Here is a 55,135-nt window from a genome sequence, read left to right on the forward strand (position 1 = left end):
AGCAGTCTTCACAATTCACAGGCTCAACAAATCCAAAGTTCCGGCTCATTACTTCCACGAAGCCCATCTCGGCGAGTTAGCCCCTTATCCCGATATAGACCCAGAGTACGTGGGTGCTTATATAGCCGATGTAGTGACGACCGTAAGCAGAAGCTATCTCTGGGAGGAGTGGGGCTTTTACAAGAACTTTGAAGGAAAGGCCACCTATGTTTACAATGGGATAGCATGCGATTTCTGGAACGAGGAATTACTGGAAAACAAAGAGCTACCGAGGGAAGAGAGGAGAAGAAAAATTCTTGAGGGCTTAGGACTGAGCGATGGAATTGCCTTCATGTTCATTGGCAGATTCGACAGAGGACAGAAAGGTGTTGACACACTTTTAAGAGCCATTGAACTTATTGCCCAAAGTTATGCCTCTGAGTTTTCAAAAATGCGCTTCCTGATCATTGGGAAAGGGGATCCCGAGCTTGAAAGCTGGGCTCATGCATTAGGAGCAAAATATCCAGAAAACGTTAAAGTACTTACTCAAATGCTGAAAAGAGAGTTCACAAGGGAGCTCTATGGCAGCGTTGATTTTGTTATAGTGCCTTCCTACTTTGAGCCCTTCGGCTTAGTTCAGATGGAGGCCATGTGTCTGGGAGCAATTCCCATTGGATCAGCTGTTGGTGGAATAAAGGACACTATAATAAGCTTGGATGAAGACGAAGAAAATGCCACCGGATTACTTGTTCCTCCAAGAGATCCAAGTGCCCTTGCTCAGGCAATTATAATGATGGCTAAGCTCAGAGAAGAGAGTCCCCGGATAATTGAAAAAATGCGCCAGAATGGAAAGAAAAGGACTGCCGAATTCACATGGGAAAATGCCTGCAGAAGGTACATAAGGGCATATAAGAATGACATAGACAAAGCAGTCGAGTTCCTGAAATAGGCATCAGCACCGAGATTTGTCCTCATCTCTCGGAAGCGGCCAAGCTCATCATCTGCCACAAATTTTTAATTCTTTTTTCCTTATAACGTTGAGGTGAGCACATGGACTGTCCATTCTGCAACCCACCTGAAGAAGTTTTGCTCTATGAAAACGAGAATATAAGGATTCTTATAGACTCTTTTCCCGCGAATAGGGGACATCTCCTTATAGTTCCAAAAAGGCATATTGAAGACTGGCGGAAACTTAAAGAAGAAGAGAAGCAGGCCATAATGAAAGGGGTAGAGCTGGCAATTGAAAAGCTAAGTGAAGCTCTAAAGCCGGACGGCTTCAACGTTGGGATAAACCTTGGAGAAGCGGCTGGTCAAACGGTGGCTCACATTCATGTCCATGTGATACCGAGGTATAAAGGAGACACTAATTTCCCACGAGGGGGAGTAAGAAAGGCAGTTTTGGACGTTGAAGATGAAAATTTAAGCCTAAAGGAAAAATGGGTCAAAAACAGGCTCACTTTTGAAGAAAAAGACACCCTAAAGAGGTTATTCACTCACATCTAAAACTTCAGCCTTTTGAAACTCCACGATTTTCTTTGGATTCAACCTGCTTAACCTGTCTATCCTCCCTCCTCCGCCGATTACAAATTCCTTCTCAATAACTCTCTTATCCACCACAGTATTTATAGGAACTCCCACTGGAGGAACTTCACCGATTTTATAGCCAGTTATCTTTTCTACTTCCTTTGGACTTGCCATTCTGACGTTTCCAAAAATCTTTCTCAGCTTCTCCAAGCTTACCTTCGATTTTCCATCGACTATGACCAGAATGGATTCGCTTTCATTTACAATGAAAACGAGAGATTTGATTATGTTTTCAGGTTTAACGTCCAAGAGCTTGACAACCTGTTCCACGGTTTTTACTTCTCCTTTCGGCTTTATAATCTCTCCCCCAAGCTCTTTAACAATCTCTTCCACCCTTATTACTTTTGCAGGGTATTTCTCTTCGTTCTTCTTCAGTTTTCTTTCAACCGCTTTGTCCAGGTCAATATTAAGCTCATGTGCGAGAAGAGCAAGGTATATTATTATATCGGCAATCTCATCAGCAATTTTCTCTTTTTTCGAAGGGTCTCTGACCTTTTCAATGATCTCTTTATCGGTTTCCCATTGAAAGTACTCTAAGAGCTCCCCAACTTCAACAACAAGAGAAATTGCAAGATTTTTCGGAGTATGATACTTTTTCCAGAGACGTTCATCCCTAAATTTGATTGCCTTTTCTTCAATTTCTTTAAAATTCATGAGTCCTCATCTCTCTCAGAAGCCTTAAGTATTCCAACAGCTCTTTCAGTTCTTCCTTTGAAAACTTCTTCTCAGCATCTTCCTCCGGTTCAAATGACGATAGGTAGTCCTTTATTTTGTTTAATCTATCCAGCTCATCCTCCAGCTCAAGAGATCGCTTAGTGAACTCCCAAGAAGTATGAGGACTCTCAAAAATCCTCTGCTTGTTACTGACTATAGCTATCTTTACATTGGCTATTACCTCATCGACTAACTCCAACAGTTCTTTTATCTTCATCCTTCACACCGTTGATAATAATCAGGTCAAATTATTTAAAGTTGATTGAAAAAGTTAATATTAGGGGGTCCATGTGGACTTTGATCTGTTTATGGAAAGATACGGATACAAAATCCTTCTCGGGATAATGGCAGCAGTTATCATTGGGCTCTTTGCAATACCTGCCCTTGGAATTGCAAGATTGATAAAAACGTATGGACTCGAAGTTGGGCTTATGTTTATCATAGTGGCAGCGGCTTATGGTTTTATAGTGTGGAGAAGATCCTCCGAGGCATATGCAAAAGCCCATGGAAAATACTTCTACGATGATAAATGGTATAAAAGAAGATAGAATCACCTCTTGCTTGGATAAACTATCGCATCGAAGGGACAGAGCTGCTCGCAAAGCCCACAGCCAGTGCAGATGAGGGAGTCAATTTTCATCTTTCCCGCTTCACCATCAAATACGAGTGCCGGACAGCCAGTTAATAACGCACACGCTTTACATCCTGTGCATTTATCCTCTAAGACTATTGGAATATCCCCAATTTCCCCTCTCCTCAGCACTGGAATTATGCATTCTCTCCTTGCTATTATCACCGCCGGTCCTTTAACTTGCATTGCCTCTTTTATGGCCTCTTTGGTGGCTTTTAAGTCGTATGGGTCAACTGTCTTTACGTACTTCACACCCAACGCTTTCACAAGAGCTTCAATGTCAATCTCGTTGAACTTCCTTCCCGTCTCGCTTCCTCCCGTTCCCGGATGCGGTTGGTGTCCTGTCATCGCAGTTGTCCTGTTGTCGAGTATCATAACCAAAACATCTAAGTTTTTATAAACCGCATCCACTAATGGCTGCAGTCCATTGTGGAAAAACGTAGAATCCCCTATGGTGGCTATTATTTTCTTGCCCATAGCTATGCTCTGACCATTTGCGAGACTTATGCTGGCACCCATAACGTATTCTGTCCATATGGCCTCCAATGGCGGGAGTAAAGATAAAGCATAACATCCTATATCGCCGTGGATTGGAAGTTCATCTTTTTTGAACTTCAATTCCCTGAGAGCATCAAGTAACGCCCTGTAGGATCCCCTATGTGGACAACCAGGACACATTGTAGGGGGCCTTGATGGAGCCAAGTTTTCAGCTTCCTCAACCTCTTTAGGCTTCATGTATTCTTCTCCTTCCTTACCAAGAAGGTTTAAGAGTGCATTCCTGACTAATCTGGGGGTTAGCTCGCCCTCTAAAGGTAGATGACCAGTACGTTTGCCGTATATAGGGACTCTTATCCCCTCTTCGTAGGCTACTATCTTCACCTCTTCCTCCAAAAACGGCGCACCGTCTTCCACAACTATTGCCTTTTTGACCCCTTTTAGGAACTCAACAACAAGTTTCCTTGGCAGGGGATGGGGAGTTGAAATCTTAAGAACCTTAAATTTCTCTCCAAGCTTTGAAACAACTTCCTTCACGTAATTATAGGGCGCTCCCTCAGCTATAATCCCGATTTCACCTTCTCCTTCAATCCAGTTAAATCTTAAGCCTTCAAATTCAGCCTCAATTTCCTTCAGTGTTTTGTTCAGCCATTTATGTCTCTCAAGATTGCCCTTCATAGAGGCTCTTACGTATCTCTGAATATCCTTCTTAAACTTTGGTTCCCTGTTGAGCTTAACGAACTCTCCTACCTCTACATCGGCGGTTGTGTGGTTAACTCTGGTAGTTGTTCTGAAAATAACCGGCACCTTGTACTTCTCACTTAATTCATATGCATACTTTATCAAATCATGGGCCTCTTGAACATCTGCAGGCTCCAAAACGGGTAGTAAGGCAAGTTTTCCATAATATCTATCATCCTGCTCCGTTTGAGAGGTATGCGGCCCGGGGTCATCGGCAACTAAAATAACGAGCCCCCCTTCCACACCAGAATAAGCGAGACTCATTAGAGGGTCAGCAGCAACGTTAAGTCCCACACACTTCATCGTTACAAGTGCTCTAAGACCCGTATAAGCAACTCCCGCGGCTTCTTCAAGTGCTACTTTCTCATTTGGTGCCCATTCAGCGAAGATTTCGGGATTTAATCTCGCTATTGTTTCAATAACTTCAGTAGACGGCGTTCCAGGATAGCCGGTTGCAAAAGAGATGCCGCTTTCAAGTGCTCCATATGCGATTGCTTCGTTTCCAATAAGGAGTTTCTTATTTGGTGACGTCACAATCATTGAGGAGCTTGATTTAGCAATTTCCATGCTCACCACCACAATCTCTTCGTTTTAAGCCTATAAAACTTATAGTTCGAAGAAAAACTGAGAAAATCGAATATCTTTAGATTTCAACCTCAAAAACCATAAATGTTCTCGCTATAGGGTTCGGATAAACTTGCCATTCGAAATCTCCATTCTCTATAGGTATCTCTCCGTAGAGGCCTCCTTCTCGCGGATCAAGGCTCTTTCCCAATATTCTAGTTCCGTTTATCTCGACACTCATGTATCTCGGAAGCCCAATCCTCACAAAGCCCTCTCCCATTGCATACTCAATTCCCCACTTCACGGAATAAATCCCGGCATAAAGCTCCGCTATTCTGACAGCAACACTTTCTTTCCCTATAGCCAAGATCTCAACCCCGGTTTCTTCCCAAAATCTCTTAGCCAACGGCTGTAGATCTTTGCTCAGCTCATGCCATATGGCTTTTCCTCTATCAGAAATCCTCAATGAATCTATAGTTGGATCGTCGAGTTTTCTGACCTCTATTCCCCCAAGGCTGGAGTCTAAATGAATAACATCCGGCTTTACTTTTCTTGCAAGCTTTAATGCCAGAAAAGCCTCATCCCTCAGCGCTTTCCTTCCACTAAGGTCATAGTCAAAAGGATCGGAGTACTTTACGATGCTCAGTGTCGCTGTTCTATACGGCTTCTCCACCAAAACAGCTGCAGTTGCTATCAAACCAATTGGATTGTAGTTTTCATCCAACACTGCTCCCCCAGTATCTGCAGAGACTATTCTCATATCTTTCACCCTTTCGGTTCTAAGTGAGCCTTCTTGACTATCAACACTCCCGAACTGGTGTATTCATCCCATATCTTTTCAACTTCGTCAAAAACAACTTTTGCACTAAAGAATGGTGCATCCCTGACAAAAGTCTCGAATTCTCCTCCTTCACCAGCTATGTGCACTTTATACTTTTCGTTAAGTGTTTTCAATTCCTCAAGGGCCTTTCCATCTATTTTCCTTCCTAACCACGTTTTATCCAGGCCATAAGCTGAGACTCCAACTATAACGACATCAAAACCCTCTTGAATCAGGGTTTTCATATATTCTTCTGGATCAACTCCCCAGAACGGAGCAAATACTTTGATTCCTAACTCCTGAGCCACTCTTTCAACCCTTTCTTTTTGGTATTGACTTGCCAGTGCCCCTGCAACGATTCCATCTATTTTCAGTCCTTCAAGAACCCTTTTCAAGTCCTCAACTTCTTTCTCCTTCTCTCCTTTTGTAAATCCCTTTATGAGAGGAATTCCAACGGCCCTTGCTTGGAGCTCTGTGAGGTGAATGTTTGGAACATGGTACATATAACTTTCATCACTCTCAGAATGCATACTTACAAGATATTTAACCTCAAAACCTTCCTTTAATGCCCAGTAAAGGGCATATGTTGAATCCTTTCCTCCAGAGAAAAGTACTGCAACCCTCATTTCTATTCCTCTTTTCATGTTTTAAGATAATTGGAGAGTGTATTTAAAAAATTTTGGAAAATTAGAGAGGACACCCTTAGGATAAGCTAATGGATAACAGAAAACAGTATTGGTGAGAGCTAAAGCTTAATCTCTACACACTCTGTAAACTTCTTTTCTTCTACTGTTTCTTTCGAGTATCAGGTAATCACCAGCAAACATAGCCTTTGCTATTCTATTTTTGTCCTGAGGATTATGGCTCTTAAACTCCACACAATCAATGAGTTTCAGATCCAAACTGTAAACACAGAGTTTCTGGTAAATTCCATTTCCAGCCAAAATCTCACTAAAAAACAAGGCAAAATAGTTTTCTCCTCCAATGAACTCTATGCTAATTCCAGTAAACGGATCGATCGGCTGGGGAGTTATCTCCATATTTGCCTCAATCGATTTTATAGACTTCCCTGTCTCCAAATCGTATAGGGTTAGGTAGTATTCATTCTCCCTTGAACTGAGCATATAAGCCTTTTCATTTACCACCAGCAACTCAAATCCTTCGGCTGGGAAAATCCTAACAAACTCTCCATTGGTTTTGTTGAAAAAGATTATTCCTTTGATTTTATCGAAGCCTCTTGTTACACTTCCAAGCATCAGAATATAGTTTTTGTATTCTTGTGCTGTTTTTGGATTGAAATAAAGGAGTTCATATGATGAAACATTGTACTCATAAACCTTCCACCACTTAGGGGTTAAATTGTAGTCCAAAAACACCGCCTCACTCCTAAGTCCAGCATCCCATTTGGAGTAGTAACCATAAAGAAAAATCCCCTCGCTAAAGAACTTATACCCTGCTTGAGGGGTTTTAAACGTAAAATTCAATAGACTTTTATTAAAAGATCTGCTTTTGATAACAACACTTACCCGGGGGATCATCCTGTCATCAACAATTATCGGAGCTGTCTCTTTGATTTCTATTAAATAATACTCCTCAGTTTTAACCAACAGTTCTTCGGGAGCGATGTCTACTGGGGAGAGTTCAGAAGTGGGGTTGAGAAATAGACTTGAAGCAATAACAGCGAAAAAAAGGAATAGAAAAGCAAGCAAAACTTTTTTTCTCATAGCTTTCACCTCATGGCCATATTGTTTTCCAATGGTATTCTCTTGGATCATCAGTTGCCGCAAAGGCTTGGTAGAAGAGCAAGTCGGCCCTTTCATACGCTAATTCAGTTTCAAGCATTAAGATTCTGTTCCAAGTCTCATTAGTTGAAAAAACTCGAGCTTTCTGATACAACTCCTGTAATTCCTCCTCTTTCTGATTAATCACTCTTGTTAAGTTCTCAATTTTTAAGTTAATCTCACTCAAAGCCTTATCAACATCAAAATCTTGGCAAGAACTGCAAGCCCCAGAGCTAACTGGAACTTGCAAGTCCTTAACTTCTTGAAACTGCCCAGCAAAAGCAAAACTACTCAAAAACACCTTTGCATTCGCCCCCTTTCCCCCAAACAAGGTCTTCAACAATACTATAAGCAAAAGTAGTATAAAAACATTTTGCTAAAATAATAATCTTATGGATACATCAATCAAAAGTAGGAGAGCATCCAAATTACTCAAAGGCTCATCAAGTAACAGAACATCGGGCTCTTTAACAAGTGCCTAGCTATCGCAACTCTCTGCTGGTGACCACCACTGAGCTGCCGGGGGTATCTGTCTAGGAGATGATATATGTGAAGCATTTTCGCAACTTCTCTCACTTTTTTCTCTATCTCTTCTCTAGGAGCTTTTCTGAGCTCAAGAGGCGATTTTTGCCGCAACATCTTTTCTTATGTATAGGGGCCCAGCTTCCGTGTCTTGTGGCAAGCCGTAAAGCTTCCCGTTGAATTTTGATGCCTCAATAAGTGAGGGATAGAAGTCCTCTCTCACATTTTTGTATGCGTTTGCATATTCGGTTATATCAAGAATGTAACCCCCGTCTGCAAGGGTCGGTAAGAATACGTAAGAGTTCACGAAGAAATCCCCCGCTTGTCCTAGGGGCTGTTTGCTGAGATATTCTTGATAGGCATCTTGGAAAGAGGCAACATAGTGTGTATCCGTTATTGTTATCCTCACGTTAACCCCATTTTCTTCCCAAACTTTGTTTATTCTTCTCTCACCTCCTACAATCCCATAAACTCTCATCACGCTGTTGGGGTTTCCAGACTCCACGCGGAGAATTTTACTTTACTTACCCCGTTGCTTTCAAGTGCCTTCCCTATTGCCACAGCATCCTTCAAATGTGCATCACCGAAAGTGTTATATATGCTAATAAAAGATTATCAACCAAAAATATTTAATATGTATAAAATAACAATACTGGGGATGAAAGCATGGTTCGCGTTGTGATACTAGGCCAAGGATACGTAGGGAGCATTTTTGCTCTTGGGGTTGAAAGGATAAAAACAGGGGAGCTTGGTTACTATGGAATTCCACTTCAGAACGAGCTCCCAATAAAAGTCGAAGACATAGAAATCGTTGGAAGCTATGATGTTGACAAAAACAAAATTGGCAAGTCCCTATATGAGGTTGTGAAGAACTACTGGGACGGCAAAATCCCAGAAGCCCTCAAGAACATAATCGTAAGAAAGGGAATTCATCTCAGAAGCTTAAGAAACCTTCCCATAGAGGCGGAGGGCCTTGAGGATGAAATGAGCCTTAGGGAAGCTGTTGAAAAACTTGTTGAAGAATGGAAGAGGCTTAATGCAGACGTTATAGTTAACGTTTGCACTACCGAAGCCTTTGTCCCATTTGGAAACAAGGAAGAGCTTATAAAAGCCATTGAAAACGACGAGAGAGAAAGATTAACTGCAACTCAAGTTTACGCTTATGCCGCCGCTCTGTACGCAAAGGAAAGGGGAGGAGCAGCTTTCGTAAACGCTATTCCCACGCTCATAGCAAACGACCCCGCTTTTGTGGAGCTTGCCAAAGAGAACAACTTAGTTATCTTTGGCGATGATGGGGCCACGGGAGCAACCCCGCTGACGGCCGATGTCTTAGCTCACTTAGCTCAGAGGAACAGATACGTTAAAGACATAGCCCAATTCAACATAGGTGGTAACACTGACTTTTTAGCCCTAACTGACAAGGAGAGAAATAAAAGCAAAGAATTCACAAAATCGAGTGTAGTTAAAGACCTTCTTGGCTATGAGGCTCCTCATTACATCAAACCAACCGGGTTCCTTGAGCCGTTGGGAGACAAAAAGTTCATTGCCATGCACATCGAATACGTCAGCTTCAACGGAGCAGTTGACGAGCTTGTGATAACCGGAAGAATCAACGATAGTCCAGCTTTAGCCGGACTGTTAGTTGATTTAGTGAGATTGGGCAAAATGGCAGTAGAAAGGAAGGAATTCGGGACTGTATACGAGGTTAACGCCTTCTACATGAAAAACCCGGGGCCAGGAGAAAAAGGCAACATTCCCAGGATAATAGCCCATGAAAAGATGAGAATGTGGGCAGGGCTGAAGCCAAGATGGCTTTAGCTCTTTAGCTTTTCTTTTAATATTCTCCTTGCAACTTCAAGCACTTCCTCGGGGGTTTTCTTAAAGCCCCCTCCCTTTGCTAGAATCTCACTTCCACCGCCACCGCCGCCCACTTCTTTGAGAACTTCTCTGAGGAGTTCATCCATAGAGATTCCTTCCGTGTCTTTGTTCTTTGCAAAAATCACGTAATTTTTTCCAACTGCCAAAACTACTGTGTTAGGGTTCTTATCTACAAGATACACAATAAATGCCTGTGCGTCTTTCATGTCCATTGACTCAATGTAGGGGATTAACTTTATCCCGTTAATCTCATCGGCATTGGAAAGCAGTACCTTGCCTTTCCATTCCCAAAGCTCCCTTCTCAGTTCGAGTTTTTCTTTTTCGATGTTTTTGAGCTCTTTCTTCAGCTCCTCCACTCTCTCAATTAAAGGCCTGTTTTTGTTGGGCATTTCGTTTAGACTTTCCCAGTAATCTTCCAGGAGCTTGTTTAGGTATATGAGGGCCCTATATCCACAGGCAAACTCTATACGCCAGATGTTCTTGGTTTTTCTGTAGAAATTGAGGACTTTTATGAAGCCAACTTCTCCGGTATTTTTTACGTGAGTTCCTCCGCAAGGGATTAAATCAACGTCTCCTATTTTCACTACCCGGATTTTTCCCGATATATCCTCAGGCAGGGATTTTCTGAGAGCCGATCTTATCTCTTCGGGAAGCCCCTCATATTCTTCAACCTCCACGGGAATGTTGGCCCAAACGACTTCATTGGCCTCAAGCTCTGCAGCAAGGATGTGTGCCCAAGTTAATTCCTCATCAAAATTGATCTCAATTTTGTTGTATTCCGGGAATATCTGAAATCCAGTGGTATCGCTGTTGTACATCCTCTTCAAAATAGCAGAAAGTATGTGCTGGCCAGTGTGTTGCCTCATGTTTTCGTATCTCCATTCCCAGTCAAGCTCAAGCTCCACTTCTTCCCCTTCCTTTGGAATCCTCCCTTTGAGCTTTCCTTCATGCCAGATTTCATCTTTTCCCTCAACTTTTTCAACCTCAATTCTAAAGCCATCGCCCTTTATTACCCCTCTGTCGCTGGGCTGTCCGCCCCCTTCGGGATAAAATATTGTCCTATCAAGCAATACCCCAATTCTATTCCCTCTAACTTCAACCTTCATTATCTTTGCAGAGGCTTCCCTTAGGTAGGGGTCGATGTAGAACAACTTAAGCGTCATATGTCCCACCAGAAGGGAATCCCAATAAAAAGATAAAAAGCTAACTAAGCCTGAGATTTAGCCTCAAGAAGAGCCTTAACTCTCTTCAATCTGAAGAAGTTTTCCCTCTCCATCTCGTCCAGATGCTGACTTATATATTTAACAGTCTCTTTCATTCTTGGAATGATGATATATTCTAAGGCATTAACCCTTCTTTTTGTTTTTTCAATCTCTTTTGCAAGCCTCTTTAGTGTCTCCTCCACTTCTGCTAGCCTTATGGCCAGCTCAAGAACTTCTTCAAATTTTTCTGATGCAATATCCACCTTGGAAGAACTTGAAACAAAAGCATAGCCTCTCTCGCTGGGGTCTCTCTTAAATTTTTCAGCCTCAATTAAAGGCACCGGCACACCCATGATGTTTCTCTTTTTAATTTCTATCTCCTTATTTGGTCTTACACTGAGGGCTATCTCGCCGAGCCTGACAATTCCCGTGTCTATCTCGGCCAATCTAAGCTGTTCAAAGGCTTCCTCTATTTTCTGATTGAGTTCCTTCCTCAGTGCCAGAGCCTCGTCGTATATTGTGAAGAACTCCATAATAAGGGCATCTTGCTTTTCCTTGAGAATTTTGTGCCCCTTTTCAGCCAGTTTTATCCTTCTCTTTAGCCTCAAAAGCTCCATTCTGGTTGGCTTGACTTTCAGTATTTTTGTCATTTAGCTCACCTCAAAATAAAAGAAGTCAAGAGGAGTATCTGTATTTTGGATGGTACTTCTCTATGTACTTCCTCTCCACTCTCTTGAGCTCTGACTCCGGCAGTATTGACAAGAGATCCCATCCGAGGTCTAGGGTCTCAAAGATTCCCCTGTCTTCATCGTATCCCTGCGCAACAAACTCTTTCTCGAATCTGTCTGCGAATTCGAGGTACTTTCTGTCGGTCTCACTTAAAGCCTCTTCACCTACAACCGCCACAAGGTCTCTAAGACTCCTACCTTCTGCATAAGCCGCGTAGAGCTGCTGGCTTAGCTGGGAGTGGTCTTCTCTCGTTCTTCCTTTCCCTATACCGTCCTTCATCAATCTGCTAAGGCTTGGGAGCACATCAATTGGCGGGTAAATACCTTTTCTGTGGAGGTCCCTGCTCAAAACTATCTGCCCCTCGGTGATATATCCCGTAAGATCCGGAATTGGGTGGGTAATGTCATCGTCGGGCATTGTGAGTATTGGCATCTGGGTTATGCTTCCCTTCCTTCCTCTAACTCTCCCGGCCCTCTCATAAATAGTTGCAAGGTCAGTGTACATGTAACCTGGGTAACCCCTTCTTCCTGGAACCTCTTCCCTCGCTGCTGAAATTTCACGCAAAGCCTCTGCATAGTTGGTCATATCCGTTAAGATGACCAGAACCTGCATGTCATAGTCAAAAGCAAGGTATTCAGCAACGGTAAGGGCCATTCTCGGGGTAATGATTCTTTCAATTGCTGGATCGTCTGCAAGGTTAAGGAATAGCACTGTCCTCTCAATTGCTCCGGTCTCTTCAAAGCTCTTCTTGAAGAAGTTTGCCTCTTCATATGTGATACCCATTGCGGCAAATACAACAGCGAACTGTTCTTCTTCTCCCAAAACCTTAGCCTGTCTCGCAATCTGAGCGGCGAGCATATTGTGAGGCAAACCGCTACCACTGAATATTGGAAGTTTTTGGCCCCTAACAAGGGTGTTCATCCCATCTATTGCTGAGATACCTGTTTGAATGAAGTCTCTTGGATACGCTCTTGCCACAGGGTTCAAAGGAGCCCCATGAACGTCTCTCCTGTCTTCAGGTATTATTTCAGGCCCACCGTCTATTGGTTCTCCAATACCGTTGAATACCCTTCCAAGCATGTCCATTGACACCGGAACTTTGAGAGTTTCTCCGGTGAATCTAACCCTCGTTGTTTTGACGTCGAGGTCTCTTGTTCCCTCAAAAACCTGAACGATGGCTAAGTCCTCTCTCGCCTCTAGCACCTGCCCCTTTCTTTTCTCTCCACCTTCGACTTCTATCTCCACAACTTCCCCGTAGGCTACCCCTTTAACGCCTTGAACTATCATCAAAGGACCGTAAATCTTGCTTATTGTGGAGTACTCCATTCCGGGCATTTTCATCACTCCCCGTATTTCTTAAAGAGCTCCTCAAACTGTTCTCTTGTCTTCTCCATTAGTGAAGCTATCTCCTCAACGTTGGGATTGTACTTCATTCTTCCTATCTCCTCTCTAACAGGGAGCTTTGCAATTTCCTCTACCGGAACTCCCATGTCTATTGCCCTCATTGTGTAGTGGTAGAAGTTGAGTATGACCTTCATCATTGTTATCTGCTTCTTTGGAGGACAGTACGTGTCAACCTCGTGGAAGGCATCTTGCTGGAGGTAGTCCTCTCTGATCATCCTTGCCACGAGGAGGATGGCCCTTTCTCTCTCCGGCAGTGCATCCGGACCCACTATTCTAACTATCTCCTCGAGCTCAGATTCCTTCTGCAGGAGTGCCATTGCCTCGTCTCTCATCGCCTTCCATTCTGGGTCAACATTTTTGTGCCACCAGTCTTTTATAGAGTCCACATAGAGAGAATAGCTCGTAAGCCAGTTAATAGCCGGGAAGTGCCTTCTCCTTGCCAGATCAGCATCCAACGCCCAGAATACCTTAACGACTCTTAGAGTATTCTGCACGACAGGATCGCTTAAGTCGCCACCAGGAGGTGAAACAGCACCGATAACACTGACACTTCCAATTCTACCGTCACTTCCTAACGTTATCACTCTTCCGGCCCTTTCATAGAATTCGGCTATCTTCGAAGCAAGATATGCTGGATAACCTTCTTCACCTGGCATTTCCTCAAGTCTTCCAGAGATTTCCCTCAAAGCTTCGGCCCATCTTGAGGTCGAATCTGCCATTAAAGCTACGTTATAACCCATATCTCTGAAGTACTCTGCTATTGTAATTCCCGTATAAATGGAGGCCTCTCTAGCAGCAACGGGCATGTTTGATGTGTTTGCTATGAGAACGGTTCTCTCCATCAATGGCTTGCCTGTTCTCGGGTCTTTGAGCTTGGGGAACTCTTCAAGAACATCCGTCATCTCGTTTCCCCTCTCGCCACAACCAATGTACACTACAACTTCAGCATCACTCCACTTGGCTAATTGGTGCTGCGTTACCGTTTTGCCACTCCCGAAAGGTCCTGGAATTGCAGCGGTTCCCCCTTTTGCCTGAGGGAAGAAAGTATCAATGGTTCTCTGACCAGTAATTAGCGGGACCTCTGGAGGGAGCTTCTTTCTGTATGGTCTTTTAACTCTAACGGGCCATCTTTGGTACATCTTAAGCTCCTTTATCTCCCCGTCTGGGGTTTTAACCTTTGCAATGACTTCTTCTATCGTGTAATCTCCCTCTTCGGCAATCTCCACTATCTCGCCTTCAATTCCGGGCGGCACCATTATTTTGTGCTCTATGATGCTCGTTTCTGGAACAACACCAATTATGTCCCCACCAATGACCTTATCACCAACTTTCACCTTTGGCGTGAAGTGCCACTTCTTGTCCCTTGGAAGAGCTGGAGCGGTAAGTCCTCTTCCTATGAAGTCGCCGCTTTTCTCTCTCAAAATCTCCAGAGGTCTCTGTATTCCATCGTAGATTGAGGTTAACAACCCTGGACCAAGTTCAACACTCAAAGAGGCTCCCGTTCCGACAACGGGTTCACCGGGCCTAACTCCTGCAGTTTCTTCATAAACTTGGATAACAGCTTTGTCTCCTTCCAGTCTGATTATCTCCCCAATGAGTCCAAGCTCTCCAACTCTAACAACCTCATACATTCTTGAGCCTCTCATCTCATCAGCCACAACCAACGGTCCGGTAACTCTAATTATCCTTCCCATGTCTTTCACCTCTTTATCTCCACACCTATGGCTTTTCTAACGATTTCCCTCAACTGTCCCTCACCATAGAGTGATCCATACTTATCAGGAATTTGAAGGATTATCGGGAAAGTCACATCGGGAATCTCAATCTTTTGAGCCAGCCGTTCTGTTATTAGAATTAAACCAACATCTTCCCTTTCTATGAGTTCTTTTAGCTTATTTTTTGCTCTTTCTAACTCATGCACAGTTTCTCCAAATGAGTACGCTTCGTGAACCCCTGCAAGTCTAAAGCCGAGTGTGGTGTCCTTATCTCCAAGAACCACTATTTTCATGGCAGTTCACCTACTACTTTCTTTGTGATCTCTGGCTTTACACCATCCTCTATCAGCTTTGCTATTGCTTTAAGCTTTCTTATTTCACTTTCTTTTTGGAGAATATAGCTTAAAGGCACTGCAATACTCAATGGATAGAATCTCGTCAGCTCCGCCATTCTTTGAAGTATGTACCTGTCAAATGCCCTCTCAAATGCCGAAATGTCTTCCAGTATCTCTTCTCTGTGCTCCCTTATTATCCCCGAGTACTCTGTAGAGTCTAACTCCGCCAGAACCATCTCGACGTCTTCCATGTTTGCAAGAGCCTCAAGGGTCTTCCTCTTGATCTTGCCTCCGGGTATCAGAGAATTTTTAAGCTTATCTGCCCCCAGGCCATATGCCTTTCCTCTAAGTATCGTGCTTAGGTTTATCTTGTCGATTTTTAAGCTCACAAACTCCTGCAAAATTTTCTTTTCCTCATCCTTTCTTGTGGCTGCATATTTGGAGAGCTTCAGATAGTGGTTTTTGTAAAGTTCTGTTTCAAACTCCTCTGGTGTTATCTCCTTTAGTAAGAGCTTTTGATAAGCCTCCTCGTATTCCGTCCCTTCGAGTATAACGAGTATTTCCTCAAAGCTCTTTGCATCGGCAATGGCCTTAACTTTTTCAACCATTGTGCCAATTTCGTTTATGTAATCCCTGGCAACTTCTCCCCTTAGCTTTGCCTTGACGGCAGAAGAGATGTTCCTAACGTCCCATTCTTCGAGGAGAAGTTTGAAGAACTCTCTTGTCCTTTTGGGAAGGATTTTAAAGAAAAGTCCATATGTGTCCGTCAAAGCTTTGTCAAGGGCTCTATCTATGCTTTCGGAGTTCAAAGCCGGAAGGGAGGTTAGATACGGCTTGTAATCTGTGTCCTCAAGGTTCATGATAAAGTTATTCAGGGTCTTTGATTCCGCCAACTCATTAAACTTCTGCTCTGTGAAAAGCCTCGCCTCCATTGCCCTGATTCTAGCATTTGGGTATGAATACGGGGTGTACTTCCACAAGATTTGTCCGGTTTTGTAGGCTACCCATGTAAATATGACCGCCAGACTTGTGTCAAGAATTGCTGTTACGGTGCTAACTTCCACGTTCCTCACCTAAACAGGGTTTTTGCTATTATGGAGCGGAGATCGCTTTGAAATCTTTCCATTCTTGCCTCAAATGTGTTATCTATTCTTATGCTTCCATCGGCGTTGTATATTACAACCCCCCCGATGGTCTCTATTGGTGTTCCTATGTCTATTTCAACTTCCTTTCCGAGCCTCTCTTTTGCCTCCTTCTTAATGTCCTCCAAGTGCTTTTCCAATAGAGCGAGGGTCTCTTTATTTGAAGCTACTATCACCTTCTCTTCTCCCAGTTCTTCTATCCCCGGAATAATTAACTCTTTGAGGACTTCAAGGTATTCCCCTTCCGGTATTGAAGCCAGCCTCTCCTTTAATGCCTTTAAGACCTCGTTAATCAACTCCTCTTGAAGTGCAAGCTTCTTCCTCCTAACTTCAAGCTTTGCATTGGCGATTATTCTCTGCTTTTCAAGTTCCGCCTGTGCTTGAGCTTTTCTAATTATCCACTCAGCTCTGGCTTTTGCTCTTTTTTCAGCCTCTCTTCTAAGTTCTTCCGCCTTTTTTTCTGCCTCCTCTAGGATGTACTTTATTTTCAGCTCTGCCTCCCTGTTGATCTCTTCGATGATTAGCCTTGCTCCTTCCATTAATGATTCCTCCTTGGAATAATAGGGAGAAGGCTCAGAAGCCAACTCCCGTGATTATGAGTATTAAAGCCCCAACGAGACCGAATATTGCCATTGTCTCGGCCATGGCGGCAAATATAATCGCTTGGGTAAATGTCTTGGGGTTCTTTGAAACCGCTCCAATCCCAGCTGAAGCTATTATACCCTGTGGGATTGCTGAGAGACCGGTTAGTCCAACGGTCAAACCTGCTCCCAAAAGAATGGCTGCTTTAATGAGGTTTTCTGTGGTAGTTTCGGCGAACTTAAATCCTCCTCCAAGTATACCTGACACGAGAGCAATTAGGAACAGAGTTATCAACCCATAGATGCTCTGGGTCATTGGAAGACCCTGTAAAAGCAGGGCATTTCTGAAGTTCTTCTCATCCTCCGCAACTGCTCCAGCCGCTGCAGCTCCAGCAATTCCAACACCAAATGAAGAGGCTGCTCCAGCTATACCTGCCGCAAGTGCGGCACCCAATGCAACGTAAACTACTGGCTCCATTTTCCTTACACCTCCTAAATCTCTAATTCAAGCTCAGATACTTCTCTTTTAGCTTTAAAGGGCTCAAATCTCTTACCTTCACCTGAGTAAAACGTTCCAAAAAATTCAACATAATGCAAACGTAAAGCGTGAACAAAGGCTCCCAGAGCATTTATTGCCGTTGAAAAGATATGTCCTCCTATAAATACCACCAAACCAACCGCTATGCCCAGAGGCACTGGGCCTATTTTAATACCCCATATCATTGCCACGATTATGTTTATCACCATCGCTATTCCAGCCGTTGCCAATGCCAATGCCATTAACCTGGCGTAACTCAGCCAGTTGCCGATGAAGCCGAAGAAGTCTGAGATTGTCATCAATAGCCTCATCAATATTGGCAAGTCACTTCTGATCTCAGAGATTACAAAGAGGACAATGCCCGGCAGTAAAAAGGCCTCTCCCAAGGCAATGCTCACGAATCCTGCCATTGAAAGGGCAAGGAAAATCACTCCCAGAATTATGAGCATCCATGGAAGTGGTCCCAATATTGCATTGGTTGTTTCTTTGTTCTTCATTTTAACTATAAAGCCCAATGTGTAACCAATGAATAGGTGCAACAGACCGATTGCCAGTGCTAATCCCAAAACCACTAAGGCCCCTCTCATTGGGTCCAAGAGCATTGGAACGTTGATTCCAGCTCTCTGTAGGGCATCGCCAAAGTAACTGCCAAAGAGGATTCCCATTACAATGGTGAAAAATGCACTCCAGAGCAGGATATTTGAGAACTTATAAACACCGTCATTGAGCTTTTTGTGTCCCATTGTAAGCAATGCAGCCACTACTGCTATTATCAGTCCGTACATAAAGTCCGTTAACATGAAACCAAAGAAAAACGAGTATGTGAAGGCCAATATAGGAGTGGGATCCAGTTCGTTATATTTTGGAACACCAAACATTTCAGTCAGCATTTCAAAAGGTTCAATGACTTTGGGATTCTTTAGCTTTACAGGTATTTCATCGAGTTCCTCCGGTGTTGGTGATCTTACATTTACATAGATTTTGCCTTGGGATATCTTGTTAAGCCCCTCAACAATTCTTGGGACGTCTTTTTTTGGCAACCAGCCGGTAAGGGCAAAGGTCATGTTAGTTCTCACCAAATTGCTCAGCATGTTCGCTTTTTCCCTTTCGTTCTCCATGAGTTCTTGATAGAAAACCAACTCATCGTGATATTTTTCAGCAAGGGTTTTTGCTTCTTTTTCTGCTGCTTCCAGTTCCTTATTGAGCCTCGCTATTTCTTTTTGGAGCTCTTTTATAGCATCTCTTGGTTTGCCTTTTACTTCAGGCACTTCAATCCTTTCAAAGGAATACTTTGCAAGAATTGGATTGGCTTTATCGTAATCTTTTTTCAAAAGGGCAACTACAACAAGAACTTTCCCCTTCAAATCCCTTGAAACATACGCTAATCTATCGTTGAGGGCCTTTTTTACCTCTTCAATCAGGGGCAAAAACTTGTCTCTTTCAACAAAACCCACAACTATTTCCACACCTTTTGTAGGTTTGAGGTATTCCACTTCAATGTCCAATGTTGAAAGTAGTTCCAGTATCTCTATTTCAGTTTTTAATCTTTCTATTTCGGTATTCAAAGAGGATATCTTGCCCTCAACGCTTTTTATTTCCGGCTCAGCATTTTCAAGAAAGCTTTCGATTTCTTTTATCAGGTGCTCAATTCCCCGGTATTTGTACTTTTTCTTTGGTCTCAATTCCGGAAAAATGAATCCTTTAATGCCACCCGTTTCCTGTTCCCTATAAGATTTCAAGAAATCTATAAGACGAGAAAGACTGATGCTGTAAGATGCGGCCTTTCTATAGAACTCATTCGGGGCATCTTTCTGGGCAAGATTAACATCAATTTCTCGAATCTCTAAAACTCCCTGCTCGTGGAGGTAAGTCAAGATGGAATCTTTATATCTGTTTAGGCTCAACACCTCTATTTTAACCATCTCTTCCGGTTTGAACATCTCTCATCTACCTCTAATGAGCTTTATTGCCTCTTCAATTGCCTGCTCAAAGTTTTGCGTGGCCTTAATCCTTATATCCTCCAGTTCTTTTTCACCCTCTTCAAAAATCTTCTTTGCTTCCTGTTCTCCTTCTGATCTTTTTGCTTCTATAAGGGAGTTCGCCTTTTCTTGGGCTTCTTTTAGAATTTCCTCCTCAATTTTTTTAGCCTCTTCCTTTGCACGGTTTATTATTATCTTTGCATCTTCTTTTGCCTTTTCAATTCTTTCTTCGGCTTCTTTCTCGGCGTCCACAATTTCTTTAATGATCATTTCCATGAGAAGCCCTCCGATGAATTTAGTGAAAGTAACCGGTACAAAAGTAGTGTTAAGTAAACGCTTTAAATAATTTATGCTCAAAGGTGCACAAAGGGGGACAGAAAAGATGAAAATTTTTGCATAAATGATAAAACAATAAAAGAGATTCAAGGACTAATTTAGATATAATTCAACTTTGCTCTCCGCTGCTTTTCTTCTGTTCAAAGATTTTTTTGATTTCGTTTAGAACTGAATTTTTGGCAAAAACAACCACTTCACCCTTTTTAGGAAGTTTCGTATCCCCTGACGGGATTGTTAAGTTCCCCTTTTCGTCGTATATGGCCACTATGAGAGAGTCTTTCGGCAGGTTGAGGTCTTTTACTGACTTTTCTGAGATTTCACTCTCATCATCCAGACGGAACTTAACGATTTCTGCCCCTTCTCTGGGGAACAAAACCCTATCAAAGCCTGGGGTTGTTAAACTCCTAAATATGTAGTTGGCTGCTATTTCCTCCGGGCTTATAACTACATCAAAGTATTTTTTCAAATCTTCGACTCTCTCAAATACCTCCTTATTTTTCGGTTTGCTTATCCTGAGAACTGTCTTTATCTCGGGATTCAGATGCTTTGCGAGAATGCACGCCAATATGTTCGCATCATCCCTTCCAGTTAATGCCGCAAAAGCATCTGCCTGCTTCACGTTGGCCTCTTCTAAGGTCTTATGGTCTGTAGCATCCCCTTCGATTACAAGACCGTTAATAAGGAAAGAGAGCTCTTTGGCTCTCTCTTTGTCTATGTCAATTATTGTAACGTCATGCCCCTCATTCTCCAGCATCTTGGCCACAAGGTATCCAACCCTTCCGGCACCCATTATTACAATAAACATCCACTTTCACCTCTCCTCGCTGAGGAGCACTTTTGCGATTTCAGCATACGCTGGCCTTGTTATCAATATTCCAATGAGCACTCCAAGTATTGTGGTGAAGGCAAAGCCCCTAAGTCCACCTACAAAGAACTTGAAGAGAAAGCTCATTGCGACTATTGTGGTGGTTGCTGATGCCCAGATAACGAAGAACGCCCTTCCCATTCTTTTCAGTACTCCACTCCTCTTTGTGATTTTTTCTCTCTTTCTTCCACCCAAGAGCTCGTCTGTTATGACTATTTGCTGGTCAACTCCAGTACCTATGGCTGCTATTATACCCGCTATACTTGGCAAATCGAGGTTCCATCTTATCAATGCTGCAACTCCCAAAATCGCAATGACCTCACTCAAACTTGTAAGCACTACTGGAATAGCTATCTTCGCCTTTCTGTAGTGGAGATAGACTATTAGTCCAACCACCAGCAAAGCCACTATTCCAGCTTGTACTACTTGCTTTCTAAACTGCTCTCCCAAGGTAGGAGGGATGTAGTTGACTCCCTCTACAAAAACCTTCACCGGAAGTGATCCACTCCTCAACACCACTGAAACGACCTGAGCCTGTCTCATTGCCGCAATGTCTTCTTTAGACCCCCCAATTGAAATTGCCAATTCGGTGTGTGGTTCTCCGGTGGTGAGCCCTTCTTGAAGTCTATACGGCCCATAAAGACCCAACATCCTCCTTATAAATTCGTCTGCAGCCTCTCCAGCCCTTGGTTCTCTCTTTTCAACTTTTATTCCCAAGTTATTCAAGGTTGATTCTAGCCCTTCATTAACGCCAACAAGGATGACCTTCTCTTTCCCTTGGGCAAGCTTGGCTATTTCCTCGGCACTCTGATTTTTGTATGGGACTACGTCAATATTAAAGGCTTCCTTAAGTCTCTGCGGTAAAGGCTTTGCATCAGGCACAAACTGAAATTCATTTGAGTTCATTAGTGTGTATATCTCTTGTGAGACTATCAAAGTTGAATTTACCGGCGGGTCGAGAAAGATATCCACGGGATAACCTACTTTTCCCAGTGCTAACTGTGCAAACTTTTCCGCGGCTTCTTTAGATATTGAAAATGGAACAATCCAAGCTCCCTCTCTAGGCTCGTAGCTTACCTGATCCACCCTCTTTATGTCAGCGCCAGTTGCAAATATGACGCCATTGAATTCAGCGTAGAAAACACCCTGACGGTTTATGGTGTCTATAATGCTGTTTGCCTCCTCTTCCGTGACATTGGCAACTCTTACTTTTATTATTTGATCTCCCCATGGCTCTAACGTGATATCTTTAACTCCAAGGGTGTTCAATCTATTCTCAAGGGAAATCCTAACCTCCTCCATAGTTGACTTATCAACAGGTTTTTCAAGCTGTACAGTTATTTCAACGCCTCCACTTATGTCCAAACCATAGGTAATCCCCTGGGCGATTATTGTTAAAATAGACCCCACAACAACAAGTATAAGCAAAAGCACTCTGCCGTTCAAGAGGAGCTTCTTTAGATTCATCTTCTCTCACCCCTTTGTATGTACCATCTTAGCACTCCAGCATTGAGTATCCATGTGTTCATGAAATCAGCCAGCAATCCAAAAATCAGTACAACGGCTATCGCATCTATGACTTCTGCTTGGGAGATTACCCACAATGAAGCTAAAGCTCCCAACGTGGTTGTGCTCATAGTAAAGCCCGTAGAGACAGCTGAAAAATAAGCCTCCTCTACGGTGTCTTCCTTTCTTCTCAGAAGCTTGGTGGTGAGGAGTATGTTGCTGTCAACGGAATAACCTATAAGCATTAACAGAGCAGCGATTGTGGCTTGAGTTAGTTCCAAACCAAAGATGCTCATCAAGGCGAGTGCTATTACCATGTCTGAAAGAGCCGAGAATATTACGGTCAACGAAGGTACCAAAACCCTAAAGAACAAAAACACAACAACGGCCATCCCCAGAAAGGCTAGAGAAACTGCTTTCAAACTTTGTTCTTGAGCCGTTTTTGATAAACTGGGCCCAAATTGGGTCTGTGAAATTGCTGCACCGGGATATTTTGACTTTATGAGTTCGATTATTCTTTGTACGTTAACACCGGTGGACGCCCTTACTTCCACTCTTGTGTCCCCAGTAATGCTCTTAATTTCCCTAACCGTCACATCAAAGTTTTCCGCCTTCAATAAGCTCTCAACGTCCTTTGCATTTGCATTTCCTCCATGAATGCTTATAACCACTCCTCCCTTAAGATCTGTCCCGAGGGTTGGAAAATGGATCACCAATATTAAAAGTGCCACGAGAAAAACAATCAATGGATAAGTTATCATTTTTTTAGGGTCTGCAGTTGCAAGTTTTTTGAGGATATTTTCGAGCATTGTGTTCACCTCTATGGATTTTTAATGTACTGCATTAGTCTTTTTAGATACTCCACCGTAGCATTTAAAAATCTATTCAATGGCCATTATAAAGAACAAGTTTTAAAACCTGAGGTGGATAACTAAAGTAGGTGATGCTCGTGGACACCATTGGATATCACTACGTGGTTGAAGCCTCAGGATGCGATCCAGAGGTTCTAAAAGACCCAAACAAGATAAGAGAGATTTTCTTAGAGGCAGCAAAAGTAGGAAACATGGAAGTTAAGGCGAGCTACTTTTTTAGGTTCTCACCGACTGGAGTTAGCGGAGTTGTTATTGTTGCCGAGAGCCATATTTCCGTTCACACATGGCCGGAGGAAGGATACGCGGCACTGGATGTCTACACATGTGGCGAGAAGGCAGATCCAGAGAAGGCTGTTGATTACATTCTTGAGAAGTTCAAAGCTCAGTACGCTCACGTCTCAGAAGTCAAAAGGGGCATCAAAGAGGAAGAGGGCACATTCACCCACATGATTCTAACATGGGAAGAAAAATTAGACAGAAGGAGCGAGAGATAATCACTCCAGGAGTTTTTCGAGCTCTATCTTTATTTTCTCTATCTTATCTCTGAGGTTCTCAAACCTGATCTTGTACGTCTCAAGCTCCTCAATTCTCTGTTTGAGCTCATTGTTCTCTTTTAAAAGCTCATTGGCTTTTCTTTCAAGTTCCTCTTTTTCTTTTCTCCACTCATCGGCAAGTCCTTTGAATTCTTCAACTTTCTTCTCAAGCTCCAGCTTTTCACGGGTTACCTCATCAACCAGCCTCTCTAATCTGCTGATTTCTTCCTCCTTTGCTTTGAGCTTCTCTTCAAGTTCTTTGATTCTGGTTTCTTCGATAGCTTTGCTCTGCAGCTCCATGATTTTTACTTTAGCCTCTGCGAGCTCTTTTTCAAGCTCTTTCTTTTCCTTCCTGACTTTTTCGAGTTCCGCTTTTGCTGTTTCAAGTTCTTTCTTGAGTTTCTCTATCTCCTCTCTTGCCTTTTCCAGGCTTTCAAGGTCTACAGTTTGCTTCATCTTTTCAAGTTCTTCTCTGACCTTTTCGTATTCAATCCTGAGCTTTTCATACTCTTGCATAAGCCTTTCATACTCCTCCTTAGCAATAACCTCCTTTAAGCCACCCTTTTCAATCATTTCAATAGTTTTGATTAGCTCGTCGAGCTTTCCTTGCTTTATCAGCTCGTAGGTTTCTCTAACAAGTTGTCCCGCTTTGCTTTCTCCCTTGAGGTGTTTTCTTATTGTCTGCTCGGTTCTACCAAGTTCCCTCGCAATCTCGCTTGTTGTCATTCCCGCTTTCTCTCTCGCAATTGCTCCAGCTGCAACTGCCAAGCTGTCGACCCAAGTTAATCTCTCCGCTGGATCCTTGATTAGCTCAATAACCTCCGGCCTAAAGAGCGTTGCAAAGAGAAGAATGCTCTCCAATTGGTGAATCTCCTGCCTTCCAACGGGGTTAAGGGGGATCTCAACTGTCATCGCTATCACCCCCTCAAATCTCCACGATTCCACCTCTCTTCAGAACCTTGTCCGCATAAACTGTTATTCCCTTGTCGGTTATCTCAAATGGATGCCTCCTCATTGAATGACTAGTTCCTCTCATCTTCCACACTATGAGGGAGCGTTTAAGCTCGCCATCGATTTCATCAAGATCGAGCCTTACAATACCATCAACACCGTGCTCTACTCCAGGCCCTCCAAATCCCCTTTCCCCAACGCTAATCTGGCTCACAAATATACTTGTACATCCGGTACCAGCTAAGACCCTCTTGAGCTGAAGGATTATGCTTCTAGCCATGGCGGGCTTGTTTATGTAGAGCGTTGTGACAGAATCAACAACGACCCTCTTGGCGTTGATGTCTTTTATAGCCTGCCTTAACACATCGACGAACTCCCTAATATCGGTTAAATCATGGACTATATACTTCTCATATTCCTTAGATTTCCCGATTCCAGCTGTGAAGGCGTCTACCATGGCAAACATTCCTTGCTCTTCATACGGCTTGACGTCCCATCCAAACTGAGCCATATTTTGCCTCACTTGGACTGGATGCTCCTCAAGAGCTACGTAAATCCCGGGTTCATCCATTTGCAGACCATTCCATAAGAACTGCTGGCTGAATATTGTCTTTCCTGTTCCCGGGCCTCCGCTGAGCAAAACTACGTTTCTCTCCGGAATTCCTCCATGAAGTATCTCATCCATCCCCGGAATACCTGTTTTTACTCTCTTAATCACTTTCTCACCCCCGTAATGGATCTTTATCTGATTTAAGCGGGTTAGAAAGAATAGTGATTTTAGTTACCAATTGGAATTATATGTTGAAGATATTTAAAGTTTACGTTAAAAACTAGCATACTGTCTGTTAGGATAACTACGGTCCTTCTTTTTCTGAAGTAGTGTCAGAAACTTAAACCTGATGTCCCACTGCTTATCCTAACAGTATCATTTTTAGTACTATCATATAACTACTTATTGAGGTGATATTGTGGCCACATATGGATTGTGGTACTTTAAAGCTCAAGATGGGAATTATGAAACATTTTCCTCCGCAGGAACACCATCTCAGCTGAAAGACAGAGGATTTACCTATGCAATAGCTCTGCATTCTGCTGCAAAAGATGAAAATGGAAACTTATTATATGGGAATATTCCGTTTAGTGGATATTCCTACAACGATGGATACCAAGATGGAGCATCTCTTGGAAGATGGATAGATTCGATACTGAAAGGAATCGATTATCTTGTTGTGGTTCCAGTTCTCATTGACAAGAGTAAAACCAGAGGAGTTAGAGGAATTGGGTATGGAGTATTCCTAACGGATATATAGAAATGGAAGTGGATGGGACTATCAACTCATATCCAGACTTAATAAATAAAGCATGTGACTATGTTACAGCACAAAAGAATTCGGTGGTTGGAGATATTTGGCCACAGAGAGCATATTACTACAATGCTAATATAAACAATGTTGATGAGGTGAGGAATCAATGTCCCGAGTGGTAAAAGGCACTGTCTTTGTTTCTATTCTTTTCCTTCTGCTTATCGACTCTATTCCAGTATTGACTGGTTATACTGACAATTTGAAAATCATAAACGCCTATTCTATTGGAGACAAGGTAGCATTCGTGGTTCTCAACACAACATCGAATAAACTTTATGCTCTAACTTACAACGGTCACTCCTTTGAAGTGGAGCCACTTAATTTCACTACATCATATTTAGTGAGACACTGGAACGGCAAGTACTGGCTCCTCCAAAAAGGAAGGCGGGGAACTGTTAGTCTTTACACATACCAGGATGGTGTCCTTAAGCTTATTAGAACTTTTAATGGAGGTAGCTTATGCACGGATAATGACTTAGAGATTAAGTGGAATGGCAGAGAGTATCTTCTAACTTTTATAGAAGCGGGTCCCCATAATGATCCCAACACTGGAGAATGCACTTTCAAGTTTAAAGACTACATCCTGAAAGATGAAAACCTAGTACCCCTTAATGTCACTGGGCGGGAAGTCTGGATCCCTGCGCTTAACGCTTGGCTCATTGGGGAATCTTTAGTTGACGAGAATGGAAAAGTGCTCGGAGAGTACAACTTCAGTAAAACCGGTATATATTCGGTGGGGTTAGCTGTTGATGACGGTAAAACTTTTCTCGTGGTATCTTCAGATGGAGGATGGGTTCGAGTATTCACTATCAGGAACTCTTCACTGGTTTTAATCTACAATCGGAGACTAGAAAAAAGAGAGTTGGGAGAAGGGCCATATCCTCCAAAGGTGTGGATTGGAAAGCCGATGCTTCTTGGTAGAGATTCACATAACGATTTGAGATTCATTGTATGGCTGTTTAACGGCACCGATTTCATTAAGATACATGCATTTGAAGACTATGCGATGCTTTATCCGCTAACTACCTCGAATAGGAGTTACATTCTTTCAAGAATTCCCATCAACATGGGAACCTACATCTTGCTCAATCTATTTGAACTCAGGGGTTTTTCACTTGTTCAAGTTAGTTCCCTAAAAGTCAGAAACAACTACCTTAGAGTGATCAACATGAAGGAATCGAAAGGGTTTTCAGCACCAAAAGTTGAGCCTGGAAGCATGCTTGTAGCTTCTGGGGAAAATTCAGTTTTTCTGTTTAACTCTAGCCATATATTTGACCTTACCTCAAGAGATAGCATTGAGCTTCCGAATGCCCTTAAAAACCATGGATACAGGGTAGCGCTTTGTTGTGGGGGATGGATTGTATTTGATGAGAACAAGATATATTTCTTTAAAAATGACAAATTTAGCGACATAACCCCAGAAATGATTTCAGTATTGTCTGAGAGACCAAAGAGCAACAATTCTTTAATCATGGATATTTTGGGTAGTCTTGTGGCTGTGGTTATAGTAGTTTTCTTGCTGGTTTTCCTAAGAAAAAGCAAATAATAGGCGGCCGACCAAACCTAAAATGAACCCTAACAAAATTATACCAGAAAGCAAACAGAAAAACAAACTAATGGTTTCAGCCTGCATCTTCCCCCTTTCTTTTTCTGAAGTGTTGCTGGCAACTTAAACCTAACGCCCCCTCCGCTTATCCTAACAGTATCAAAAACTACAAAAACACTACTTGTGCCGCCTTATGAATTCCCCAATGTCTGCAATGTTTTTAATGAACTTCTTTTCGCTCTCTGGATTTATAATGCCGAGTCCAAGGATTAAACCTTCTTCATTTAGGATAACAAGCTTTTTGCTCCCCTGCCAGTTGTATTCCTTAACCCCTTTTTTCGGCACGTCTTTGCCGGTTGTGAAAAGAAACGCAGTTTTTGGCTTTAGAACCGCATAGTTCTTCTTAATATCCACAAAATAGAAGAACTCAATATTTGGGCAAAATTTCTCAACAAGGTTTTTGTCAACCTTTATTGTGCCCACAAACGTTCCAAATGCGTAGGGCTTTACCTTTAGGTTTTCTATTTCTCTCCAAACTTCCTCGTTTACCGCATAGACATCCCTAAACTTTCCCTCGACTATCCCAAAGAACTCGTGTTTTAACTCCCCGAACTTTTCAGCTTCCTTCATTATCAAATCAAACTCCCAAGAGGAAGCCCTTCTGTACCTAAGTTCCATTGTTTTCACCGTTCAAAAGAATGCCTAAGCCATCCAAATCAGTTTTTTCAAATTCTTTCTGGAACTTTATTCCGAGTTCTGCTATTTTCTCCTTCGTTATGACCTCTTTCCCTTCCCCAATCCCCGGACAGCTCTCGTCGTAGTAGAGCCAGAGCTTTTCTCCATTGTACTCAAAAGGTTCTTCACCTTCAATGCCAAGCGGCTTGTGGGAGACCATGAAGGGATAGATCTGACAAATTAAGGGATTGTAATTGTGAATTTTACACTTTCCAGTTTCTGGATCGTGGAAAACACACCCAAGATCCCATTCTCTATAGGCCAAGACAAAGCGTATTTTTCCCCCTTCACCAGTTAGAAGGATAAATTCCTGTGGATCATGCCCCCTTCTCATTATGTTCTTTATGTCATGCAAGGTTAAGTAGATAAACCTCCCTCTACAGCAGTCGAGGCAGAATTTGCACTCAAACTTCACATCGCTCTTCAATGGTTTTGGCTTGAATCTCACTTTTTAATCCCTCATAAAAAGCTCTTCCCGAAACTTTTAAATCTCTCGGAAAACAGATGTATGAAAGCGCTTTCTATCGTGGTGGTAATCTTGGCAGTTCTCATGGCTATGTATACCCCTTCTCAGGTAAAACTCAAGGAATTCCAGTTCTCGGAAGTCCCAAATGTTAAACGCCTTTTTGAAAAGTTATGAAATTCTCCAGATCATTTCAATGTACATACCAATTAGGCCAAGTTCAAATGCCACTAAAAATAACGTTGATACATTGAGGCCTTTGATGCTTTCAACTGCAAAATAAGCCAAGAGAATGCTCAAAAGAATTCCAGCCGTGCTTACAGGCGGGTTTTTCTTTAAAATCGCAGGCAATAACATCAAAACTAGCATAAAGTACAATATTACGAAGGGATACTTAGCATATCCAGTTACTAATGCCACTCCACCCAAAAGAACTCCAAAATGGAAGCAAAAATTATGGAAATATCAGACTTTCTCAATACGATCTCCCTCCTCATTCACTTCACTCACTAATGACTCCAATTGTGGGTTTCCCATTTATTGTCCTTATTTGAGGACTTTCACTATGGTGCTGTTTTTCAAGGCTCTCCAAACAACACTTACTGCTCCAGCTGTGAGTGCTACAATTCCGTAGTATCTAAGCAGGAGCTTGTTCCATTCCACATAAATTGATAACAAAATTAGGGATATGCCGACCAAAAGAATAAAGTATGAGAGGTAATTTAAAAACTTCTCCTTCTCCATCTCACCACCACCTTAAGGTCCAGGAATTAAGATTCTTTGTCCACATTTCTGTTCCCATTCCTCACAACATGCCTATGGGAAAATTCCAGCAGCAAGAAGACAGGCTAAACAACTGGCTACATTTCCACTAAGACACGTACCACATGCCCATACATCTCCTCTAGCACACGCTCCATAGCATCCCTCTAACCCCAAGCCTTTGGTGAAAGCCCACGTTGAATACATTTTCATCACCTCAACCATTAGTTTTAGATGGCCGATTTACAAAAACAAAATATATTATTAGCGATATAGGTATCCAAAAAGCTATACTCATTGCAAAAACTAGCAAATCTTTATCGGTCAGTGTCCCTGCAAGATATTTTATCATTGCCATTAAAAGGTACCAGATAACTATAGCAAATGGAGCAAGTGACTTGAATTTAACTGCAAAAGCATAGGAAATAACTCCCACTACGATAAACAAGAAAATTTCCGAAAATGGTTCATTCCTCAGGAAAATTAGAGTTAAGGTAACATACAAAAAGAGCGGAATAAATGCTAACCCTCTCTCCTCTACACCCGTTTTCTTCATCTTAGACCTCCTCCGTTTCTAATTCTGATTACCTGCTTTATGGCGATAGTAATCGACGACGGTTTCATATATTGCGACGACTCCTAATAATACCACCCACAGGGCCCCCAATATGACATCTTGCAAATCAAGTCCGTACAAAAAGTCTATTGTCCCAAGAGTAGCAATGTAACTTATGATGCCTGCAATTAACATCCTTACTGAATTATGAAAGCTTGTTTTTCTCTCCAGAATCACGTAAATGATGATAAACATGCCCAACAGTACTGCAGAAAGTGGTGCGAAAAATTTCAAGAAGCTCACGAATTCTGCAACACTTCTTCCGTCAATCATAAACATTACGAAAAGACATGCAGTAATAAGGAAAAAGAAAAACAACATTCTGAGGATCAAAGTCTTTGACGTTATGTTAGCAGACATTCAAATCCCTCCTATGGAGCTACTGATTGACATATTGAACCTTCCTCTAGGCAATCCCTACAAATATCGTAGTAACACCATGGACACAATCCAAGAGAACACGAAAGGCAAGCAACCGGTCCAAGGAGACAAGCTGGACCACAAAGATCACAACACCAAAATACACAATCTGGATCTGGTGAGCTCTGTTCACAGCAAATTTCATAGCATGCTTCGAGAATACCACAGTCTGCATCACTGGAGCATTCGTGAGGACAGGAGCTGAGAATAGTCACTTGTCCGTTGGTACTTAATGCTTGAGTTTTTACAAGAGTTTCATTTACGCCAAACAGGTAGCTTCTTGTCTTGATTCCTTGTACTGGTTTTGAGAATTCATAATAACCTATTACGTGCTTGCCGTCTTTTAATGGGATTCCCATGGCAAGCATTTCAATCCTCTCGCCGTTATAATCTACAATGTGCCTTACTATTCTGACGCTCTTATAGTCAACTTCCCAAGGCTTTGCCAAACTCCTAAGGTCCTTGCTAACGAGGATTTTGTTAAAAACACGCACTGAAGACCAGTTCTCCGGAGCTTTTTCCACAGGCTTGACTTCTCTAAATGGATTCACACAACCTTTAACTTCTGGGGGTTTGGGCTGGCTTACTGCGTAAGCTGCGTACGCTCCAACCAACAACAAAACCACAAGCAAGCTTAACTTCTTCCTCATTCGCCCCCCCCAAGTATGAGGAAATTTTCACAAATAATTAAGCACTCAAAGTATATAAAATTTACCATTGGAAAAAATCAAAAGACAAAAGAAAAAACAGCAAACAACAAAACAAAGTAAAAATACACAACGTTTAGCTCAGGTGTTCAAATGCGCATCAAACTCTTTGCTTTCCACAAAGTTTGCATAGCTCTTCTCAAGCCTCTTGCTCACATATGGGCCGTCCTTTCTGTAGCCGAACTTTCTGTAGTACTCTCTAACGCCAACGCCGCTTATGATGAGCATCTTCTTTACGTCGAACTCTTCTCTCGCTACCCTCTCCGCCTCAGCTAAGAGCTCCCTTCCGTAACCCCTGTGCTGCCACTCGTACTTTGGCTTCCCACCTATTGGAACCAAAGGTCCGTAAACGTGGAGTTCCCTCACTATAGCGGAAGGACAGCAGTTTATCTCTTTTCTATGAGCTTTTTCACTTGGGATTCTAAGCCTGATGAAGCCGATTAAAATATCGTTCTTCACGTCCTCAAAGCTCAGGAATATCTCTTCTCCTTCGCTTGCCTTATAATCCTCTCTCAGCAACTTAATGTGCTCAACCTCTGGTTGAACCCCAAATTTCTGAATCTGATGTCCAACTTCCCTAAAGCGAATCTCCCTCGGCCTTATGCCCCTCTTTATGAGCTCATTGAACACCAGCTGGCCGAGATTGGAATGCTTCACACCAGCTTCAACAAGCTGAACTGGAATATCTCTCTGAATCCTCATGACTCTAACCCATTTTGGAAGGAGTTTGTACACTTCAACAAGCAGCTCGACGGCTTCTTCGGTTGTGTAAGGCCTGTATTTCCCTTCCTTATACCATCTGTAGAGGAGCGTATCCCTCGTGACTAGGGTTGGGTAAATTTTGAGCATATCGGGCCTGAAGCGTTCATCTTCAAAGATTATCTTGAAGGCCTTTAAGTCTCTCTCAAAGTTGCTTCCCGGTAAGCCCGGCATCATGTGGTAGTTTATCTTAAGACCGGCATCTTTGAGAAGCTGAGTGGCTTTTACGGTGTCTTCAACTGTGTGCCCCCTCTTTACTCTCTCATAGATGAAGTTGAAGACCGTTTGAACTCCAAGCTCCACTCTTGTTGTGCCGAGCTTAAGCATTCTATCGATTTGTCTTTCCATAGCCCAATCCGGCCTTGTTTCAATGGTTAATCCCACCATTCTGACCTTTGCCTTCTCGTTCTTTCTCTGCTCTTCCTCAAGGTAATAGTAGCGCTTTGAGTGAGTTCTCTCCCATGCTTTTTTGAAGAGAGGGTCTTCGTCAATTTCACCAAAAAGAACTGCCTTTCTAATTTTCTCTTCAAGGTTCTCGATATCCTTAAAGTAGGGAAAATCGTTCATGGCTTTGAATGCCTCTTTTATGAACCACTCTTGATAGTCCAAATCAACAGCAGGAAAAGTTCCGCCCTGTATAATGACCTCAACTTTATCTATGTCATGACCGATATCATAGAGCTGCTTCAAGCGGTTCATCATTATGAGGTAGGGATGATAAGCATTCTGAAGAGCTCTCAAAGCAGAAGGCTCTTTTCCGGTGTAGCTTTGAGGGGAGCCCTCACTTGGGCCCCCGGGGCAGTAAATGCACCTTCCATGGGGGCATGGAAACGGCTTCGTCATCATCGCCACAACGGCCACTCCACTTATGGTTCTTGTTGGCTTCTTCTTGAGAAAGTCCTTGAACCTCTCCCTCTCTTCTTTCTTCATTACCCTAAGAATGTCGGAATTGGTAGGAATTCTTGAGAGATGGTACTTAGCGGCGATTTTAACCTTAAACCTATTGAGCTCTCTCCTATCCTTAATCTCGCCTGAAATTACCGCCCTTGCAATTTCCTCGCAGGCTTTTCTATATTTTTCTTCCATTCCCATCACGTTCATTAAGATAGTACGGGCATTTAAAAGTCTTCACCTGAAAATGTTTTAAGCATCGAAGAGTAATGACTTCGGTGAACAAAAATGGTGGAAAGGGAGAAAGTTGTCGCGTTCCTTGATGAGTATTTAAGCATAAATTCTTTTCCCGATAAATCCCGAAATGGACTGCAGGTTGAGGGAAAAGAGGAGGTAGAAAAGATTGCCTTTGCAGTTGATGCCTGCATGGATACCTTTGTTAAAGCCAGAGCTCTGGGAGCGGATATGCTGATAGTACATCATGGCCTAATATGGGGAGGGATAGAGTACGTAAGGGGGCTTGTGCAGAAAAGGCTTAAGTTTCTTCTTGAAAATGAGATGAACCTCTACGCCGCCCATTTGCCCTTAGATGTTCACCTTGAAGTAGGAAACAATGCACAGCTTTTGAAGCTCTTAGGTCTGGAGCCAGAGGAGCCCTTTGGAGAGTACAACGGAATAAGCATTGGATACATTTCGGAATTTGAGGAACCAAAGCCTCTGCCTCTAGTTGCCCAGATACTCGTGGAAAAGCTGAAGACCGAGTATGTAAAAGCCTATGAATTTGGAGTAGATGAAATAAAAAGCGTTGCCGTGGTTAGCGGCAGGGGAGGGTTTGCTATACCGGAGGCAATAGAGAGAGGTGTTGACCTCTTCATAACCGGAGAATTTTTGCACGATGACTATCACGCAGCCAAAGAAGGGAGACTAACCGTTATAGCGGCAGGACATTATGCCACAGAAACCCTCGGCGTTAAAGCCTTAATGCCCATCCTAAGAGAGAAATTTGGGGTCAAGACTGCCTACATTGACAATCCCACAGGTTTATAATAAGGTCAAAAATTCTTTTGCCATATCTCCAATGTTTTCCGGGGAAACAACCTCAACTTCCACTCCGAGCTCTTTGAGATACCCCTTTACCCAGCTGTTCTTTAGGGGTTTACTCTTGAAGGGATAAACCACCCAGAGGTGCTTAAAGCCGGCACGATGGGCCTTTATTGCATTGTAGAGAATCCTCTGCTTTATCCATTTGTAGGAGTTCTCAAACTCAATTGCCAGAATTTTCTCTTCTCCTCTCAAAATTGCAAGGTCTATTCTTGCGTTATCCACTGTGGAAAACTCTTTAACGGCTTTAAAACCCATTTCCTCCACAGTTTTACTTAATTCTTCAGTGAGAGCTTTTATTTTAATCTTGAACCCTCCAAAAATTTGAAAAAATTAAAGGGCTTTTTTAAGCTCCTCCAGAGATTCCTTAGCCTTCAGAACGTTCTTTATCTTTCCTTGGGCGAGGTCTTTCTTACCTCCACCGCCTCCGCCTGCAACCTTTGTGATTATCCTTATCAAATCACCGGCTTTGTGTGGTATTTCATCACCAACGCTGACCACAACGGCTTTGCTGTCTTCACTTATCAAAGCAACAACCCTTTTTGGTTTCTTGAGACTCAAAGCCGCTTCTCTCAGATGGTCTATATCACCCTCAACCACCGCCCCAATGAACTCAATCTCTCCTATTTTCTCAACTTTGCCCTCGAGCTCATAGACTAAAAGCTTCGCAAGTTCTTTGTTGAGCTTCTCCACTTCTTTCCTTGCTTGCTTCCATTCTTCAAAGAACCTCTCTGCGGTCTCCGGCAGTTTCTCTGGAGAAACTTTAAATACGTCACTCGTTTTGCTTAATATCTCCCTTTCCTTTTGCCATTCCTTGACAGTTGCCTCACCACATGTGAATATTATCCTCTCAACTCCATCCTGTATTCTCTCCGTCCTAAGTATCTTTATTGGACCTATTAGGCCCGTTCTGGGTAAGTGGGTACCACCGCATGCCTGCACATCCCAGTCTTTAATGTTCAAAATTCTGATTATCCTTCCCGGCACCACTCCTCCCTGATAAAGCCTAAAGCCATACTTTTGCTCCGCCTCGGTTCTTGGCAGCCATTCCCATTTTACTTCCCTGTCTTCCATTACAACCCTGTTAGCCAAGAGTTCTATCTCCTTGAGCTCATCCTCACTGATGCGCTTGTAGTGAGCTATATCCAGCCTAGCCCAATCGGTGCTTAATTGTGAACCGGCCTGCCAGACGTGTTTTCCGAGAACCCTGACAAGGGCTCCCATGAGGACGTGAGTACCGGTGTGGTGCCTCATGTGCTGTATTCTCCTCTGCCAGTCAATTTTTCCGTGAACGGTGTCTCCTTCTTTGAAAGCTTCAGGCTTCTCCACCTTGTGGAGGATTACTTTGCCAACCTTCTGGACATCGAGCACTTTAATCCCGTTGAGCTCGCCCAAATCACACGGCTGACCTCCACCTTCGGGATAAAATGCGGTCTGATCCAAAACCACCCAGTCGTCTATTACCCTAAGCACTTTTGCATCAAACTCCTTCATAAACGGATCTTCATAGTAGAGGGTTCTCGTATCTGGCAAGTTTTGAACGAGCTCAAAGTCCACCACCTTTTTTTCCTCCTCTTTTTTGGCAGTCTTTTCAGCCTCTTTGGCAACTAAGCTGTAGAAGTTGTCCGGAACCTTGACCTTTATGCCTTCTTTCTCCGCAATCTCCCTGACGATCTCAGGTGTTAAGCCGTGGCTTTCGTAGAAGAGGATAAGCTTCTCGAGGGGGAGTTCGTTAATGCCTTGTTTTTTAAGCTTCTCGATTTCTCTCTTGACCAATCCGCTCCCTCTGTTTAGGGTCTCTGCGTATTTCTTTTCTTCAACGTCGACAATATCAAGAACGACATCCTCCATTTCCTTGAACTCTGGGAATGTTCTATGTAGCTCTTTGATGTGCATTGCAACTATCTCGCTGAGAGGAATCTCCAAACCCAATTCCCTGAGGTGTCTTATGCTCTTTCTTATAAGCAGTCTGGCAAGGTAACCAGCTTTAACGTTAGAGGGAACAACACCATCAGCGAGCATGAACGTTAGGGCTTTTGTGTGGTCGGCTATTGCGTATATCAGTTCATAAGGCCTTACAAGCCTCGTAAGTTCATCTGCATCAATTCCAACTCTCTTTGCAACTGTCTCCCTCAATACTCTCAAATCACCCATATCTTCAATATCAAACATTCCCGCTAATTTTGAGTTTTCCATGAGGATTCTGTTGTCTATTTTTTCAATTCCAGCCATCTTTTTAAGGGGCTCAATAACATAGCCCAGCACTGCATCATATGCCGTTGGAGTGCCTTGGCTCATCCACACAAGCCTCTCAAGGCCGTATCCAGTATCAACTACCCTTGTATCCATCGGGACATACTTATCTCCCTTAATCTCAACAACCTGAGAGGGATCAGCGTCTGAAGGGGCTAGCTTATACTGCATGAACACCAAGGTGGCAACTTCTAAACCGCGGTAGAGCACCTCAAAAGCCGGACCAGCGTTTCCTCCACCAGCCCAGGGGTTCTCCTTGAAGGTTATATCCTCTCCTTTCATCCCCAAATCCTTGGTGAAAAATTCGTAGGCATATTCAACGGTCTCATCCATCCAGTAAATCGGTTTACCCGGATAGTTGAAAGCATGGTGTGCCATCATTTCAAATATCGTGAAGTGCCTGCCAGTTATTCCAACGTTGTCTATGTCGGTAAACCTTATTGATGGCTGGCTTATCGTGAGCGGATTTGCCGGGGGATCGGCTTCACCGCTTATGACCCACGGCTGAAAGTCCATAATTGATGCCCCAACGAGGAGCACATCGTCTCTCCATCTGGGTAAAACGGGATAGCGTTTTACTCTTCCGTGTCCCCTTCTCTCGAAAAAGCTCAGGAACTTCTCACGCATCTCATCGAGGGTATACTTCTTTGGAATACCCGGGTTCCCTATGAATTCGTACTCATCACATGGAGGATCCCCACAGGTTTCTCTATCTGGGTCAAGCGTCCAGAAAGGCTTTCCACAGACCTTGCAGGTTTTTCTTATCCAGCCTTCTTCCTTAAACATCCTCGTACTCATGTCCATGATCATCACCATCCTTAAGTCTAACCTAAAAGTTGCTTTTCATATTAAAAAGTCTTTGTCTGAAGAAGTGTTCACAGATTGTTTTGAAATTATTTGTCTATCTCCACGTCTTCAAACTCATCTTCATTTATGACAACAAAGGGAATTTTCATTTTTTTAAGCATCTCAATGAGCTGCTTGTGAGTTTTTTCCAGCATTTCTATTTTGTGTCTCAGGCTTTGGTTCTCGATATAGAGGCTCGTTGCCTCCTTGGCTTTCATGTTGAGCTGGGCCTTTAACTCAATTATCTGTTCCTCCAGCTCAACAACAGAGCGCTCAAGCCGTTCTATTTCTTCATAGAGGTCTTTGCATAGTATCCTTTTTATCATAACGGTCAGCCCCGCGAAACTTCCTCACAAATCAGGGGGCTCCAGACTCATCATTCCGTTTTTACTTTATAGACCCAATTTATTTTAACCTTTTGTCGCTGAGAATCAAGATATAAGAACTCAAATAGCATAGTATTCAGGCCTTCTATCTTTGAAGATGTCATTGAGCTCGTTAAGCTTCTTGTCCCTTGCCTCCTCGATGTTTATCTCAACAACCCCAACTTCCTCCTTATCCTCGCTTGCCCTGAGCAGGATTTCAGCCTTCGGTGAGTTTATCTGGCTCATGCCTATGAACCTTAACCCCCTCTCCTCCCCGATTCTGTTTGCCGTTATGCTGAACACCCTGTTTTCGAGGCTCCTTATTGGCATCGCTCTTGGAGCATAGGGAAGAACCAGATTGGCCGGATGTGCAACTATGTCAGCTCCCTTAAGGGCAAGCGTTCTCATTGACTCCGGGAAGAACCAGTCAAAGCATATCATAATTCCCACTTTTGCAATACCTATGTTGAAGACGTGAAAGCCGAGGTTTCCAGGCTCAAAGAAAAGCTTCTCCCTGTAGAAAAGGTGAACCTTGCGGTATTTTCCAATGTAACCCCATCCTATTGGTCCCACAATGACAGCGGAATTGTAGAGTCTCCCCCTCTCATCTTTCTCAGCGGTTCCAGCGACTATGAACGCTTCATGCTCCCTTGCCTGCTCAACAAGAAATTGGGTTGTTTCTCCATCTGGAATCTGCTGGGCTATCTCCTCCACTTCTTCTTTCGTTTCAAAATTGTAACCCGTGTCAAAAAGCTCTGGAAGAACAATGAGCTTTGCACCTTGTCTTGCGGCCTCCCCAATTAATTTTTCAGCTTTGCTGAGGTTGGCATTAAGATCCAAAAGCTTTGGCTCCATCTGAACAAATCCGACTTTCATTTCAATCCCTCCTTAATGTTTTAGGATTTTGGCGGTTAATAACTTAACGAACACCCTTTTTGTCCAAGCCAAGAGCTGTAGAAAGAAAAATTAAAATTACACAATTTTTAAGAGTTTTAAAAAGTCTAAAATTGCTGGAATAACCCTAAAGCCGAGAATTTCCTCTTTAGATATCACAATCTCACCAAGAAGCTTTTTATTGTTCATTACAGCGATATAGGGGTGCGATAACTATTTATAAGGCCCTGACAAGAGACAAATCTCTGCTTGACCAGATTTTCCCTTAATCTCCTTTATTTTGTTCTTTTTGTCTTTGCTATTTTCTAATCCCTTTTGATGGAAAAGCTTAAAAACCAAGCAAAGTGAGCTTAGTCTGGAACGATTATCGGGGTGATGATCATGAAGAGGAGACCAAGGAAATGGAAAAAGAAGGGAAGAATGAGGTGGAAATGGATTAAAAAGAGAATCAGGAGACTAAAGAGGCAGAGAAAGAAGGAGAGAGGTATAATCTGATTTTTCTTCAATCTTTATATCTCTTTTACGTGATTATCATGAAGAACTTCTCCTATGACAGCCTCTCCCTTGAATTGAAAACATCTTTCGGAAGGACCCTTGTTCTTGCGGATCCCCACATAGCTTTTGAACTTTCGAGGGGACTAAGGGTAAGAACAAAGTTCGAAAAAAACCTTGCGGAGTTTATAAAAGAGAAAGATCCGGAGCTGGTGATTATTCTAGGAGACATAAAAGAGCCCCTCGGAATGAGTAGATTTGTCAAAAAGCTCCTGATGGAATTCTTTTCTGAGATTGCGGAATATAGCATTGTCATAACAAAGGGAAACCACGATGGAAAGATAGAAGAAGTTACAAAGGAATTCAGAAATGTAAATGTAGTCAGTCATTTTCTCCTTGATGATATACTTTTCCTCCATGGACACCAGAACCTTCCGGAAGTTGAGTTTGAGAAAGCTTTTCTGGGGCACATTCACCCTGCGATCAGCTTGAGGATTGGAGGGAACATTAGAAAAGTCAAGTGCTTCTTTAAAGTTGGGGATTTTCTGATTTTGCCCACGGTAAATCCCTACATAGAAGGGTTCGATGTGAGGGAGGGCATAAAAATGATTCCATTTTTGAAAGATTCTTCATCGGGAGAGGCTTTTCTTGGAGACGGAACCTATATTGGTAAGATTGAGCTAAACCGTAAGGCTTAAAATGTATGAAGCTAAATGTTCATAGGTGTGAGAGAAAGATGGGGGATGTGTACGATAAGATCGAGGGACTCTTGAGGACATTGGGATTCAAGAAAAACGAACTTAGGATATACCGTCTGCTCTTGGAAAAGAAAGCCCCCATGAGGATAACTGAAATAAAAGAGGAGCTTGGAATAAGCGAGAGAAGTGTTAGGGAACACGTCCTCAACTTGTACAAGAGGGGAGTTCTTAAGAGGGAGCTCATTCAAAGAGGCTGGCTTGGCTATGTTTATTCCGCAGTCTCACCTTCTGAGCTTCTGGCAAAACTTAAGGAAAATGTTGTCAAAAAGATAAATGAAATTGAGAAAGAACTAAAAAACGATGATATCTAAAGCTCTTAATATCTCAACCGCTTTCTCCAGCTTTTCTTTCTCAAACTTCCCGTACTCCTCTTCCAGAGCCTTAAATGCCTCTTCTTTTGGCATTATCTCCCCAAGCATTAACAGCTCATGGAGCAGAACACTTATTTTTCTGTCTTCCAATATTTTTCCCAGCTCTTCCCCCTTCTTCTCGTCAATCTGCTTTATCGATCTTGGATGTATAATGCCTTTTTTAGTCCACTTTAGCCAAGGTTCAAAGGCAAACTCGTGTCCCATGTTTAGCCCCAGGAACTTAGAATCCCTCGACAGCCCAAGCATAACCAACTTTTCTGCCACTTCAAGATCCCCTTCAATGCTGAGCTCTCCGAGATACTTCATTGTAAAACCTCTGGCGAATCTCTCAAGTTCCTCTCTCTTTCCTTTTGCAAGGGCTAGGGCAGTAGCTAGTACCGCCCTTCCTATTATTTCAAGGCTTTCTTTGCTTATCTTCTCAACACTGTCCTCGCTTGAGTGATAAAACCTGTCGGGCCAGGTTATGGGCATTACGCTTGGAATTCCAAAGAAGTTGAATACATCATGATCGCTTCCAGGCTCGTAAGGATAACTTTTGGCCTTCATTTTTGGCAGAGGGCTCCCTCCAAAGCTCTCTCCTTCAGAATTTGCAAGAGCAATATAATACTCCAGAATTCCGGAAACAACTGAAAACCTTGACAATGGCGTTCTAATTATCATTATCGTCGAGTTAGCTCTGTCTTCACTTCCTCCAACCATGTCAAGGTTTATTGCCACGTAGTAATCGTCGAGCCTTGCATATTTCTCTATAAAAGCCTGCGTTCCATAATGCTCTGGAATCCAGAGAAAAGCAAATCCAAAGCGGAATGACTCATCATAAAGAGTATTAAGTGCTTTAGCCAGCTCAATCAACATTGCTGCTCCGCTTGCATTGTCGTTTGCGCCCGGCTTTGGATGGCATATGTGAGCTGTGAACAGAACATACGGAGGCTTCCCCACCTCTGCGTAAACAATCGGAAGAATCTGACTCTCGGAGATTAAAGTGTCAACCCTGATTTTTGCCGTTACCTTTTCGCCCTTCTTCAATTTCCGGAGAACGGCATTTGCAAGCTCTTCGCTTAAAGCAACTGCGGGAATTTTTGCCCATTCTAAGTCCCTCTTGGTCAAAAATAGTCCGATGTAAGGGAAGGCCTTGCCCGTTCCCTTTCTGTAGGCTATAAACGCAATAGCCCCTTTTTCATTCGCTTTTCTGTAGTTTTCATGCCACTTCTCACTCACAATAACTATCTTGCCCTTTGCCTTTTCCCAGTCTTCTTCCCTTTCTATGGCTACAACCTCCCCTTCCGCCTCTCCTGCCGGTGAGTGTGCCATCACGAGGAGGGGTGTTTTAGATGTGGTTATCCTATTTCCATCTATCTCAACCTCCCCGTATACAAGATCCCAGGCAATTGGAGAGGAAAGGGTTAAGTGCCACTTCTCCCCGTCATAGGAATCTCCAAGCAGTTCCGCTTTTATGCCATTTATCCTTAATTCTTCGGTTATGTATCTGGCAGCTTCAACCAGCTCCTTGGAGCCTTGGATTCTATGGAACTTGCTTATCTCTGAGATGTAATCCACAACGTTTTCCGGGTTAAAAACCTCGGCTTCTTTCAAGAACTCCCTCATCGATAACACCGACAAAAATAGAACAAAACTTCCGATAAAGTTTACTCCTCTTTACTTATCATTTTGGGTGGAGATAAAATTTTGGGAGTCTCAACTGCCTTCATGAGTGCAAGTATTTCAGGAGGTTCAACAATTTTTGGGGTCTTTGAAAATCGGGAAAATTCAATTTCAATTTCCTCCTCTCTCTGAAGGTTTTCAGTCTTTACCTTTTCTGGCAGGATTTCATCTTCAAGCTTTCCCAATCCCAGAGCCACTTCCTTCATTCGCCTCTCTTTTCCATCTTGAAGACCTCTCTCATAGGCAGCTTTTACCTCCTTATATATTCCCAACTCCTCAGCCTGTCTGTAGATTTCTCCTTTCTTTCCAGCTATCCACGACACCCATTCCGTGTGACCCTTGTAGCCTACAAAGTATCCAAATCGGTATGCCTCTTTTATCAGGTCTTCTTTTTTCATGAGACTCACCATGGGGCTTCATTGTAAACCTCTATCCCATTTTCGGTGAATCTTATTTTTTTCAGATTGTTATCATGAGCAGTTCCCCTCATTTTAAGTATTTGAATTGCTCTTATCATTTGAAACTGCCTCATAAAGTGGTGCATCACTATAACTCCACTTGCCACGTAATAGTCATCCGTGTACTTGTCGGACTCCATCATCTCAGTTATTATAAGTGCTGTAATGTCCATGGTAGAAAGGAGTTTTATCAGCCTGACTATCTCCCTTCTTTTGTTTTCTGGATCCCTTACCATAAGCTCCAAGGGAGTGAAGGAATCTATAACAACCCTTTTTGCATTTTCATGTAAGATGATCCTCTTTAATTCCTCAAGAACTTCCCCCCAAGTGGGCTTTGTATTGCCCTTTGTAATTGTAGAGCTGAGATCGTATATCACTATTTTTTTGCTCCTAAGGTAGGAAAGCAGATTGAACTTATAGTGGAGCATATCCTGGATTATGGTCTTCGAGTCATCAACAAGGGAGATGTAAACTCCTTTCTCATTATTTTTTGCACCTTCAACAAGGAACTGAATTCCGAAAGTTGTTTTACCACTTCCCGGGGGGCCTGTGACGACATAAACTCTCCCCGGGATTAATCCACCACCAATAAGCTTATCAAGTCCTTTTACGCCAGTAGAAATTCTCCTGTAGAATCCACCTGAAGAGTTCTCCATCCAATTCCCCCCACGATTTTTACAAAAAAGGTATTTAACAATTACGCCCATGTGATGTTCCGGTTGAAGAGAAACCTAACAATGAAAGAGGCTCCTATGCCAAACAGATTCGCCATTAGATAGTTAACACCCAGATACAAAAGAACTAAGTAGATGCTCCACTGAACTAAAGCTCCCGTAAGTGCGGCAAGATGAAAGTTTAGTAGGCGTATGTGGATCGGCTTTCTTTTTAAATCTTTAAACGTCCAGAGGTCGTTCCATACAAAATTGTTCAGTATGGAAAGCTCAGTCGCCGGGATTACCGCTATCCTCTTGTCCCACCCCAAAAACTCTACAAAGCCAAGAAGAGAGCCCTCATTTACGACAACACCGCTTAAACCAACTACGGAGAATTTAACGAGTCTGTCTATCTCGCCTTCCCATTTCATAAGCCTGTAGAGATGGCGCAGATAGTTTAATATTTGCTTGTTGCTTAGCTTACTTTCCCCGGAACTTCTCAACCCGAATGTAAAGGGAATCTCCACGGCTTTTGAATACCTCCCCTTTATAAGAATCTCAAGGAGAATTTTGAAGCCTATCGGGTTGAGCTCAACCCCCTCAACAACTTCTCTCCTAAGGGCAAAGAATCCACTTACGGGATCTCTAATCCCCCTTATCTTTGGCAGAGCAACTCTGCCTATCATTATTGCTCCTTTTGAGATGAGTTTTCTCCACCAGTACCAGTTTTCAACTTTTCCTCCTCTCACATATCTGCTCGCTATAGCTATATCGGCCCCACTCTCAATAGCTTCAATTAACTCAGGGATAACTTCTGGGGGATGCTGCAAGTCAGCATCCATAACCACAAAGATATATCCCTTAGCCTCCTTAAACCCCCTGATAACAGCAGAGGAAAGCCCCCTCTCGTTTGTTCTTCTTATAACCTTCACGGGATATTTTTTTGCAAGCTCCTCTGCCCTTTCCCAAGTTCTGTCCGGAGAATCGTCGTCCACAACTATTATTTCAAACTCTTCTCCCTCTAAAGCTTTCGCTATCCGCTCAAACAGCTCCTCCAAGTTTTCCCGCTCGTTGTATGTGGGCACTATTATTGATATCATTGGCATCCTCTCCAGTTATGCAGGCCAGAATTTATATCTTTTGCTAAGAGAGTTGGGAAAGATTTATAACCAGATGCTTGAAAATTAGGCCGGGGGGCCGTGGGGTAGCTTGGTCTATCCTTCCGGCTTCGGGAGCCGGAGACCCGGGTTCAAATCCCGGCGGCCCCACCAGAGACTTCTTGGTGAGAAAAATGGCGTATTTAATAATAGAGCATCTTGAAAAGCTTGGAGAGTGGGTTCTGCTTGAGTATAAGCACGCAAGCGAGTGGTGGGGGGATAAGCTCATCTTCACAAACGTTTTGCCGGAGGAGAGAGAAGAGCTTGCCAAACTCGGTGGAGTTATTTCACAAAGTGTCACCGAGTTTCCGTTTGATCGCTCAAAGATGATAATCCTTGACCCCTTTGCTGAGGAGGAGCTCAAACCGGAGGATATAAAAGAGGACACGATTATAGTTGTAGGAGGTATTCTCGGGGACTTCGAGTTCACAGGAAAGACGAGGAAGTTCATAACCTCAAGGATCGAGGGGGCTAAGGCAAGGAATATTGGGAAAGTTCAGTTCTCGATAGACGGTTCGGCGATAGTTGCAAAACTCATAGCGGAGGGAAGAAGGCTGGAGGAAATAGAATATGAAGAGCATCCAACCATAAAGCTCGATGAGTTCAGCGAGATAACGCTCCACTACGCGGTGCCAAAGCTGGAAGGAAAGCTTTTGCTTACCCCAGGCTTAATAGAGCTTCAGAAAAAGGAGCTCGGATATGAAGAAGATATAAGCGATGATGAGCTCATTGAATTCTTCGAGGGGAAAAGGGAGCTCTGAATAGCTGAACAGCAAAAACCCTTAAACCTTCAGCCCTTTCTCCACTCCTCTGCGAGCTCTTCTATCTTCTTCCAAACCAGTTCTCTGTGCCCTCTGTCCACAACTAGGAAGACCTCTTGAACGCTTCCATTACTCTTCGCGACGAGCTTTAATCCTGCGTGGGTTTCTCTTGTCACCTTTATCTCGAAGCCTCTTGAGTCGCTGGCATATATTCTCCCCGGGATTACTTTCTTAACCTCCGGAATGCTGGCTATCTCCTCAAGTGGCTTCTCAATTCCCTTGAGGAAATGATGCTCCCTCTTTACTCCTCGCTTGAAATACTTGGGCATGGTGGTGTATTGAGTTAGTGTGTTAAAAGTTTTTTCGGAGTAGAGGTAAGAGGGTAACCAAAAGCACCACCCCTATACCACATATCTTATCAGCTTCATCATTAATTGTGATCCAGTTTAGGAGTTTTATTTCCGGTTCTAAGCGCTCGTAGTCCAATCTGAGAAGTTGAACAGGCCTGACTTTTCTGTCTTGATATATGAATACGTAAACGTCAGGTGAAAAATCTGTACTTGAGTCGTTTCCGAATTTGACAACTTCACCCGTACTGTTCTCACAGGGTGCGAAGTAATGCATTAAAGAGACCGGAGCGATCAAATAAGAGCCCTCAAGCCTGAACGCATATAAATGGTTCATTTCTATGGGGCTTATCGTGTAGTTTTCTACAGCCCACGTTGGAATCGAGAAACCCTCAAAGGAAATTTTCTCCCTATCAAGTTCTCCGCGAACTCCGCTCTCTGGCCCTAAAGGTGCCCTTCCAGAGAGATAATAAGTGTTCTTGTGTTTCTCTACTTTTATCCCCGGGATGCTACCGTTTTCGACTTCATCTATTGTCAGTATCCTGCTTTTCCCCATAGTAATCTCATACACAAGAACTTTCTCCCTGTCCAGTCTCACTGCGAAGTAGGGCATAGAGACCGCAAAGTCACCGTAGAGCCAGTTGGTGGATATGTTCTCTACAATCTCGATTTCTCCGGTGGAAAAGCGGTATACCATGAGGGTATCGTTGGACACGCCATGAGCGAATGCGAAGATATAATAGCTTCCCGAATACTTGTGTATCTGAAGCTCATCCGAAAACCCAAGGAATGTAACGTTATCTTCATTTATCAGAAAGTTAGCAAGTAGGCAACAAAACCCAACTGGCACAAGGGCACACCCACAACCACCGGGACACATGCCAGGTGCGTAGGGGGTGTAGCTGGCAGATACTATTGCAGAATCGTTTGAGAGGGCGTACACTTTGAAGTTCAAACTCTCGGCCCCATTATAGTCTCCAGCTACGGGCATGGCGAGAAAAAGGATAAATGCAATCGCAGTGAAAGTCAGACCTTTCATTGCCCATCATCAGAAGTAGTTTAAAAATTGTTTAAAGAGTTTTTCATAATTTCTTCCTAACCTTCACCGCAATGCCCCTCTTTGCTTTCACCATTTCCTCTCCGCTCAGAATGGCCTTTCCAACGCCAACTACTTTCTCATCCCTTACAATTCCAACGATATCATCCGGGCGTATTTTGTAATCTGCTTCGTTAACCCCAACGGCAAAAACGTCTCCCCTGAGATCGAAGTCAATCTTCACGTAATAGCTCTTCGTTGCATCATAAATGCGCTGCATGCCAAATGGTGTCACACTTATCACACCGTCCTGGTAAGTTCCGGTTTGTTCGTTGCCTATGAGAATGCGGAGCATCTTGGAGCCTATGATTCTCGCATCCCCGGGAAGAACAGCCCCTCCAGCACCAAGGCCAAAGTAGAAGTCAAACACCTTCCTAATGTTCTCGTAGAAGCGGTAAGTTCTATCTTCTTTTTCAGCAACCAATTCAAGGCCAAGTTCTTTTATCGTCTTCGTTAAGCCCTCCAGGCTTTCCTTACTTGTTGTGCCGTTTTTAACCGGAGTGAATATTATATCCCTCCCGCTAATCTCGCTGGCTCTCTTTGCGACCTCTACATAGGCTTCATCCAAATGAGCTATTATCGGAATCCTCTTGGGGTATTTCTCCAGAACCTTGGCTAAAAGCTCAGCCGCGGAGTTTATTTCCTCTTCACTCCAATGGCCGGTAACCACAATGTCGTATTTGGCCAGCCACTCCCACTCTCTCGGCACGACTCCAAAAGGAGAAGTTAAAATAAGCTCGTGTATCCTGTATATTCCATTTCCAAGGGCTTCTTTGAGGGCTTTTCTGTAAAGCGTGTGAGAGCGCGAGTGAGAATAGGGCTTTTTAGCTGAGCATGGGAAGAGGAAGAGCACTTCAGCGTTTTCAGGGGGATTAAATCTCTCGACTACCCTTTGCCTCCACCTCACCACTTCCGGCCTGTTCTGGGAGGCATCGCTTATGAAGTAAACGGTGTCCCTCTGTATTGGGGTGTATTTTTCAAGATAGTCCCAATTTTCTTTATCAGCTATCCTCAATATTCCGGCGTGAGCTTGAGTGTAGAAAAAGTTCTCAACCAGATAGCGGAGCTTTCCTTCCTCAAGAGCCTTTTTAACAAGTTTTATAACCTCCTTAGCAAATTCAAGAGAATTCTCTTTCTCATCCCACAGTATCGGAGAGAACTGTGTAAAGCCCTTCTTGTGGAAATCGTAGAGCTTCAAGGAACGGGTATCGAAGGCGTCAATACCGAGATAAACCGCTAAAGGATAGAAAAACGGTTCAAGGTCAGTGATGAGAAGCAGATTTGGATCTTTTTCTCTGATAAGCCTGATGGCTTGAACAAACCTCCGGTAGTCCTTTACAAAGATTTTCGCGTTTCCTATGTAAAGGGCATCAAAAGAGTACTGGGAAAGGACATTTTCCAGAAACTCGTCGATGTATTCAAGGTTCCCCACGACCGGGACATAAAGGGCGTTGAATTTTGAGTAATCAACGTCATACAGCCTGCTCAAGGCTTTTTCTACTATTTCCCTTGGAGTATAAAAGCTGAGGGGGATTGAAGGGGCAAGGTTGAAATCATATTCCCCAAAATCTTTTGGATAGAAGTAAGAATTGAACGGCGAAAGGGTAAAATCTACTCCCGCTAAAGCAGGCGTTTTGAAAGTTTTTTCTTTAATTTTGACTAACCCAAGCCTCCCCGGACCCTCGTGTTTTATAATTTCCATGCTTCACACCAGATTGTATCTCTGGAGCAGCAAGAGCTCATCCAAAGTAAGCTTTTCACCGCGCTTGAACTTTTCAAGGGCTTCAACTGCCTTTTCAAATGTGGCATCTTTCTTTGCCCTCATCTTTGCGACCATCTTATAGGCTATAAGCTCCTTGTGCTTCTGATCAAACTCAAATATCTTCCTCTCTACCTCTCTGAGATCCATCCTAACTTCCCTGATCTTTTCCCTGAGCTCAAGTACTTTCTTGTGGTACTCGTCGGCCTCTTTTTTGATCTCATCCGCCTGCTGGTAAGCCTTTAGCATCTGCTCATGGAACTGCTGGCTCTGATTTGCGAGCTTCTGTATTTCCATTCCAATTGCCCTTCTTGCCTTCTTCAAGCTTTCGATCTTCTTCCTCGTTTCTTGGAGTTTCTTATGGAATCTCTCAGCTTGCTGGAGAATCTCAAGCTCTGTAGCCAAAACCTGAATTTGGTCAACTATTTGTTTTTCCCTCTCGGGAGTTATGTTTGGATTGGTCTGCAGTTCCCATTCAAGCTTTTCAATTCTCTCCTCTATCTTTTCCTTTGGCATCTTTAATCTTCTCAGCTGTCTGTATTCGTCCCTCTTCGCCCTGTACTCCATGGCTTCCTGATAAAGAAGATCAAGCTTGGCGTTTATTTCTTCTCTGTTCTTTTTAAGCTCTTGAATCTGCTGGTTGATTTCATCCCTTTTTATTTTATACTCTCTTGCTTTCTCCCTTAACTGCCTTACTTCTTTATTCTTCTCATCCCTTTTTTGTATCCAAATATTCAGCTCCTTCTGGAGCTGTTCCAATCTCTCCTGTATCTCTTTTTTCTCTCTTTCTAAAGCCTCTATTTCGGCTTTTATCCTCTTAATTTCCTCTGGATCCACTTTCACTTGCATGGTCTCTTCCCCTTCCTCCATTTTAGAATAGTTGATCATAATCTCACCCTGATTTAAGCCTAACTAAAGGGATGCAAAAACCAAATAAAAACTTTTTGGCTGAGATGCGAAATTATTCACCGGAACTGGGAACCACCGCCTAACTTTTCAAAAAGGATGTAAATAAATAAAAAATTTGCCCAGCTAATCCTTCCCTTGTTGCTTTACCGGATAAGGCATGAACTCCACAGTCCCCCTTTGCTTTACCGGTTGTTTGTAGAGCTCCATTAAGGCATAGACCTCCTCTGGAACGTTTGTTTCAACATGAAGGCCGAGTTCTTTTGCATGCTCAACTGTAATCGGGTAGTCGTGAGTCCATCTTCCCTCGGTTAGTATTTGGGCTAATTCTCTGGCCTTTTCTTCACCGTATTTGTCCTTCAAGAGATTGTACACAAACTCCTGAACTTGATTTATTGCCTTCTTTGCCACATCAGCAAGTATGAGGGTTTGGTCATCAACTTTCTCTGCACCTTTTTGTTCAACTGCCCTTATTATGCTCGAAGCCGGGTATTGACCCAGCTGAGGATCAACCGGTCCCAAAACAGCATGGGGATCCATTATGATCTTGTCAGCTGCAAGGGCTATTAAAGTCCCGCCACTCATTGCGTAGTGGGGCACTATTACCCTTGTCTCGGCTGGATGATCCTTCAAGGCCTTTGCTATTTGCGTTGCTGCCAGTACCAATCCTCCCGGCGTGTGGATGATCAGATCAATTGGCTTATCCTTTGGAGCCATCCTTATTGCCCTCAATATCTCTTCGCTGTCCTCAATGCTTATAAACTTGTACACGGGAATCCCAAAGAAACCTATACTTTCTTGCCTGTGAATCATTGTTATTACTGTGGAATTCCTCTTTCTTGCCAGCCTTTCCAGCAATTTTGCCCTGGCAATCTGCAATTGGCGATATTGAATCTGAGGCCCCATGAGTAGGTAGAAGAACAGTATCCACCATATCAATGAGCCTATGAATCCACTCAGCGGATCCATGAGTCCACCCCCTAGGCTTCTACAAAATTATTGTAACTTAATATTTTTAAAACATTTGGTAAATAAAATTAAGGCCCTTACGTTCCGAGCCTGCCGTGAAGGAAGAAGGGAGGGGATCACTTAACAACTTGAGTACCGGTTTTTCCTTCCAAAGCCTCGACGGCTTTGTCCAAAGAGGCGATTACCGCTCTCTCTCCACCCCATTCGATGAACCTTATCGCAGCAAGAACCTTTGGGCCCATACTGCCCTTCTTGAAGTGCCCTTCCTCGTAGTACTTCTTGAGCTCGTCAACGGTAACTTTTCCGAGCCACTGCTCGTTTGGCTTGCCGTAGTTAATGGCAGCACCGTTGACGTCGGTGAGTATCATAAAGATGTCAGCATTAACCTCTTCGGCAAGCTTTTCTCCAGCCAGATCCTTGTCAATTACCGCTTCTACACCTTTAAATTCTCCATTCTCCTCAATAACCGGAATCCCACCGCCACCGGAGGCTATTACTACGAAGCCCTTCTCAACGAGGTCTTGGATTATTGGAGCTTCAACATGCCCAATCGGATCCGGTGAAGGAACGACTCTCCTCCATCCCCTCCCAGAGTCCTCTATGACAACCCAGCCCTTCTCTCTGGCGAGCTTTTTGGCAGTTTCTTCGTCATAAAACGGTCCCACAGGTTTTGAGGGATTCTGGAATGCCGGATCGTTCTTGTCAACAATCGTCTGGGTAACTATCGTTGCCACCGGCTTGTTTATGCCCCTCTTCCTGAGCTCATTAACTACCGCCTGCTGTATCATGTAACCAATCTGCCCCTGACTCATTGCACCGCAAACGTCCATGGGCTGAGCGGGGATACCATACGTATGCTCTCCAGCATCCTGTTGAAGGAGAATAGCTCCAACTTGAGGACCATTGCCGTGAGTTATTACAACTTCATAATCGTTATCAAGGATGATATCAACGATTTGCTTTGCGGTTTTTCTCACGTTCTCCATTTGCTCTTCATAAGTTCCCTTTTGTCCTCTCTGCAGAATAGCGTTCCCGCCCAAAGCTATGACAACCCTCTTCCTCATATTACTCCCTCCAGCACCGGTGTATAAAGTTAGACCTTAGCGAATTAAAAGGGTTTCTTAGTCATAAAATAGTTCTTTTAGAAAAAACTTCGAAAAATAATTGAAAGAGCTTGCAAATTTAAAGATTTCCAAAGGCTCTCTTTGCTGTTTTGGTTAGAGATACCACTCGCCAAACCTTCCAATGCCAAGGTTTTCAAGGGTTTTCATAACTCCGAGCGCTATTCCCTCTACCTCTATGCCCCCTTCCCCTTTGTTAGCATCCCCCACTATGTAGACGTTTTCGAGCGGAAAGTCAAGATGCATTCCGGAGGCTACTCTGTTAACGGGATTTCCATCTAAATAGGTTTGAACCATTAGAACCTCTCCTTCTTTGTCAAGCTCCGGGAAGAGATAATAAAGATCCTCAAGGCCAAGTTTTTGCTCTTTCTTTACGTCTTTGCCCCTTAGGGCTTGATGCGTCATTATGAGGGTATAGCCTTCTCTTGCAAGCCCTGGAGTCAAGGCAGAAGGCTCGTTGTAGCCGTTTATTCTTTGAGTATCTAGGGTAAAGACAACCGTGTTGCCTATTCTGGGCTCTCCCCTTAAGGCTACGTTGATTTTAATTCCTTCAGCAGGCTTTAGAGCATCAACTTTTTTCAGATACTCCCTCTCAAATTTGTCCCGTCCAAAAAGCTCCACCGTTTCCTTTATTCCGATGTTTGAGATGAGCACATCGTAGGGGTATTCTTCACCGTCTGCCGTTAGCACTTTGTCATCATCCACCTCAACAGCCTTCTTTCTGGTTATTATCTTTCCTCCGTTCTCTCTTACAATCCTCGCAAGCTCTTCTGTTACAGCCTTACATCCGCCCTTTATTAGCCCCGGACCTCCCCACTTCAAAGTTGCCTTTATTTCCTTAGCCAGCTCCATTGCCGGAACTTCTTCCGGAGTTAGGCTGACCGCCCAGCCAAGGAAGCTCTTTATGAAAAGATAAACGAACTCGTTATCCCCAATTTTTTCTTTGAGCCACTCCCAGGAGTTCATGTTTGCATCTTCGCCACTTGGAAGTCTATTGGCCTTTATCTCCGCAAGGAGCTTCATCGCTTTGGCCTTCTCTTTGAGGGAAAGATACTTCCACCCCTCTCTGTAGTGGTAAAGGCTTCCCTCCAGAAAGAACTTGCCCTTTGGGTTTGAGTTCACTATTTCCACGTTGGCATTCAAAAGCTTCAGCAGATGGGCTAGGGGACCGTTTTCTCCGTGGGGAACCATGTGAAGGGCACCGGTAGACAATTGAAAGCCTTTGTAGTTTAAGTTTGTGAACCTACCACCAACAAAAGGAGCTTTTTCCAGAATTGTTACTTCATGACCTGCCTTGGCTAAAAAAGCACTTGTCAGGAGTCCTCCAAGCCCAGCCCCAATTGTGACCACCCTCATTTTATCACCTCTTTGGGTTCCCGAAAGGATCTATAAGGCCAGCCCTTATTAAGGAAGAGCTTATTTTATCTCCAAGCTTGCTTTTGATTAGCTTTATGGTAACAATGTCAAGAGGTTTCAGACCTATTTCCCTTCTTGCTCTGTTCACCAAAAGGGCACCTTTGTACGTTTCTTCGCTAACAACTATTGCTTCCAGACTCTTTATTCTATCTGCAAAGCCTATTGCAGTGTGTATTTTTATTATTCGGTAGTTTGTGTATCCATTTATTTCAAAAAACTTTAGCAAATCCCGCAGTCTAACCTCATACGGAAGTATCTTTTCAGCATAGGGCTTGGCCCTTATCATTTCGTCGGAAGTCAAACCAATGTATACATACTTGCCCACTTCAAAGGCTTTCTTAAGCAAGGCTTTATGGCCCAAATGAAGCCTATCAAAGGTCCCACCAACCACAACCTTTCTATACTTCCTCATCGTTATCCCTCTTTGTCTGATGAACCAATAAATTTTTGTATTGCTATTTGAAAAAGTTTTGGAGGTGATCGAAATGAAGAGAGGTGCGTGGATTCTAATCCCCTTTATGCTGTTAGCATCGTTTTCTCAGGTTTACGCTTATGAAAATCAACACCTCTTCAACATTGACATCTACATGACCATCTACCCCAGCGGAACGGCTTTGGTTAAGATCAACGCCCAGCTCAAAGATCCATTCTATATAAACTACTTCGAAAATCTTTCCCAGACGAACCCGGAGAAGGCAGAAAAAGAATTCCACGACTTTGTTTACTCATTGGTATACGGCAATTTTAAGAGGGAAGTGGAGAAGCAAACCCGGGAAGCATTGGTGGTGGTGCCTGAGGAAGGTCCCGTAAAACTCGGGAAGAACTGGACTGCCGTTGTAACTTTTAAAATATACAACTACCTCGTGGAAGAAAACCAGACACTGCAGAGCTCAGTTTATGGGCCTATGCAGTTTTTGTTCAAAAATAGAGTTTTTGAGTACAGCTGGAGAAAACTCACAATTGTTCTTCCAAAAGAAGCTTATCTCATAACCCTCGCCCCAAAACCAAAGGAGCTTGTGGAGAACGTTGCATCATGGGAAAACGGCTACTACCTTCCAATAGTCGTGATTACCTTTGATTCCTCCGTCTATGAAGCCATCATGAACAAAACATCAGAGAACACCACCAAGTTCATTCCTTTTGATGAATTTCTGGCAAAGACTATGAAGGGCATTCAACTCTATTACAACCCCCTAAGCGGACTTGTGCAGTTTAATGCAACTTTTGAGGGAGCCAATGCTACCAGCTACCACGAAACAAAAATTAGGGAAGAGTTCAACAAAACCATGGACATTCAAGAGATAAACTCCAAAATCGAAGGCAATAAAGTGATTGTATGGGGTAAAGCGAAGCCAAAGGTGGATTACAAAGAAAGCCTCACCAAGAAAATCTGGAGCGCAAATATAACTTTACCATTTAAGTTCGATAAAGTAGACGTCAAAGCCCCAGCCAGTTTAGGAATCAAGGACCAGAAAACAGATGGTAAAAGCGTTATTATCGTTGTAGAGCAGAAAAAAGGTATCTGCGGCCCAGGATTTGTTTTGTTAATAGCTTTATTCCCTCTGTTAGCAAAGCGGAGGTGACCCGATGGACTTTTTCTTTTATCCTTCATCGGTAGCAGTTTTCGGCTCTTTCAAGAAGGGCGCGATAGCTTACGAGATACTGAAGAATACAGTTGAAGGGGGCTTTAAGGGAGAGATTATCCCCGTGAATCCCAAAGGGGGAGAAGTCGAAGTGGCTGGGAGGAAACTTAGAATTGCAGAAAAGCTTGAAAAAGATGTTGACGTTGCTATAATAGCGATTCCCGCAAAGCTCGTCCCCTCTCTAATTGAGGAAATCGGAGGTAGGATTAAAGGGGCGGTGGTTATAAGTGCTGGATTTAGTGAGACAGGCAATGTTGAGCTTGAGAGGGAACTCGTTGAAAAGGCTCGAGAGAAGGGAGTAAGAATCATTGGGCCCAACTGTGCCGGAATTTTTGGAGTTCATGCGGAGTTCTTCGGTTCCTTTGAGGTCAGGGTCAGGAAGGGGGGCCTGGCCTTAATCTCCCAAAGCGGAGCCTTCGGCGGTGCAGCCCTGGCTATGGGAAATGAGGAAGGCATAGGATTCTCTGCCTTTGTTTCTTACGGCAATGCGGCAGATTTAACGGAGAGCGACTTCTTGAGGTACTTTGCCGACGATGAGAACACCAAAGTAATAGCCCTCTACATTGAAGGGGTAAAAGATGGGAAGAAGTTTGTAGAAGCTTTGAAATACGCCACTTCCAAAAAACCCGTGATAATTCTCAAGGCTGGAAAAAGTAAAAGCGGCAGCAAAGCAGCCCAAAGCCATACCGGAAGTTTGGCAGGCAGTTACGAAATTTACAAAGGTGTTTTTATGCAGTTCGGGGCAATAGAAGTTGAAGAGATGGAGGAGCTCTTTGATGCGGCAAAAATCTTTGAGATGTACGAGAGTGGGGGGAAGAGGATAGCCATAATAACAAATTCCGGCGGTCCCGGGGTTTTGGCCACTGACAAGGCCGAGAAGCTGGGGTTGGAGATTGCAAAGCTTGAAGAGGAAACCATAGGGGAGCTCAAAAAATTCCTGCCTCCACAGTGCTCAACAAAAAATCCAGTTGACCTAATAGCAGATGCAGACTACGAGAGGTACAAAAAAGCGATAGAGGTGGTTTGTAAAGATAAGAACGTTGACAGCTTACTCGTTATCTGCGTTCCGCCGATATTTATGCCGAGTGAGGAGATAGCAAAAGCCATCATAGATGCCAAGTGCAACAAGCCGATTGTGGTTAACTTCATGGCAGGAGAACTCGTGAGGGAAGGGGTGAAGATTTTAAATGCCCACGGATTCAAAAACTTCTCAACGCCAGAAAGGGCAGCCAAAGCCCTCTACTGGCTCAGCTTAAGAAGGGCTTTTAAAGAACAAAGGGAATAGAGATAGGGGGTGAGAGGGATGTACCACTTAATTTACCCGATGAGAACTTATTTAATAGTTTCAGGACAGGGAGAAGAAACAAACGTCATGGCAGCCGACTGGGTGACCGTTCTTTCTCACAGGCCTACCTTAATAGGGGTAGCCGTTTCTCCAAAAAGATAC

Annotated in this window: 61 protein-coding genes, 1 tRNA gene and 2 pseudogenes (2 of these 64 running past the window's edge); 16 read left to right on the forward strand and 48 right to left on the reverse strand. The window is 43.3% G+C overall.

The genetic code is table 11. The features are described from left to right. A protein-coding gene (locus ADU37_RS08995; RefSeq protein ID WP_058947263.1) for a glycogen synthase crosses the window boundary here: on the forward strand, positions 1–928 show its 3' portion. It extends 440 nt beyond the left edge of the window; only the last 928 of its 1,368 coding nucleotides appear in the window; its start codon lies beyond the left edge, outside the window; the stop codon is at positions 926–928. Between the two features lie 101 nt (positions 929–1,029). Beyond that, on the forward strand, positions 1,030–1,482 hold the full coding sequence (locus ADU37_RS09000) for an HIT family protein (RefSeq protein ID WP_058947264.1): 453 nt from the start codon (positions 1,030–1,032) through the stop codon (positions 1,480–1,482). Here the strand turns inward: ADU37_RS09000 and ADU37_RS09005 are convergent. Next, a complete protein-coding gene (locus tag ADU37_RS09005; protein ID WP_058947265.1) occupies positions 1,465–2,217 on the reverse strand; it encodes a YbaK/EbsC family protein in 753 nt (250 codons plus the stop codon). The two genes, ADU37_RS09000 and ADU37_RS09005, sit on opposite strands and share 18 nt — an antisense overlap. Next, the gene (locus ADU37_RS09010) at positions 2,207–2,494 is read right to left on the reverse strand and encodes a hypothetical protein (RefSeq protein WP_058947266.1); all 288 of its coding nucleotides are present in this window, start codon (positions 2,492–2,494) and stop codon (positions 2,207–2,209) included. The genes ADU37_RS09005 and ADU37_RS09010 overlap by 11 nt, the downstream gene beginning before the upstream one ends. 73 nt (positions 2,495–2,567) lie before the next feature. Here ADU37_RS09010 and ADU37_RS09015 point away from each other — a divergent pair, with 73 nt between their 5' ends. Beyond that, complete coding sequence (locus ADU37_RS09015; protein WP_058947267.1) at positions 2,568–2,825, forward strand: hypothetical protein; 258 nt, start codon at positions 2,568–2,570, stop codon at positions 2,823–2,825. Between the two features lie 2 nt (positions 2,826–2,827). Here ADU37_RS09015 and iorA read toward each other — a convergent pair whose 3' ends face one another. From iorA to ADU37_RS09045, 7 genes and pseudogenes are all read right to left on the reverse strand, one after another. Continuing rightward, the gene (gene iorA, locus ADU37_RS09020; protein WP_058947268.1) at positions 2,828–4,711 is read right to left on the reverse strand and encodes an indolepyruvate ferredoxin oxidoreductase subunit alpha; all 1,884 of its coding nucleotides are present in this window, start codon (positions 4,709–4,711) and stop codon (positions 2,828–2,830) included. Positions 4,712–4,787: 76 nt separating this feature from the next. After that, positions 4,788–5,468: a DUF4152 family protein gene (locus ADU37_RS09025; protein ID WP_058947269.1), complete on the reverse strand. Its 681-nt coding sequence runs from the start codon at positions 5,466–5,468 to the stop codon at positions 4,788–4,790. A 5-nt stretch (positions 5,469–5,473) separates the two neighbouring features. Next, a complete protein-coding gene (locus tag ADU37_RS09030; protein WP_058947270.1) occupies positions 5,474–6,154 on the reverse strand; it encodes a TIGR00289 family protein in 681 nt (226 codons plus the stop codon). 126 nt (positions 6,155–6,280) lie between these two features. Beyond that, positions 6,281–7,252, reverse strand: coding sequence for a hypothetical protein (locus tag ADU37_RS09035; RefSeq protein WP_058947271.1), 972 nt, complete (start codon positions 7,250–7,252; stop codon positions 6,281–6,283). A gap of 10 nt (positions 7,253–7,262) precedes the next feature. Then, on the reverse strand, positions 7,263–7,649 hold the full coding sequence (locus ADU37_RS09040) for a hypothetical protein (RefSeq protein ID WP_144433252.1): 387 nt from the start codon (positions 7,647–7,649) through the stop codon (positions 7,263–7,265). Positions 7,650–7,715: 66 nt separating this feature from the next. Continuing rightward, a pseudogene (locus ADU37_RS11110) lies at positions 7,716–7,930 on the reverse strand (ATP-binding cassette domain-containing protein); the annotation flags it as partial. Position 7,931: 1 nt separating this feature from the next. Beyond that, positions 7,932–8,401, reverse strand: a pseudogene (locus ADU37_RS09045) (extracellular solute-binding protein); the annotation flags it as partial. Positions 8,402–8,497: 96 nt separating this feature from the next. On the opposite strand from ADU37_RS09045, the gene ADU37_RS09050 reads away from it, so the two are divergent. Continuing rightward, entirely contained in the window at positions 8,498–9,649 is a 1,152-nt protein-coding gene (locus ADU37_RS09050) for an inositol-3-phosphate synthase (protein ID WP_058947274.1), read from the forward strand. Here ADU37_RS09050 and ADU37_RS09055 read toward each other — a convergent pair. From ADU37_RS09055 to ADU37_RS09115, 13 genes are all read right to left on the reverse strand, one after another. Next, positions 9,646–10,872 carry a DHHA1 domain-containing protein gene (locus tag ADU37_RS09055; RefSeq protein ID WP_058947275.1) on the reverse strand — a complete coding sequence of 409 codons (1,227 nt, stop codon included), beginning with the start codon at positions 10,870–10,872 and terminating at the stop codon, positions 9,646–9,648. The two genes, ADU37_RS09050 and ADU37_RS09055, sit on opposite strands and share 4 nt — an antisense overlap. A gap of 44 nt (positions 10,873–10,916) precedes the next feature. Then, positions 10,917–11,561, reverse strand: coding sequence for a V-type ATP synthase subunit D (locus ADU37_RS09060; protein ID WP_058947276.1), 645 nt, complete (start codon positions 11,559–11,561; stop codon positions 10,917–10,919). A gap of 25 nt (positions 11,562–11,586) precedes the next feature. Then, positions 11,587–12,975, reverse strand: a complete 1,389-nt coding sequence (locus ADU37_RS09065) for an ATP synthase subunit B (protein ID WP_058947670.1) — start codon at positions 12,973–12,975, stop codon at positions 11,587–11,589. Positions 12,976–12,980: 5 nt separating this feature from the next. Then, a complete protein-coding gene (locus ADU37_RS09070; RefSeq protein ID WP_058947277.1) occupies positions 12,981–14,738 on the reverse strand; it encodes an ATP synthase subunit A in 1,758 nt (585 codons plus the stop codon). A 5-nt stretch (positions 14,739–14,743) separates the two neighbouring features. Further along, positions 14,744–15,052, reverse strand: coding sequence for a V-type ATP synthase subunit F (locus ADU37_RS09075; protein ID WP_058947278.1), 309 nt, complete (start codon positions 15,050–15,052; stop codon positions 14,744–14,746). After that, the gene (locus ADU37_RS09080) at positions 15,049–16,158 is read right to left on the reverse strand and encodes a V-type ATP synthase subunit C (RefSeq protein WP_058947279.1); all 1,110 of its coding nucleotides are present in this window, start codon (positions 16,156–16,158) and stop codon (positions 15,049–15,051) included. The genes ADU37_RS09075 and ADU37_RS09080 overlap by 4 nt, the downstream gene beginning before the upstream one ends. A gap of 5 nt (positions 16,159–16,163) precedes the next feature. After that, positions 16,164–16,775: a V-type ATP synthase subunit E gene (locus ADU37_RS09085; protein ID WP_058947280.1), complete on the reverse strand. Its 612-nt coding sequence runs from the start codon at positions 16,773–16,775 to the stop codon at positions 16,164–16,166. A gap of 34 nt (positions 16,776–16,809) precedes the next feature. Beyond that, on the reverse strand, positions 16,810–17,295 hold the full coding sequence (locus ADU37_RS09090; RefSeq protein WP_058947281.1) for an ATP synthase subunit K: 486 nt from the start codon (positions 17,293–17,295) through the stop codon (positions 16,810–16,812). Between the two features lie 14 nt (positions 17,296–17,309). Beyond that, on the reverse strand, positions 17,310–19,295 hold the full coding sequence (locus ADU37_RS09095; protein ID WP_058947282.1) for a V-type ATP synthase subunit I: 1,986 nt from the start codon (positions 19,293–19,295) through the stop codon (positions 17,310–17,312). Between the two features lie 3 nt (positions 19,296–19,298). Beyond that, a complete protein-coding gene (locus tag ADU37_RS09100) occupies positions 19,299–19,610 on the reverse strand; it encodes a V-type ATP synthase subunit H (protein ID WP_058947283.1) in 312 nt (103 codons plus the stop codon). Positions 19,611–19,779: 169 nt separating this feature from the next. Next, on the reverse strand, positions 19,780–20,475 hold the full coding sequence (locus ADU37_RS09105; RefSeq protein ID WP_058947284.1) for a TrkA family potassium uptake protein: 696 nt from the start codon (positions 20,473–20,475) through the stop codon (positions 19,780–19,782). Positions 20,476–20,481: 6 nt separating this feature from the next. Next, positions 20,482–22,002, reverse strand: coding sequence for a preprotein translocase subunit SecD (locus tag ADU37_RS09110; protein ID WP_058947285.1), 1,521 nt, complete (start codon positions 22,000–22,002; stop codon positions 20,482–20,484). Beyond that, positions 21,999–22,850 carry a protein translocase subunit SecF gene (locus ADU37_RS09115; protein ID WP_058947286.1) on the reverse strand — a complete coding sequence of 284 codons (852 nt, stop codon included), beginning with the start codon at positions 22,848–22,850 and terminating at the stop codon, positions 21,999–22,001. The genes ADU37_RS09110 and ADU37_RS09115 overlap by 4 nt, the downstream gene beginning before the upstream one ends. A 140-nt stretch (positions 22,851–22,990) precedes the next feature. Between ADU37_RS09115 and speD the strand changes: the two genes are divergently transcribed. Then, positions 22,991–23,407 (forward strand): adenosylmethionine decarboxylase, encoded by a 417-nt coding sequence (gene speD / locus ADU37_RS09120; protein WP_058947287.1) that lies wholly within the window; start codon positions 22,991–22,993, stop codon positions 23,405–23,407. Here speD and ADU37_RS09125 read toward each other — a convergent pair whose 3' ends face one another. Both ADU37_RS09125 and ADU37_RS09130 read right to left on the reverse strand, forming a co-directional pair. Continuing rightward, positions 23,408–24,358: a transcriptional regulator gene (locus ADU37_RS09125; RefSeq protein WP_058947288.1), complete on the reverse strand. Its 951-nt coding sequence runs from the start codon at positions 24,356–24,358 to the stop codon at positions 23,408–23,410. Between the two features lie 13 nt (positions 24,359–24,371). Further along, positions 24,372–25,115, reverse strand: coding sequence for a KaiC domain-containing protein (locus ADU37_RS09130; RefSeq protein ID WP_058947289.1), 744 nt, complete (start codon positions 25,113–25,115; stop codon positions 24,372–24,374). 250 nt (positions 25,116–25,365) lie between these two features. Here ADU37_RS09130 and ADU37_RS09135 point away from each other — a divergent pair, with 250 nt between their 5' ends. Then, positions 25,366–25,707: a hypothetical protein gene (locus tag ADU37_RS09135; protein WP_058947290.1), complete on the forward strand. Its 342-nt coding sequence runs from the start codon at positions 25,366–25,368 to the stop codon at positions 25,705–25,707. A 160-nt stretch (positions 25,708–25,867) separates the two neighbouring features. Then, on the forward strand, positions 25,868–27,307 hold the full coding sequence (locus ADU37_RS09140; RefSeq protein ID WP_058947291.1) for a hypothetical protein: 1,440 nt from the start codon (positions 25,868–25,870) through the stop codon (positions 27,305–27,307). A 177-nt stretch (positions 27,308–27,484) separates the two neighbouring features. Here ADU37_RS09140 and ADU37_RS09145 read toward each other — a convergent pair whose 3' ends face one another. Next, a complete protein-coding gene (locus tag ADU37_RS09145) occupies positions 27,485–27,985 on the reverse strand; it encodes a PUA domain-containing protein (protein ID WP_058947292.1) in 501 nt (166 codons plus the stop codon). Continuing rightward, positions 27,975–28,490, reverse strand: coding sequence for a YkgJ family cysteine cluster protein (locus ADU37_RS09150; RefSeq protein ID WP_058947293.1), 516 nt, complete (start codon positions 28,488–28,490; stop codon positions 27,975–27,977). Before ADU37_RS09150 ends, ADU37_RS09145 begins: the two co-directional genes overlap by 11 nt. A gap of 60 nt (positions 28,491–28,550) precedes the next feature. Between ADU37_RS09150 and ADU37_RS11780 the strand changes: the two genes are divergently transcribed. After that, positions 28,551–28,682 carry a hypothetical protein gene (locus ADU37_RS11780; protein WP_255357512.1) on the forward strand — a complete coding sequence of 44 codons (132 nt, stop codon included), beginning with the start codon at positions 28,551–28,553 and terminating at the stop codon, positions 28,680–28,682. Here the strand turns inward: ADU37_RS11780 and ADU37_RS09155 are convergent. The 6 genes from ADU37_RS09155 to ADU37_RS09180 all read right to left on the reverse strand — a co-directional run bounded on the left by ADU37_RS09155 (position 28,677) and on the right by ADU37_RS09180 (position 32,855). Then, positions 28,677–28,925 (reverse strand): hypothetical protein, encoded by a 249-nt coding sequence (locus tag ADU37_RS09155; protein WP_238981960.1) that lies wholly within the window; start codon positions 28,923–28,925, stop codon positions 28,677–28,679. The two genes, ADU37_RS11780 and ADU37_RS09155, sit on opposite strands and share 6 nt — an antisense overlap. Before the next feature lie 126 nt (positions 28,926–29,051). Then, on the reverse strand, positions 29,052–29,249 hold the full coding sequence (locus ADU37_RS09160) for a hypothetical protein (protein ID WP_058947295.1): 198 nt from the start codon (positions 29,247–29,249) through the stop codon (positions 29,052–29,054). A gap of 235 nt (positions 29,250–29,484) precedes the next feature. After that, positions 29,485–29,823, reverse strand: a complete 339-nt coding sequence (locus ADU37_RS09165; protein WP_058947296.1) for a hypothetical protein — start codon at positions 29,821–29,823, stop codon at positions 29,485–29,487. An 18-nt stretch (positions 29,824–29,841) separates the two neighbouring features. Then, on the reverse strand, positions 29,842–30,078 hold the full coding sequence (locus ADU37_RS11360) for a hypothetical protein (protein ID WP_143592355.1): 237 nt from the start codon (positions 30,076–30,078) through the stop codon (positions 29,842–29,844). A gap of 176 nt (positions 30,079–30,254) precedes the next feature. Then, positions 30,255–30,953, reverse strand: a complete 699-nt coding sequence (locus tag ADU37_RS09175) for a hypothetical protein (RefSeq protein ID WP_058947298.1) — start codon at positions 30,951–30,953, stop codon at positions 30,255–30,257. A gap of 138 nt (positions 30,954–31,091) precedes the next feature. Next, a complete protein-coding gene (locus ADU37_RS09180; RefSeq protein ID WP_394325720.1) occupies positions 31,092–32,855 on the reverse strand; it encodes a tRNA uridine(34) 5-carboxymethylaminomethyl modification radical SAM/GNAT enzyme Elp3 in 1,764 nt (587 codons plus the stop codon). A gap of 93 nt (positions 32,856–32,948) precedes the next feature. Between ADU37_RS09180 and ADU37_RS09185 the strand changes: the two genes are divergently transcribed. After that, positions 32,949–33,707 (forward strand): Nif3-like dinuclear metal center hexameric protein, encoded by a 759-nt coding sequence (locus tag ADU37_RS09185; RefSeq protein WP_058947299.1) that lies wholly within the window; start codon positions 32,949–32,951, stop codon positions 33,705–33,707. On the opposite strand, the gene ADU37_RS09190 is transcribed toward ADU37_RS09185, so the two are convergent. The 4 genes from ADU37_RS09190 to ADU37_RS09205 form a co-directional block, all read right to left on the reverse strand. Continuing rightward, positions 33,702–33,986: a hypothetical protein gene (locus ADU37_RS09190; protein ID WP_238981961.1), complete on the reverse strand. Its 285-nt coding sequence runs from the start codon at positions 33,984–33,986 to the stop codon at positions 33,702–33,704. The two genes, ADU37_RS09185 and ADU37_RS09190, sit on opposite strands and share 6 nt — an antisense overlap. A 108-nt stretch (positions 33,987–34,094) precedes the next feature. Continuing rightward, positions 34,095–36,824, reverse strand: a complete 2,730-nt coding sequence (gene alaS, locus ADU37_RS09195; protein ID WP_058947301.1) for an alanine--tRNA ligase — start codon at positions 36,822–36,824, stop codon at positions 34,095–34,097. Positions 36,825–36,907: 83 nt separating this feature from the next. Continuing rightward, complete coding sequence (locus tag ADU37_RS09200) at positions 36,908–37,186, reverse strand: hypothetical protein (RefSeq protein WP_058947302.1); 279 nt, start codon at positions 37,184–37,186, stop codon at positions 36,908–36,910. 120 nt (positions 37,187–37,306) lie between these two features. Further along, a complete protein-coding gene (locus tag ADU37_RS09205) occupies positions 37,307–38,101 on the reverse strand; it encodes a nitrilase (RefSeq protein ID WP_058947303.1) in 795 nt (264 codons plus the stop codon). A gap of 551 nt (positions 38,102–38,652) precedes the next feature. Between ADU37_RS09205 and ADU37_RS09215 the strand changes: the two genes are divergently transcribed. Both ADU37_RS09215 and ADU37_RS09220 read left to right on the forward strand, forming a co-directional pair. Next, the gene (locus ADU37_RS09215) at positions 38,653–39,309 is read left to right on the forward strand and encodes a metallophosphoesterase (protein ID WP_058947304.1); all 657 of its coding nucleotides are present in this window, start codon (positions 38,653–38,655) and stop codon (positions 39,307–39,309) included. Positions 39,310–39,347: 38 nt separating this feature from the next. Next, a complete protein-coding gene (locus ADU37_RS09220) occupies positions 39,348–39,680 on the forward strand; it encodes a transcriptional regulator (RefSeq protein WP_058947305.1) in 333 nt (110 codons plus the stop codon). Here ADU37_RS09220 and ADU37_RS09225 read toward each other — a convergent pair. Genes ADU37_RS09225 through ADU37_RS09240 form a run of 4 tightly spaced genes read right to left on the reverse strand, consistent with a single transcriptional unit; the run spans position 39,660 to position 43,613 of the window. Next, on the reverse strand, positions 39,660–41,345 hold the full coding sequence (locus tag ADU37_RS09225) for a DUF4910 domain-containing protein (protein WP_058947306.1): 1,686 nt from the start codon (positions 41,343–41,345) through the stop codon (positions 39,660–39,662). The genes ADU37_RS09220 and ADU37_RS09225 overlap by 21 nt on opposite strands. Positions 41,346–41,386: 41 nt before the next feature. After that, complete coding sequence (locus ADU37_RS09230) at positions 41,387–41,800, reverse strand: hypothetical protein (RefSeq protein WP_238981962.1); 414 nt, start codon at positions 41,798–41,800, stop codon at positions 41,387–41,389. Between the two features lie 5 nt (positions 41,801–41,805). Further along, entirely contained in the window at positions 41,806–42,516 is a 711-nt protein-coding gene (locus tag ADU37_RS09235) for an ATPase domain-containing protein (RefSeq protein ID WP_058947308.1), read from the reverse strand. Between the two features lie 41 nt (positions 42,517–42,557). Further along, a complete protein-coding gene (locus ADU37_RS09240; protein WP_058947309.1) occupies positions 42,558–43,613 on the reverse strand; it encodes a glycosyltransferase family 2 protein in 1,056 nt (351 codons plus the stop codon). A gap of 93 nt (positions 43,614–43,706) precedes the next feature. Here ADU37_RS09240 and ADU37_RS09245 point away from each other — a divergent pair. Next, a tRNA-Pro gene (locus tag ADU37_RS09245) sits at positions 43,707–43,784 on the forward strand. A gap of 20 nt (positions 43,785–43,804) precedes the next feature. Next, complete coding sequence (locus tag ADU37_RS09250; RefSeq protein ID WP_058947310.1) at positions 43,805–44,431, forward strand: hypothetical protein; 627 nt, start codon at positions 43,805–43,807, stop codon at positions 44,429–44,431. 29 nt (positions 44,432–44,460) lie between these two features. Here the strand turns inward: ADU37_RS09250 and ADU37_RS09255 are convergent, their stop codons facing one another. The 8 genes from ADU37_RS09255 to coaD all read right to left on the reverse strand — a co-directional run bounded on the left by ADU37_RS09255 (position 44,461) and on the right by coaD (position 52,457). Continuing rightward, positions 44,461–44,760 carry a DUF2103 domain-containing protein gene (locus ADU37_RS09255; RefSeq protein ID WP_058947311.1) on the reverse strand — a complete coding sequence of 100 codons (300 nt, stop codon included), beginning with the start codon at positions 44,758–44,760 and terminating at the stop codon, positions 44,461–44,463. Positions 44,761–44,782: 22 nt separating this feature from the next. Further along, positions 44,783–45,817, reverse strand: coding sequence for a hypothetical protein (locus ADU37_RS09260; RefSeq protein ID WP_058947312.1), 1,035 nt, complete (start codon positions 45,815–45,817; stop codon positions 44,783–44,785). Positions 45,818–45,860: 43 nt separating this feature from the next. Then, complete coding sequence (gene arcS / locus ADU37_RS09265) at positions 45,861–47,576, reverse strand: archaeosine synthase subunit alpha (RefSeq protein ID WP_058947313.1); 1,716 nt, start codon at positions 47,574–47,576, stop codon at positions 45,861–45,863. Between the two features lie 3 nt (positions 47,577–47,579). Beyond that, on the reverse strand, positions 47,580–48,482 hold the full coding sequence (locus tag ADU37_RS09270) for a coiled-coil protein (RefSeq protein WP_058947672.1): 903 nt from the start codon (positions 48,480–48,482) through the stop codon (positions 47,580–47,582). Positions 48,483–48,665: 183 nt separating this feature from the next. Then, the gene (locus ADU37_RS09275; protein WP_058947314.1) at positions 48,666–49,508 is read right to left on the reverse strand and encodes an ATP-dependent Clp protease proteolytic subunit; all 843 of its coding nucleotides are present in this window, start codon (positions 49,506–49,508) and stop codon (positions 48,666–48,668) included. Positions 49,509–49,624: 116 nt separating this feature from the next. Next, complete coding sequence (arcC, locus tag ADU37_RS09280; RefSeq protein WP_058947315.1) at positions 49,625–50,572, reverse strand: carbamate kinase; 948 nt, start codon at positions 50,570–50,572, stop codon at positions 49,625–49,627. Between the two features lie 153 nt (positions 50,573–50,725). Continuing rightward, complete coding sequence (locus ADU37_RS09285) at positions 50,726–51,985, reverse strand: NAD(P)/FAD-dependent oxidoreductase (RefSeq protein WP_058947316.1); 1,260 nt, start codon at positions 51,983–51,985, stop codon at positions 50,726–50,728. Between the two features lie 4 nt (positions 51,986–51,989). Beyond that, positions 51,990–52,457: a phosphopantetheine adenylyltransferase gene (coaD, locus tag ADU37_RS09290; RefSeq protein ID WP_058947317.1), complete on the reverse strand. Its 468-nt coding sequence runs from the start codon at positions 52,455–52,457 to the stop codon at positions 51,990–51,992. Positions 52,458–52,530: 73 nt separating this feature from the next. Here coaD and ADU37_RS09295 point away from each other — a divergent pair, with 73 nt between their 5' ends. The 3 genes in view from ADU37_RS09295 to ADU37_RS09305 are tightly spaced (at most 18 nt apart) and all read left to right on the forward strand, a layout consistent with a single transcriptional unit that may run on beyond the window. Next, positions 52,531–53,628: a CGP-CTERM sorting domain-containing protein gene (locus ADU37_RS09295; protein ID WP_058947318.1), complete on the forward strand. Its 1,098-nt coding sequence runs from the start codon at positions 52,531–52,533 to the stop codon at positions 53,626–53,628. Positions 53,629–53,632: 4 nt separating this feature from the next. Beyond that, positions 53,633–54,973: an acetate--CoA ligase family protein gene (locus tag ADU37_RS09300; protein ID WP_058947319.1), complete on the forward strand. Its 1,341-nt coding sequence runs from the start codon at positions 53,633–53,635 to the stop codon at positions 54,971–54,973. An 18-nt stretch (positions 54,974–54,991) separates the two neighbouring features. After that, positions 54,992–55,135 carry the 5' portion of a flavin reductase family protein gene (locus ADU37_RS09305; protein ID WP_058947320.1) on the forward strand. The gene runs 372 nt beyond the window's last position, so the window shows 144 of its 516 coding nt (coding positions 1–144); the start codon lies at positions 54,992–54,994; its stop codon lies off the right edge, out of view.

The sequence above is a fragment of the Thermococcus sp. 2319x1 genome (genome assembly GCF_001484685.1).
Lineage (GTDB): Archaea > Methanobacteriota_B > Thermococci > Thermococcales > Thermococcaceae > Thermococcus_A.

What these genes read in the sequence shown, in the direction of transcription:
- ADU37_RS09030 (WP_058947270.1), bottom strand. Translation starts at nt 6,154, where the DNA reads ATGAGGGTTGCAGTACTTTTCTCTGGAGGAAAGGATTCAACATATGCC.
- arcS (WP_058947313.1), bottom strand. Translation starts at nt 47,576, where the DNA reads ATGGAAATTATAAAACACGAGGGTCCGGGGAGGCTTGGGTTAGTCAAA.
- ADU37_RS09240 (WP_058947309.1), bottom strand. Translation starts at nt 43,613, where the DNA reads ATGATATCAATAATAGTGCCCACATACAACGAGCGGGAAAACTTGGAG.
- ADU37_RS09165 (WP_058947296.1), bottom strand. Translation starts at nt 29,823, where the DNA reads ATGAAGAAAACGGGTGTAGAGGAGAGAGGGTTAGCATTTATTCCGCTC.
- ADU37_RS09005 (WP_058947265.1), bottom strand. Translation starts at nt 2,217, where the DNA reads ATGAATTTTAAAGAAATTGAAGAAAAGGCAATCAAATTTAGGGATGAA.
- ADU37_RS09205 (WP_058947303.1), bottom strand. Translation starts at nt 38,101, where the DNA reads ATGAAAGTCGGATTTGTTCAGATGGAGCCAAAGCTTTTGGATCTTAAT.
- ADU37_RS09025 (WP_058947269.1), bottom strand. Translation starts at nt 5,468, where the DNA reads ATGAGAATAGTCTCTGCAGATACTGGGGGAGCAGTGTTGGATGAAAAC.
- ADU37_RS09035 (WP_058947271.1), bottom strand. Translation starts at nt 7,252, where the DNA reads ATGAGAAAAAAAGTTTTGCTTGCTTTTCTATTCCTTTTTTTCGCTGTT.
- ADU37_RS09095 (WP_058947282.1), bottom strand. Translation starts at nt 19,295, where the DNA reads ATGTTCAAACCGGAAGAGATGGTTAAAATAGAGGTGTTGAGCCTAAAC.
- iorA (WP_058947268.1), bottom strand. Translation starts at nt 4,711, where the DNA reads ATGGAAATTGCTAAATCAAGCTCCTCAATGATTGTGACGTCACCAAAT.
- ADU37_RS09285 (WP_058947316.1), bottom strand. Translation starts at nt 51,985, where the DNA reads ATGAGGGTGGTCACAATTGGGGCTGGGCTTGGAGGACTCCTGACAAGT.
- ADU37_RS09070 (WP_058947277.1), bottom strand. Translation starts at nt 14,738, where the DNA reads ATGGGAAGGATAATTAGAGTTACCGGACCGTTGGTTGTGGCTGATGAG.
- ADU37_RS09230 (WP_238981962.1), bottom strand. Translation starts at nt 41,800, where the DNA reads ATGAAAAAAGAAGACCTGATAAAAGAGGCATACCGATTTGGATACTTT.
- coaD (WP_058947317.1), bottom strand. Translation starts at nt 52,457, where the DNA reads ATGAGGAAGTATAGAAAGGTTGTGGTTGGTGGGACCTTTGATAGGCTT.
- ADU37_RS09110 (WP_058947285.1), bottom strand. Translation starts at nt 22,002, where the DNA reads ATGAATCTAAAGAAGCTCCTCTTGAACGGCAGAGTGCTTTTGCTTATA.
- ADU37_RS09010 (WP_058947266.1), bottom strand. Translation starts at nt 2,494, where the DNA reads ATGAAGATAAAAGAACTGTTGGAGTTAGTCGATGAGGTAATAGCCAAT.
- ADU37_RS09100 (WP_058947283.1), bottom strand. Translation starts at nt 19,610, where the DNA reads ATGGAAATGATCATTAAAGAAATTGTGGACGCCGAGAAAGAAGCCGAA.
- ADU37_RS09090 (WP_058947281.1), bottom strand. Translation starts at nt 17,295, where the DNA reads ATGGAGCCAGTAGTTTACGTTGCATTGGGTGCCGCACTTGCGGCAGGT.
- ADU37_RS11360 (WP_143592355.1), bottom strand. Translation starts at nt 30,078, where the DNA reads ATGTTTATCATCATTTACGTGATTCTGGAGAGAAAAACAAGCTTTCAT.
- ADU37_RS09180 (WP_394325720.1), bottom strand. Translation starts at nt 32,855, where the DNA reads ATGGAAGAAAAATATAGAAAAGCCTGCGAGGAAATTGCAAGGGCGGTA.
- ADU37_RS09145 (WP_058947292.1), bottom strand. Translation starts at nt 27,985, where the DNA reads ATGGAACTTAGGTACAGAAGGGCTTCCTCTTGGGAGTTTGATTTGATA.
- ADU37_RS09225 (WP_058947306.1), bottom strand. Translation starts at nt 41,345, where the DNA reads ATGAGGGAGTTCTTGAAAGAAGCCGAGGTTTTTAACCCGGAAAACGTT.
- ADU37_RS09250 (WP_058947310.1), top strand. Translation starts at nt 43,805, where the DNA reads ATGGCGTATTTAATAATAGAGCATCTTGAAAAGCTTGGAGAGTGGGTT.
- arcC (WP_058947315.1), bottom strand. Translation starts at nt 50,572, where the DNA reads ATGAGGAAGAGGGTTGTCATAGCTTTGGGCGGGAACGCTATTCTGCAG.
- ADU37_RS09115 (WP_058947286.1), bottom strand. Translation starts at nt 22,850, where the DNA reads ATGCTCGAAAATATCCTCAAAAAACTTGCAACTGCAGACCCTAAAAAA.
- alaS (WP_058947301.1), bottom strand. Translation starts at nt 36,824, where the DNA reads ATGATCATGGACATGAGTACGAGGATGTTTAAGGAAGAAGGCTGGATA.
- ADU37_RS09255 (WP_058947311.1), bottom strand. Translation starts at nt 44,760, where the DNA reads ATGCCCAAGTATTTCAAGCGAGGAGTAAAGAGGGAGCATCATTTCCTC.
- ADU37_RS09125 (WP_058947288.1), bottom strand. Translation starts at nt 24,358, where the DNA reads ATGACAGTTGAGATCCCCCTTAACCCCGTTGGAAGGCAGGAGATTCAC.
- ADU37_RS09000 (WP_058947264.1), top strand. Translation starts at nt 1,030, where the DNA reads ATGGACTGTCCATTCTGCAACCCACCTGAAGAAGTTTTGCTCTATGAA.
- ADU37_RS09160 (WP_058947295.1), bottom strand. Translation starts at nt 29,249, where the DNA reads ATGGAGAAGGAGAAGTTTTTAAATTACCTCTCATACTTTATTCTTTTG.
- ADU37_RS09215 (WP_058947304.1), top strand. Translation starts at nt 38,653, where the DNA reads ATGAAGAACTTCTCCTATGACAGCCTCTCCCTTGAATTGAAAACATCT.
- ADU37_RS09085 (WP_058947280.1), bottom strand. Translation starts at nt 16,775, where the DNA reads ATGGAAGGAGCAAGGCTAATCATCGAAGAGATCAACAGGGAGGCAGAG.
- ADU37_RS09055 (WP_058947275.1), bottom strand. Translation starts at nt 10,872, where the DNA reads ATGACGCTTAAGTTGTTCTACATCGACCCCTACCTAAGGGAAGCCTCT.
- ADU37_RS09260 (WP_058947312.1), bottom strand. Translation starts at nt 45,817, where the DNA reads ATGAAAGGTCTGACTTTCACTGCGATTGCATTTATCCTTTTTCTCGCC.
- ADU37_RS11780 (WP_255357512.1), top strand. Translation starts at nt 28,551, where the DNA reads ATGAAAGCGCTTTCTATCGTGGTGGTAATCTTGGCAGTTCTCATGGCT.
- ADU37_RS09235 (WP_058947308.1), bottom strand. Translation starts at nt 42,516, where the DNA reads ATGGAGAACTCTTCAGGTGGATTCTACAGGAGAATTTCTACTGGCGTA.
- ADU37_RS09140 (WP_058947291.1), top strand. Translation starts at nt 25,868, where the DNA reads ATGTCCCGAGTGGTAAAAGGCACTGTCTTTGTTTCTATTCTTTTCCTT.
- ADU37_RS09200 (WP_058947302.1), bottom strand. Translation starts at nt 37,186, where the DNA reads ATGATAAAAAGGATACTATGCAAAGACCTCTATGAAGAAATAGAACGG.
- ADU37_RS09105 (WP_058947284.1), bottom strand. Translation starts at nt 20,475, where the DNA reads ATGTTTATTGTAATAATGGGTGCCGGAAGGGTTGGATACCTTGTGGCC.
- ADU37_RS09300 (WP_058947319.1), top strand. Translation starts at nt 53,633, where the DNA reads ATGGACTTTTTCTTTTATCCTTCATCGGTAGCAGTTTTCGGCTCTTTC.
- ADU37_RS09075 (WP_058947278.1), bottom strand. Translation starts at nt 15,052, where the DNA reads ATGAAAATAGTGGTTCTTGGAGATAAGGACACCACACTCGGCTTTAGA.
- ADU37_RS09275 (WP_058947314.1), bottom strand. Translation starts at nt 49,508, where the DNA reads ATGGATCCGCTGAGTGGATTCATAGGCTCATTGATATGGTGGATACTG.
- ADU37_RS09185 (WP_058947299.1), top strand. Translation starts at nt 32,949, where the DNA reads ATGGTGGAAAGGGAGAAAGTTGTCGCGTTCCTTGATGAGTATTTAAGC.
- ADU37_RS09220 (WP_058947305.1), top strand. Translation starts at nt 39,348, where the DNA reads ATGGGGGATGTGTACGATAAGATCGAGGGACTCTTGAGGACATTGGGA.
- ADU37_RS09060 (WP_058947276.1), bottom strand. Translation starts at nt 11,561, where the DNA reads ATGACAAAAATACTGAAAGTCAAGCCAACCAGAATGGAGCTTTTGAGG.
- ADU37_RS09295 (WP_058947318.1), top strand. Translation starts at nt 52,531, where the DNA reads ATGAAGAGAGGTGCGTGGATTCTAATCCCCTTTATGCTGTTAGCATCG.
- ADU37_RS09065 (WP_058947670.1), bottom strand. Translation starts at nt 12,975, where the DNA reads ATGCCCGGAATGGAGTACTCCACAATAAGCAAGATTTACGGTCCTTTG.
- ADU37_RS09175 (WP_058947298.1), bottom strand. Translation starts at nt 30,953, where the DNA reads ATGAGGAAGAAGTTAAGCTTGCTTGTGGTTTTGTTGTTGGTTGGAGCG.
- ADU37_RS09050 (WP_058947274.1), top strand. Translation starts at nt 8,498, where the DNA reads ATGGTTCGCGTTGTGATACTAGGCCAAGGATACGTAGGGAGCATTTTT.
- ADU37_RS09270 (WP_058947672.1), bottom strand. Translation starts at nt 48,482, where the DNA reads ATGCAAGTGAAAGTGGATCCAGAGGAAATTAAGAGGATAAAAGCCGAA.